Source organism: Amycolatopsis sp. NPDC045836 (assembly GCF_056431745.1).
The window spans coordinates 1-55,464 of sequence record NZ_JBWKKF010000013.1 but is presented as its reverse complement, the minus strand read 5'-3'; the positions used below and the strand labels follow the sequence as shown (position 1 = coordinate 55,464).

The following is a 55,464-nucleotide window of genomic DNA, read 5'->3' as shown; positions in this document are numbered from 1 at the left end:
GAGGAGGGCGCCGCGGTCAGGGACACCGACGGCCGCACCTACGCGGCGACCACCATCGACCTGCCGTCGTTCCAGCTCACCGCGTTGCAGGCGGCGGTGGCGGCCGCGGTGTCGAGCGGGGCGGAGGGGCTGGAGGCGGCCGCGGTGGTCTCCGCCGAGCCGGTCTTCCGCGAGCCCTCGGTGCACGCGGTCCGCGATCTTTCCGCCGATGCCCCTATTTTTCGCGCGGACCCTTCCGGATCGGTGCAGGAAGTGCTGCGCTAGGCGGGACCTGACCACTCGCCGACGCTGCGGGAGAACGCGTGGACTTCGGGATCTTGGGACCACTCGAGATCACCGGCGTGCCCAGCGGCACGGTCAGCGCGGGCAGGCAGCGCTGCCTGCTGGCCATGCTCCTGCTCGAACCGGGGCAGGTGGTGCCGCTGGAGCGGATCGCCGACGCGTTGTGGGGCGAGGACTGGCCGGACACCGTGCGCAACGCGGTGCAGGTGGTGGTTTCGCGGCTGCGCCGCTCGTTCGCCGGGCACCCGGTGCAGATCCTGGCCAGGGCCAACGGTTACCTCATCGACGTGGCGCCGTCCCGGGTCGACCTGCACCGCTTCCGCGCGTCGGTGGCGAAGGCGCGGGAACTGGCCTGGCACGACGACGCGACGGCCGCCGAGTTGTTCCAGCGCGCGCTCTGCCTGTGGCGCGGGGCGCCGATGGCGGGCATCGAATCGGAGCTGATCTCCGAGCGGATCGCACCCGCGCTGGAACACGAGCGGGTCGGCGCGCTGCTCGACTACCACGACGCGGTGCTCCGGCTGGACCGCGCGGCCGAACTGGTGCCCGCGCTGCTCGCGCTGACCCACGAGCACCCGTTCGAGCAGCGGCTGTGGGCGCAGCTGATGATCGCGCTGCACCGCACCGGCCGCACCAGGGACGCGCTCGCCGCCTACCGCAGGCTGCACCGGCGGCTCGGCCGTGAACTCGGCCTGGAGCCCACGGCCGAGCTCAAGGCGCTCGAACAGGCCGTGCTGCGCGGGGAATCGCTGCGGCACCAGCCGGTGCGCCGGCCACGCACCCCGGCCCGCGAGGCGTTCGACGGCCCGGCGCAGCTGCCGCCGACGGTGGGCGACTTCACCGGCCGCACCACCGAACTCGAGGAACTGGTGCGCACGCTGACCGCACCCGGTGAAGCCGTGCCGGTGGTGACGCTGGCCGGGCAGGGCGGGGTCGGCAAGACCACGCTCGCCGTGCGGGCCGCGCACCTGGTCACCGAGCACTTCCCGGACGGGCAGCTCTACGTGGACCTGTGCGGCACCCAGGAGGTGGTGCGCGATCCGGCGCGGGTGCTGGCCAGCTTCCTGCTCTCGCTCGGGGTGGACGGCGGTGCCATCCCGGACGAGCTGGCCGACCGCGCGGCGTTGTTCCGCAGCAAGCTGGCCGGGCGCCGGGTGCTGGTGCTGCTGGACAACGCCGCGGGTGAGGAGCAGGTGCGCCCGCTGCTGCCCGGGTCGGCGGGCTGCGCGGTGGTGGTCACCAGCCGCACCCGGCTCAGCGGCCTGGAAGGCGGGCGGTCCCTCGACGTCGAGGTGTTCACCCCGCCGCAGGCGTGGGCCTTCCTCGCCGGGGTGGTCGGCCGGGACCGGGTCGAGGCCGAACCCGGTCCGGTCGCCGAGATCATCCGGCTGTGCGGGTACCTGCCGCTGGCGGTGCGGGTGGCCGGGGCGAAGCTGGTGGCCCGGTCGCGGCTCGGCATCGGCCAGCTCGCGGCCCGGCTGGCCGACGAGTGCGGCAGGCTCGACGAACTGGTGGCCGGGGACCTCGCGGTCCGGGCGAGCCTGGCGCTGAGCTACACCGGGCTGCGGCCCGCCGAGCAGCGGGCGCTGCGCCTGCTCGGCCTGCTCGACGTCACCGACTTCGCGTCGTGGGTCTGCGCCGCCCTGCTGGACGTGCCCGCCGAGCAGGCGGAGAGCACCCTGGACGCGCTGGTCGACGTGCACCTGGTGGAGGTGGTCGGCATCGACGTCTGCGGGCAGACGCGGTACCGGCTGCACGACCTGACCCGGCTGTTCGCCAGGGAACGCGCCGAGGAGAGCGAGCCGCCGGAGCAGCTCGAGGCGGCACTGGGCCGGGCGCGCACGGCCTGGCTCTCGCTCGCCGAAGCCGCCGACGACCTGCTCGACAACCGGACGCTGGAACGGATTTCGAACTGCCCGGACCGGGAACGGCTCTCCGCCGAGGAACCGGAGATCCTCGGCGGCAACGCGGCGGGCTGGTTCGACGTCGAGGCCCGCAACCTCCAGGCGATCGTCACCGGTGGCGCGCGGGTGCCGATCGGCTGGCAGATCGCCGAGGCGCTGGTCGGTTACTTCGAATACCGCGTGCTCGGGCAGGACTGGGAACGCACGCACCTGGCCGCGCTGCGGTGCTGCGAAGCCGGCGGCGACCGGCTCGGCGCGGCGGTGCTGCTGCGCGGGCTGGCCGACCGGGCCTGGGGCCGCGGCAGCGCGGACTGCCTGCGGTACGCGCGCCGGGCCGAGCGGCTGTTCGCCGAACTCGGGCACGACACCGGCCGCGCGCAGGCGTTGTCGCTGCTCGGGCTGGGCCTGCGGCTCGAAGGCGCCTACGACGAATCGATGGCCGCCTACGCCGAGAGCCGGCGGCTCAGCGGGGAGCAGGGCAAGCACCGCACCACGATCCTGTCGCTGATCAACGAGTCGATCATCCACCGCGTGCGCGGCGAAGCCGATCAGGCGCTGCGGTGCGTGCTGGAGGTCCGGCGGCTGGCCGGGGCGATCGGCTTCGCCAGGGCGGAGGCCGAGGCGTGGATGCGGCTGGGCAACCTGCGCCAGGACCGCGGGCAGTGGGACGAGGCGGTGGACGCCTACCGCACCGCCGCGGCCGGGTTCCGCAGGCTGGACCACATCGGCTTCCACACCCTGACCCTGACCCACCTCGGTGACCTGCACCTGCGCACCGGTGACCTGCGGGCCGCCGAGGACACGCTGGACCAGGCGGTCGAGGCGGTGGCGGGCTACCGGCACCACTCCAGCAGCTTCCTGCCGATGGAGCTGCTCGCCGAGGTCCACCTCGAACAGGGCCGCTACGACCTCGCGGCGGCCGAGCTGAGCGGGTACGTGGCCGAATACCGCGAACGCAGGCTGGTCGCGCGGCTGCCGGGCGCGCTGGCCAAACTCGGCCGCGCCCTGCACGGAACCGGACGGGTGGCCGAAGCCGTCGGAACCTGGACCGAAGCCAGGGCGCTGCACCTCGAACTGGGCAACCGCGCCGGCGCCGCCGAGCTGGACGAACTGCTCGGGGGGATCACCGAGTCGACGGCGTGAAGCGTCAGGGAGGATGGGCGGATGAGCACCACCACCCACCGCTCCGGTTTCGCCTGCTTCGTCGGCCGCCCGAACGCGGGCAAGTCCACGCTGACCAACGCGCTGGTCGGCAGCAAGGTCGCGATCACCTCGAGCAAGCCGCAGACCACCCGGCACGCGATCCGGGGGGTGGTGCACCGCGAGGACGCGCAACTGGTCATCGTGGACACGCCGGGGCTGCACCGGCCGCGCACGCTGCTCGGTGAGCGGCTCAACGACATCGTGCACTCCACCTGGTCCGAAGTGGACGTGGTGGGCTTCTGCGTGCCCGCCGACGAGAAGGTGGGCCCCGGTGACCGGTTCATCGCCGCCGAACTGACCAAGATCGCCCGCCGCACCCCGGTGATCGGCGTGGTGACCAAAACCGACCTGGTGCCGAAGGAGCAGGTGGCCGCGCAACTGCTGGCGCTGCAGCAGGTGATGGAGTTCGCCGAGCTGGTCCCGGTTTCCGCGGTCGACGGCTTCCAGGTGCAGACACTGGCCGACCTGCTGGTGCGGCGGCTGCCCGAGGGACCGCAGCTGTACCCGGACGGCGACCTGACCGACGAACCGGAGCAGACGCTGGTCGCCGAGCTGATCCGCGAGGCCGCGCTCGAAGGCGTGCACGACGAGCTGCCGCACTCGATCGCGGTGACCGTCGAGGAGATGCTGCCGCGCGAGGGACGTAACGATCTGATCGACGTTCACGCGTTCCTGTATGTGGAGCGCCCCAGTCAGAAGGGCATAATCCTCGGGCACAAGGGGGAACGGCTCAAGCAGGTGGGGGCCGCGGCCCGGCGGCAGATCGAGGCGCTGCTCGGCAGCAAGGTCTACCTCGACCTGCACGTCAAGGTGGCGAAGGAATGGCAGCGCGACCCGAAGCAGCTGCGGCGGCTGGGGTTCTGATGCGAGGAGGGGGCGGATGACCGGTCCGTTTCAGCAACCACCGGGTTACCCCGGTCACGGATACGGCCCGCCGAACTACGGTCCGCCGCCGGAGAACCACCTGGTGTGGGCCATCCTGACCACGCTGATGTGCTGCATGCCACTGGGCGTGGTGGCCATCGTCAAGGCGAACCAGGTGCAGACGCTGTGGTTCACCGGGCAGTTCGAGGCCGCGCAGAAGGCGGCGAACGACGCCAAGCTGTGGTCGATCTGGGCGGCGCTGAGCGTGCTGATCCTGCTCGCGCTCTACGTGATCTTCGTGGTGCTCATCTTCGGCGCCGGTTTCCTCGGCATCTTCGGGCTGGCGTCGGTATGAGCGGCTACACCGGTATCTACAACGGGATTCCGGCCCGGACCTTCGCCGAACGCGTCAAGGCGCTGGGCCCGCCCGCCGCGGTGGCCGCCGCCGGGGCCGCCGGCTGCGTGGCCGTGCTGATCGGCGACCCGACCACCCCGGGCGGTTTCCTGCCGGTCTGCCCGACGCACTCGCTGCTGGGCATCGCCTGCCCCGGCTGCGGTGGGTTGCGGATGGTGTACAGCCTGCTGCACGGGGACCTGCTGGGGGCGCTGCACTACAACGCGCTGTCGCTGGTGGTGGTCCTGCTTTCGGTGTGGAGCACCGTCGCGTGGGCGGTCGGCCGGTGGCGGGGCCGGTGGGTGAACAGCTGGCTGCACTGGCGGTGGACGCCGCTGGCGTTCGGGGTGGCGTTCGTCGTCTGGTTCGTCGTGCGGAACCTGCCGTTCGCGCCGTTCAACGCGCTTTACGTTTGATCTTTCCTGGGAGAAGCAGTGACCGAAGACCAGCCCGAGCTGACCACCCGCCTGCAGCCACCGCTCGCCGGCGGGCACGGCGTGCGCCCCGCCGAGGAGGACCGCACCCAGCGGGTGTCCCCGGAGGGCATCTTCCCGCCCGCCCCGGCCGCGGCCCCCAGCGTCTTCGGCGACGACCCCGGTTCGACGCAGCGGATCAGCCACCCGGGAACTGCGGCCCCCGCACCTTCCGCGGTTCCCGTGCCTTCCGCGGTTCCCGTGCCTTCCGGGGCTCCCGTGCCTTCCGGGGCTCCCGTGGCTTCCGGGCCTTCAGCAGCTTCCGTACCTTCCGGGCCGTTCGTGCCTTCCGGGCAGCCCGGTGCGGTCGGCCAGCCGACGCCGCGATTCGGGCAGCCGTCGGGCCCGTTCCCGCAGCCCGGCCAACCTTCGCCGCCCGGCCAGCCGGCGCTGCCGGGTCGGGTGTCGCAGCTCGGGCAGGGCGAGCAGCCCGGTCAGGTGGGGCAGCAAAGCGGGCCGTTCCCGTTGCCCGGCCAGGCGCCGCAGTCGGGGTCGTTGCCGCTGTCCGGCCAGGCGCCGCAGTCGGGGTCGTTGCCGCTGTCCGGCCAGGCGCCGCAGTCGGGGCCGTTCCCGTTGCCCGGCCACGGGCCGCAGTCCGGGCCCTTGCCGCAGGGCGCTCAGCCGGGGCCGTTCCCGCTGCCGGGCCAGCAGTCCGGGCAGGCTCCGGCGGGTGGACAGGCTCCCTTCGCGCAGTCCGGTCAGTCGTCCCAGCCGGGGCAGGCGCCGTTCGCTCAGCCCGGTCAGGCTGGGCAAGCGCCGTTCGCCCAGCCAGGGCAGTCAGGCCAGGGCTCCTTCGCCCAGCCGGGCCAGTCGGCATTCGGGCAGCCGGGGCAGCTGGAACAGCCGGGTCAGGGAGCGGTCGCCGCACCGGGTGAACAGCAATTGGCCGGTTGGGGAAAGCGCGTCGCCGGTTATCTGATCGATTTGGCGCCCGTGCTGCTGGTGGTGCTGGCCGGTGCGCTGGTGATGCTCGAATCGGTCACCGCGGGAATCGTCACCGTGGGCGCCGGCTGGCTCGGGGGGCTGGTGTGGGTGGTGCTCAACCGCTGGCTCAAGGGTGGCCGCACCGGGCAGTCGCTCGGCAGGCGGGTGGTGGGGATCAAGCTCGTCGGTGCGCGGAGCGGGGCACCGATCGGGGCGGGGCAGGCGTTCCTGCGAGATCTGTGTCACGCGGCGGATTCCGCCGCCTGCTGCGTCGGCTTCCTCTGGCCCCTGTGGGACGCGCGGAACCAGACCTTCGCCGACAAGATCGTCAAGACGATCGTGGTCGAGGCGAAATAGCGAAACCCGGGGCGGAACCCGCCCGCTTGGCTTACCGTCCTATCGCGACGTGACGGCGTTCCGGTGCCTGCGCGCCGCCGGGGTCACCCGACCGAGTACGCTCCCGCGCACCGGCCTGCTCGCCGGGCGACCGCGACCACATGATCAACCCGAGTGAGGGGGAAGCCATGACCAATCCCTACGGTCAGCAGCCGCCGTACGGCCAGCAGCCGCCCGGTCAGCCGCAGCCGGGCTACGGTCCCCCGTCGGGTGCCAACCCCGCCCCCTACGGCCAGCCCTCACCGCCCTACGGCCAGCCCGCTCCCTACGGCCAGCCGTCGCCGCCGTACGGGCAGCCCTCGCCGTTCGGCGGTGGCCCCGGCACGGGTGGTCCGGTGCAGGACATCCCGGACTACAAGGGCTGGGCGATCGCGTCGCTGTTCCTCGGCGGGGTGCTGCTCGGCATCTTCGCGATCATGAAGTCCAACGAGGTCGCCCAGTACAAGATGCAGGGCAACTACCAGATGGCGGAACAGGCGTCCCGGACCACGAAGACGATCTGCCTGATCTCCACCATTCTCGGCGGGCTCGGCTGCGTCCTCGGCCTGATCATCCTGATCGTCAGCTTCGCCGCCATCTGATTTTTCACCTTTCACCACTCCAGCCTCTTTGGGGGATCTTCCGATGACCAATCCTTACGGCCAGCCGCAGCCGGGTTACGGCCAGCAGCCCGGTGGCTACGGCCCGCCGTCCGGCGGCATGCCCGCGCCCTACGGGCAGCAGCCCGCGTTCGGCGGCCCCGGCGGCGGCTACGGCCCGCCCGGGATGCCCGGCGGCGGCCACGACATCCCCGAGTACAAGGGCTGGGCGATCGCGTCGCTGTTCCTCGGCGGCATCATCCTCGGGATCTTCGCGATCATGAAGTCCAACGAGGTCGGCCAGTACAAGATGCAGGGCAACTACCAGATGGCCGAGCAGGCCTCGCGGACGACGAAGACCCTGTGCCTGATCTCCACCATCCTCGGTGGCGTCGGCTGCGTGCTGAGCATCATCTTCATCATCATCGCCATCGTCGCCGCCAACGAGGTGGTCACCTACTCCACCACCTACGGCTGCGAGTACTCCTCGTACTGCTGATCCACGTTTTCGCGGCGGCACGGTCCCTTCCGTGCCGCCGCGAACGCGTTCACCGGCGGCAGTGAGACGATGGAGCGGTGAGCCGTCTCTACCGCGACACCGGAGTGGTGCTGCGGACCTACAAACTCGGCGAGGCCGACCGGATCGTCAGCTTCCTGACGCGGCGGCACGGCAAGGTCCGTGCCGCGGCCAAGGGCGTGCGCCGCACCAACTCGCGCTTCGGCGCCCGGCTCGAACCGTTCGTGCACGTGGACGTGCAGTTCCACACCGGGCGCACGCTCGACGTGGTGACCCAGGTGCAGACCCTGGACGCGTTCGCCATGCCGATCGTCGCCGACTACCCGCGCTACACCTCGGCCAGCGCCATCGTGGAGACCGCCGACCGGCTCACCGCCGAGGAGGGTGAGCCCGCGCTGCGGCTCTACCTGCTCGTGGTCGGCGCGTTGCGGGCGCTGGCGGACGGCGAGCGGGACGCCTCACTGGTGCTCGACGCCTTCCTCCTGCGGGCGATGGCCTTCGCCGGCTGGGCGCCGGCGATCGACGAGTGCGCGCGCTGCGGTGAACCCGGCCCCCACCGCGCGTTCAGCGTGGCCGGGGGCGGCGCGATGTGCCCGCGCTGCCGGATGGCCGGTTCGGTGCACCCCGCGCCGGAGATCTTCCAGCTGCTCGGCGCGCTGCTGCACGGTGACTGGGCCACCGCGGACGCCGCGGCCCAGCACACCCGCCGCGACGCCAGCGGCCTGGTCGCCGCCCAGCTGCAGTGGCACCTGGAGCGCCAGCTGCGGTCCCTGCCGCTGGTGGAGAGACGTGCCCGCGATGCCGAGGTCACCGGGAAGTAGGGTCGGGTCCGACAACCCGGACGAATGAACTGGAGGAGGGGTCAGTGCGGCTCAGGGGACGCTCCACACCGGCGTCGCAGGTCCCGCTGCGGGAACCCGAACCGCATTCCTCGGGTGAGCGCCCGCCGGAGATCCCGGCCGAACTGGTGCCGAAGCACGTGGCGCTGGTGATGGACGGCAACGGCCGCTGGGCCAACCAGCGCGGGCTGCCCCGGATCGAAGGGCACAAGCGCGGCGAAGCGGTGATGATCGACGTCGCCAGCGGCGCGGTCGAACTCGGCGTCAAGTGGCTCTCGGTCTACGCCTTCTCCACCGAGAACTGGAAGCGCAGCCCCGAGGAGGTGCGCTTCCTGATGGGCTTCAACCGCGACACCATCCGCCGCCAGGTCGACTACCTCGGCTCGATCGGCGTGCGCATCCGCTGGGCCGGGCGGCGGCCGCGGCTGTGGCGCAGCGTGATCAACGAGCTGCAGGCGGCCGAGGAGAAGACCAGGCACAACACCACGCTCAACATGACCATGTGCGTGAACTACGGCGGCCGCGCGGAGATCGCCGACGGGGTGCGGCGGATCGCCCAGCTGGCCGCCGAGGGCAAGATCAACCCGGACAAGGTCGACGAGCGCACCATCGCCAAGTACCTGTACCAGCCGGAGATGCCGGACGTGGACCTGTTCCTGCGCCCGTCCGGGGAACTGCGCACCTCGAACTTCATGCTGTGGCAGTCGGCCTACGCCGAGTTCGTCTTCCAGGACACCCTGTTCCCCGACTTCGACCGCCGCCAGCTGTGGGCGGCCTGCCTCGAGTACGCCAAACGTGACCGGCGATTCGGTGCCGCGGTGGACGCGGCGTCGGCCGGAGGAGCCCGATGACCACCGAAGCCGCGGACACCGCGAACCTGCTCACGCTCGCCCGCGAATCCCTCGAGCGCTACCTCGAGGTGCACGTCGACGACGACGGGGCGCTCACCTTCATGCACGCCGACGTGCCGTGCGTGGTGCAGGCCACCCGGCTGGCCGACGGGCTGACCGTGCTCAGCCTGACCTGCGTGGTGGCCTGGGACCTGCCGGACGACCCGTCGATCGCCGCGTCCGCGGCCGAGCGCGCCGGGCAGGGCCTGTTCGGCACGCTGGGTGTGGTGCACACCGACCGGGGCATGGACGTGACCCTGCGTTACGCCTTCCCGGCGCAGGGCATGGACCCGTCGCCGCTGGGCACGCTGCTGATGCTGGTGGTGTCCACCGCTTCGCAGCTGCGCACCGATCTGCTGGGCATCCCGGAGTCCTGACCGGCGTTTCTGGCATAGTGCCGAAGGTGGGAATCATTTCCGACAAGGCCACCACCGGCGGGGTGCGCCGGAAGCCGAAGATCACCTCCATCGAGGTGCTCTGCGCGGTGCTGCTGGTCGCCATCCTCGCGCAGGGCTGGCTCCAGCAGGTGCTCGACGTGCCCGCGTTGCGCACCGGTGCCACCGTTTTTGTCGCCGTCTGCGTGCAGGCGCTGCCGTTCCTCGTGCTCGGGGTGCTGATCAGCGGCGCGATCGCCGCCTTCGTCCCGGCCCGCGTGCTGCGGAAGGTGCTGCCGAAGCGGGAGGGTGCCGCGGTCGGCGTCGCCGGGCTGGCCGGAGTCGCGCTGCCGGGCTGCGAATGCGCCTCGGTGCCGGTGGCCCGCCGGCTGATGGGGCAGGGCGTGGCCCCGGCCGCCGCGCTGACCTTCCTGCTGGCCGCGCCCGCGGTAAACCCGGTGGTGCTGGTGGCGACCGCGGTGGCGTTCCCCGGCGAGCCGATGGTGGTGCTCGCCCGGTTCGTCGCCTCGCTGGCCACCGCGATGGTGATGGGCTGGTTGTGGGCCCGGTTCGGCAAGCTGGAGTGGATCGCCGAGCGCGCGCTGCGCCGCCTGCCCGACGGTGAGCCGGGGTCGCGCTGGAAGACCTTCGCCGAGATCGCCCGCACGGACCTGGTCGAGGCGGGCGGGTTCCTGGTGCTGGGCGCGCTGATCTCGGCGTCGCTCGGGGTGCTCGTGCCGCCGGAGTGGTTCGGCGTGCTGGGGGAGCAGATCGTGCTCGGCATCGTGGTGATGGCCGTGCTCGCGGTGGTGCTGGCGCTGTGCAGCGAGGCCGACGCGTTCGTCGCCGCGTCGCTCACCGCGGTGCCGCTGCTGCCGAAACTGGTGTTCCTGGTGGTCGGCCCGGCGGTCGACGTCAAGCTGTTCGCCCTGCAGGCGGGTACCTTCGGCCGGTCGTTCGCGCTGCGCTTCGCCCCGGTCACCTTCGTCGTGGCGACCACCAGCGCGGTGCTCGCCGGATCGTTCCTGCTCGGAGGCTCGTGATGCGCCGCGAAACGCAGAACATCCTGCTCGTCCTGCTCGGCGGGGCGTTGCTCAAGATCAGCTTCACCGGGGACTACCTGCGTTACGTCAAACCGGCGCACCAGCCGTGGATCATCGCCGGTGGCACGGTCATGGTGCTGCTCGGCGTGGTCGCCATCGGCCGCGACCTGCTCGCCGCCCGCCGGGCCGCCGTCCCGGCCCACGGCCACGGTCATGACGGCCACCAGCACCCGGCGCGGTCGGCGTGGCTGCTGATGGTGCCGGTGCTCGCGGTGTTCCTGGTCGCGCCGCCCGCGCTGGGCTCGGATTCGGTGACCCGCACCCAGGGCCGGGCCCCGCAGTCCTCGGCGCTGCGGGACGCCCAGCTGTTCCCCGCGCTGCCCGAGCAGGCGGTGGTGCCGCTGCCGGTCTCGGAGTTCGTCACCAGGGCGGGCTGGGACTCGAGCGGTTCGCTCAACGGCCGGACGGTGTCGCTGTCCGGGTTCGTCGCCCGCGACGGTGCCGACGTGCTGCTGGCGCGGCTGGTCATCGGGTGCTGCGCGGCCGACGCGAACCCGGTCACCGTGCGCCTGCTCGGCACCGGCACGGCTGGGCTGGCCCCGGACACCTGGATCGAGGTCACCGGGGTGGTCGTACCGGGTACCACCACGCGGGAGACGAACTACACGCCGGACTTCACCCTGGCCTCGGTCCGCCCGGTCCCGGCGCCGAAGGATCCCTACGAGTACTGAGCGGGGGCGAGCCGTGACCTACCGGACGACCGTGCTGCTCCCGCCCGGGGTGGCGTGGGGGCTGCGCGCGGTCTTCGCGGGGTGTGCGCTGCTGAGCGCGGCGCTGTGGTGGTTCGCCGGGGACTCGCCGATCTCGTGCGCGGTCGCGACGGCGATCCTGCTGGGGATCTCCGGTTCGCTGGCGCTGTGCCGCGGGCGCATCGAGGTCGACGGCGAACACCTCCGGCTGAAGCTGGTCCCGCTCTTCACCAGAACGGTGCCACGCCGGGAGATCGTCGCCGTGGAACCGGCCGAAGTGGACCCGTGGCGCGATTTCCACGGGTTCGGGTACCGCCTGACCGGTGGCGGCCGGGTCGGCTTCGTCTTCCGCCGCGGCCCGGCGGTCCGGGTGGCCACCCGGGACGGCCGGACCTACGTGATCGGCGATCCGGCCGCGGAAGACCTCATCGCGGCCCTGCGGAGCTAGGCTTTGGCGCAGTCCGCGCACAGCCCGACGATCTCCACGGTGTGCGTGATGTCGGAAAAACCGTTGCCCGAGGCGATCTTCTCCGCCCAGCGCTCCACCGCCGGGCCCTCCACCTCGACGGTGAACCCGCAGCGGCGGCAGACCAGGTGATGGTGGTGGTGCGAGGAGCAGCGCCGGTAGATGGCCTCGCCGGACTCGGTGCGCAGCACGTCGATCTCGCCCGCCTCGGACAGCGACTGCAGCGTCCGGTACACCGTGGTCAGGCCGATGCCCTCGCCGCGCTTGCGCAGTTCGTCGTGCAGTTCCTGCGCCGAACGGAAGTCGTCGACCGCGTCCAGCAGTTCGACCACGGCGGCGCGCTGCTTGGTGGAGCGGCGGCCGGGCAGCGGGGCCCGGCCCCTGGTCGGGGTGCTCACTTGCCCTCCTGCACGTGTGCCACCGCGTCCACCACGATGTGCGCCAGGTGGTCGTCGACCAGCCGGTAGACCACCTCGCGGCCGCGCCGCTCGCCGTGCACCACCCCGGCCGCCTTGAGCACCCGCAGGTGCTGGCTGATCAGCGGCTGGGCCACTTCGAGGGAGTCGACCAGTTCGTGCACGCACCGGTCCCCCTCGCGCAGTTGCAGCACGATCGAGATGCGGACCGGGGCGGCCAGCGCCCGCAGCAGTTCCCCGGCCTCGACCAGGGTGCCCGCCGACGGGGTCGGCGCGTGCGGCGACGGCGGCCGGGCCGGTGAGTGCACGTGCTCGGCGTCCTCCGGCAGACCGGGGGGCGCGGCGTCCGGGCGCACCGTCGGCATCGTTCACTCCAGCGGTTGGCGAAAAGGGTTGTCCTTATCCATCTTAGGGGCTGTCCGGCGGACTAGGCCGTTCGAGTGACAAGCGGGGTAAATCGTGAGTATGTTTCCTATCTTGTGGTCTGCCGTGCGAAGTTGGCTCGGCGGCCACGCTGCGTGGTCTGGGGGTCCCGGAGCAACCCACGCGGGTGATCGCGCGTGTGTGTAACGGCAGAAGCGCCTATGAAGTCGAGGAGCCATGACGCGTTTTGTGACGAAGCTGGCCGCGGGCACGACGGCACTGGCCTTCGCGGTGGCGCCCGGGGTGGCGTCGGCCCAGGTCGACGAGGAAACCGGCCCGGTCGCCTACGCCAACGCCGCCGCGGCGAAGGTGGGCGAGGGTGAGGGGGCGGGCACCGTCGTCACGGAGACGCAGAAGACGCCGCTCAAGCCGGGGCAATCCAAGCTGGGGCCGGAGCGCAACCTGCTGCCGAAGGACGAGGGCGAGAAGAAGTCGATCGGCCCGAACTACCTTGTCCACCTCGGTGAGTACAACCCCGAGCACAGTCCGTATCCGGCCGAGGTGAAAAGCCGCGACCACAACGTGGTGGCCACGCTGAAGGACACCAACGTGCCCACGGCCGTCGCCGAGACCAACTACGCGCTGCAGGACGTCTCACTGGGCGCCCCCTCCGACCTCGGGAACACCTTCCTGGTGCTGGAAGGCGCCAAGTCCACCGTCGAGTGCGCGGCCACCGACAAGCTCACCGGCTCCAGCACGGTCGAGACCATCTGGGTTCTGGACAAGAGCGGTGAGCTGGTCAAGGCGGAGCCCGACGCCGACGACAAGGTGGTGCTGACGGACCTGCCGTTCGGACCGCCCCGGGATACCGACGTCAAGAAGGGGGTCGAAGACCCCGCCAAGACCACCTCCGACCTGACCGTGCGGCCGATCACCGAATTCGACTCCCTGCTGCGCCAGAACCAGTGGCGCGACGGTGAGCTCAACGCCGCGGCGGGCTGGCTGGTGGAAGTCGTCACGCACGTCAAGAACAAGGACGGCGTGGTGATCGAGGACCTGAAGAGCCGGTACGTGCTCGGTGGCGTCAGCTGCTCCATCCCGGACGACTTCAAGCCCGCCGACCCGCAGTCGAGCACCCCGCAGGTGCCGACCAAGATCCCGGCCGGGGCCATCGCACCGGCGGACTCGGCCGGGGTCTCGCCGCTGGGCCTGTCCCTGCTCGGTGGGGGCTTGCTGCTGGGCACCGGTGCCGTGCTGGCGCTGCGCCGCCGTCCCGCGACGGCCGAGCGGAAGAGCTGACCTGGTGGAGACGCCGCCCGCCGCCCCCGAGGTCCCGCGCCGCCGCAAGCTGATCGCGATCGTGCTCGCGGTCGTCGCGGTGGCCGTCGCCGGTGCCGGGGTCTGGGTGCTGATGAGCGACCCCGGCCCCGTGCCGGTCGCGCAGCCACCCGCCCCGGCGGTGGCCCCGCTGCCCGCGGCCACCACCGAGCCGCCGCCCGCGGTGCAGGTGGCCGAGCCCGCGCAGAGCCCCGGCACCGTCCGGCTGCCCGAGGGCGGCACGGCGAAGCTGATCCGCAAGGAGGTCACCGCCGACGGCGTGCTGCCCATTCCGGACGGCCTCGACGAGGCCACCTGGTGGGGGGCCAAGCTCGGCGACAGCCAGGGCGCGGCGCTGCTGTCCGGGCACGTCAACTGGAAGCGGCAGAACGGGCCGTTCGACGAGCTGTGGCGCAGCGGCCCCGGCCAGGAGGTCAGCGTGGTCGACACCGGCGGCGGGCAGTGGAAGTACCGCATCACCGAGGTGCTCACGCTGCACAAGAGCGAGCTGCCGGACCACGCGCAGCAGCTGTTCGGCCAGGACGGGCCGCACCGGCTGGTGCTGGTGACCTGCGGCGGGGACTACGTCGGCGGCACCGAGGGCTACGAGGACAACCGGATCGTCACCGCGGAACTCGTCTCGCGGCCGTAAACCCGGCTCATCCGAGGCAAACCCTCCGCGAAGGGTGGCGGACGCGGCGGATACCCTGGCAGTTCCAAGTCAGATATCCGTCCTCGCATGTCACGGAGCGTGGAGTGCCCGCCAACACCATCGAGACCGTAGTCAGTCTCTGCAAGCGTCGTGGTTTTGTTTTTCCGTGCGGGGAGATCTACGGGGGTACCCGGTCGGCGTGGGACTACGGTCCGCTCGGCGTGGAGTTCAAGGAGAACATCAAGCGCCAGTGGTGGAAGTCCATGGTGCAGGGCCGCGACGACGTGGTCGGCCTCGACTCCTCGGTGATCCTGCCGCGGCCGGTGTGGGTGGCCTCCGGTCACGTCGGCGTGTTCACCGACCCGCTGGTGGAGTGCCTGTCCTGCCACAAGCGCTTCCGGGCCGACCAGCTGGCCGAGGAGTACGCCGAGCGCAGCGGCAAGGAGGTCTCCGAGGACGAGCTGTCCGACGTGCCCTGCCCGAACTGCGGCAACCGCGGCCAGTACACCGAGCCGCGTGACTTCAACATGATGCTCAAGACCTACCTCGGCCCGGTGGAGTCCGAGGAGGGCCTGCACTACCTGCGCCCGGAGACCGCGCAGGGCATCTTCGTCAACTTCCTCAACGTGCAGACCACCTCGCGGAAGAAGCCGCCGTTCGGCATCGGCCAGATCGGCAAGTCCTTCCGCAACGAGATCACCCCCGGCAACTTCATCTTCCGCACCCGCGAGTTCGAGCAGATGGAGATGGAGTTCTTCGTCGAGCCGGGTGAGGACGAGGTCTGGCACCAGCGCTGGATCGACACCCGCACCGAGTGGTACACCGACCTCGGCATCAAGCCGGAGAACCTGCGCCACTACGAGCACCCCAAGGAAAAGCTGTCGCACTACTCGAAGCGCACGGTCGACATCGAGTACCGCTTCGGCTTCGGCGGCCAGGAGTGGGGTGAGCTGGAGGGCATCGCCAACCGCACCGACTTCGACCTCACCACGCACTCCAACCACTCCGGGGTGGACCTGTCCTACTTCGACCAGGCCACCGGCCAGCGCTACCGGCCGTTCGTGATCGAGCCCGCGGCCGGGGTCGGCCGCTCGATGATGGCGTTCCTGGTCGACGCCTACACCGAGGACGAGGTGCCCAACGCCAAGGGCGGCGTGGACAAGCGCGTGGTGCTGAAGCTGGACTACCGGCTCGCGCCGTACAAGGTCGCGGTGCTGCCGCTCTCGCGCAACGCCGACCTCACGCCGAAGGCCCGCGACGTGGCCGCCTCGCTGCGCAAGCACTGGCACGTCGACTTCGACGACGCCGGTTCGATCGGCAAGCGCTACCGCCGCCAGGAGGAGATCGGCACGCCGTTCTGCGTGACCGTCGACTTCGACTCGCTCGAGGACCACGCGGTCACCGTGCGCGAGCGCGACTCGATGCGGCAGGAGCGGATCTCCATCGACCAGCTGGAGTCCTACCTGGCCGCGCGGCTGATCGGCTGCTGACCCCGGCGGGTGCCACGGGCCGCCCGTGGCACCCGCCCACCCCCGGCAGGCCGGGGCGATGGCCGTCGAGTCCACAATGGACTCCGGAGGGACCCGGCGCCGGCCGCCGGAACGTGCCGGGGGTGCTCGCTACGGAACGTGAACCTGACAGGATTTCCCCACTATGACTGCGCGAATTCCCGGACGAGTGAGTGCTGCCCGCTGGGTGCGCCGGGCCGTGGTCGGCGCGGTGCTGATCGCCGTGCTCGTGGTCGGCGGCACGGCGGTGCGGGTGTGGCACGTGGCCCGGATCGACGACCGCTCCCCGGCCGACGTGATCGTGGTGCTCGGGGCCGCCCAGTACAACGGCAAGCCGTCGGAGGTGCTGCGGGCCCGGCTGGTGCACGCCAAGCAGCTCTACGACACCGGGGTGGCGAAGTACGTGCTCACCTCGGGCGGGGCCGCGGAGGGCGACAGCTACACCGAAGCCGAGGCCGGCGCGAAGTGGCTGGCCGAGCGCGGGGTGCCGCGGGACCGGATGATCGTGGTCGGCCAGGGCCGCGACACGCTCGGCACGCTGCACGCGGTGGCCGACGAGGTGGAGCGGCGCGGGATGAGCACCGCGGTGCTGGTCAGCGATCCGTGGCACTCGCTGCGGGCGCGGACGATGGCCGAGGACTCCGGGCTGGACGCGTGGAGTTCGCCGACGCACCGGGGACCGATCGTGCAGACCAGGGAAACGCAGGCGAAGTACATCTTCCGCGAAACCGGGGCCCTGCTGTTCTACCGGCTTTCGAAACAACCCGCCGACGACATCGGCGGCACCGGCCTCGGCTGAATTGCTCCCCCACCGCGCGTGCGTTTCTCCCGGTGACCGGGAACAGTTCTCACGCCGCGCTGGTTCCGCCGGGTAGTGGCGGGACCACGGACAGCCGCCGGGGCGCGTACCCGGTGAGCGGGCGGGCCAGCGCGGCCAGTCCGGCCGGGGTCAGCTCGGCCCGCACCCAGCTGCCCGGCAGCGCGGGACCCGCCGCCCGGATCAGCCCGGCCCTCGCCAGTGCCCGGGAAGTCGCCTGGTCGCTGCAGTGCAGGCCGTCGACCCGCAGGTCCGGCTCGCAGCTCGCGGTCAGCTCCGCCCGGCCCGCCTGCACCGCGCGCAGCATGGCGCGGGCCCGGTGGGTGAGCTCCGGGGTGCTTTCAGGAGTGACGACTTCGGCTCTTTCGGCGCTTGTCATAACTCATCACCGCCTCCGTGTTCCCAGTGTTCGGGGTGACTGGAATCACAATCGTCTCCTGGTTTGCTTTCCGGCGGCACCCGAGAAAGTCGCTAGGGGAACCCCTATTCCGGCACCGGAAGCGGTCCGGCGGGCCGCCTAAGCTGGAGCGGGTGAACTCCTACACCGCGCACGACACCGAGCGCAGGCTCGCCGAGCCGCCCAAGGGCGCGGCGCTGGCCGGTGCGCTCGCCGACGCCCGCAGCGCGTTCGCCCGCGACCGCGCCAGGGTGCTGCACTCGGCCGCGCTGCGCCGGCTCGCCGGCAAGACGCAGGTGGTCGGGCCGGGGGAGGGCACCGAGGTCAGCGGCGTGCCGCGGACCCGGCTGACGCATTCGCTCGAGGTCGCCCAGATCGGCCGGGGCATCGCCGAGGACCTGGGGGCCGACCCGGACCTGGTGGACACCGCCGGCCTGGCGCACGACATCGGCCACCCGCCGTTCGGGCACAACGGCGAGCACGCGCTGAACGCCGCGGCGCAGGCGTGCGGCGGGTTCGAGGGCAACGCGCAGACCCTGCGCATCCTGGCCAGGCTGGAGCCGAAGGTGCTCGACGGGACGGAGAGCGCCGGGCTGAACCTGACCAGGGCCTGCCTCGACGCGGCCACGAAGTACCCGTGGCCGCGGACCGCCGGGGTGAGCAAGTTCGGCGTGTACGAGGACGACCTCGGGGTGTTCCGCTGGATGCGCGAGGGGGCGCCGGAGGGGCGCACCTGCCTGGAGGCCCAGATCATGGACTGGGCCGACGACGTGGCGTACTCGGTGCACGACGTGGAGGACGGGGTGCTCGCCGGGCGCATCTCGTTCCGCGTGCTGGCCGACTCCCAGGAACGGGCGGCGCTGGCGGAACTGGCCGCCAAGCACTTCTCCGCCAGCCCGGTGTCCGCTTTGGAGACCGCCGCACGCGGGCTGCTGGAGCTGCCGGTGGTGGCCGAGCTGGCGCGGCGCTACGACTCCTCGCTCGGTGCCCAGGTGGCGCTCAAGCGGATGACCAGCGAACTGGTCGGCCGGTTCGCCTCCGCCGCGGTGACCGGCACCAGGGCGGCCCACGGTGACGGCCCGCTGACCCGCTACGCCGCGTCGCTGGCCGTGCCGGACCAGGTGGCCGCCGAGGTGGCGCTGCTCAAGGCGCTGGCGCTGCGGTACGTGATGAGCGACCCGCGGCGGCTGGCCATGCAGGACGGCCAGCGGCAGGTGCTGGCCCAGCTGGTCGAGGTGCTGTGCGAGCAGGCACCGGAGCCGCTGGACCCGGTCTTCCAGCCCGCCTGGACCGAGGCGGCCGACGACGCGGCCCGCCTGCGCGTGGTGATCGACCAGGTCGCCTCCCTGACCGATGCCCAAGCCTTGGCTTGGCATTCGTGGCACACCGGCCGTCACCGCTAGTACGGTCAGCGGCATGGCAGACCCAGCCGAGACCCGTCATCTGCGGTTCGCGCTCGCCCTGCACGGCGAGGCCGGGCCGGGCGACACCTGCTTCTCGCCGTACTCCGCGGCCAGTGCGCTGACGCTGGTGGCCAGAGCCGCCCGCGGTGCGTCGGCGGAGGAACTGGTGCGGTTGCTCGGCGAGGTGGACGGCCACGCCGGGCTGCTGCGTGCCGCGGCGGAGCTGCACGGCCCGGACCACCAGGACACCCCGGTGCTGGAGGTGGCCAACACGCTGTGGGCCTGGGACGGCCTGGAACTCCGCGAGGAGTTCACCGCGGAGCTGGCCCGGTGGCCGCACGGCTCGGTGGCGAGCGCCCCGTTCGTCGACGACCCCGAAGGCGCGCGCGCCGCGATCAACGCCGACATCGCCGAGACCACCCACCAGCTGATCCCCGAACTGCTCACCCCCGGCTCGGTCGGCCCGGACACGGTGGCCGCCGTGGTCAACGCGCTCTACCTGAAGGTCGCGTGGACCAATCCGTTCGGCGAGGGCGCCACCCGGCCGGCCGCCTTCCACAGCCCCGGCGGCGAGGTCCGGGTGCCGACCATGCACCTGACCGAGCAGCTCGGCTACGCCCGCACCGGCGGCTGGCAGGTGATCACCCTGCCCGCGGTCGGGGACGTGGAGGCCGTGGTCCTGCTGCCGGACGGCGACCTGGCCGCCGCCGAAGCGGAGCTGGACGCCGAGGGGCTGGCGGAACTGCTGTCGGCCAAGCAGTTCACCCAGGTCAGCCTGGCGCTGCCGAAGCTGGAACTGGACCTGCGCACCGACCTGACCGCGGTGCTCAAGGCGCTCGGGGTGCGCACGCTGTTCACCCCGGACGCCGACCTGAGCGGCCTCAGCCCGGATCCGCGGCTGTTCGTCTCGGACGTGCTGCACCAGGCGGTGCTGCGGATCGACGAGAGCGGCCTGGAGGGCGCGGCGGCCACCGCGGCGATGATCCGCATGGTCTCCCTGCCCGTCGGCGACCCGGTGCCGGTTTCGGTGGACCGGCCGTTCCTGCTGCTGGTCCGCCACGCCGGCACCGGCGCCGTCTACTTCTTCGCCAGGGTGGAGAACCCGGCGTCGTGACTCAGGTCAGCACCTCGCCGGCCAGTCTGCCGAGGTAACCGGCGAACCGGCGGCGGTCTTCGGCCGGCCAGTGCTTGACCAGCTCGGCGAAGGCGGCGCGCTGGTACTCGTGGGTCGCGTCGAGGAACTTCTCCGCCGCGGAGGACAGCGACAGCCGGGCGCGGCGGGCGTCCTGCCCCGAGGTCTCCCGGAGCACGAAGCCGTCGCGCACGGCGTCGGTGATCATCCGGCTGGCCACCGAGCGGTCCAGGCCCAGCTGCCTGGCCACGTCGGCCACGGTCACCTCCGGATGCGCCTGCGCCGCGGTGTGGATGGAATCGATGACGTAGAGGTTCTGCACCGTCCACGTCTCGGGGGCACCGTCGTAGAGGCGTTCCACCACCTCGGGTGCCCACCGGCGTGACCAGAACCTGACCAGGCGGAACAACGCCGGTCCGCCACCGCCCTGGCCGGGCCGGGCTTTCTCGTTTTCGGTCACCGTTTTCGCCTCACCCAAGCCTTTCGTCGAACCAAGATCACCCGTGCGGGTATGGCCGGACATACTGCCATGGCCTTGATGCGTGCATATTGCACGCGTTAACGTGTGCAATATGCACGTAAAACAGGATAGGCGCTCGCTCGCCTTCGCCGGGGCCCTGCTCGGGATGCTGTTGGCGCAGCTGGATTTGACCGTGGTGGTCACGGCGCTGCCGATGATCGGCGACGAGCTGGACGCCGGCCCCGCGGTCGCCGGTCTCACCGCCGCTTCGCTGCTCACCGCCACCATCTCCACCCCCGTCCACGGCCGCTTCGGTGACCTGTACGGGCGACGTGCCGCGTTCGCCCTCGCCACCGGCCTGCTGGCGGCGGGCTCGCTGTGGTGCGCGCTCGCCGTCGACATCGGCTCGCTGGTCGCCGGCCGGGCCGTGCAGGGCGCCGGGGCCGGCGGGCTGATCGTCGGGGCGATGGCCGCGCTCGGGGCGTTGTTCAGCCGCGAGGAGCTGATCCGGCGGCAGGGCTGGCAGGTGGCCGTCGGCGCGGTCGCCTCGCTCGCCGGGCCACCGGCGGGCGGGCTGGTCGCCGACGCCTGGGGGTGGCGGTGGCTGTTCTGGCTCAACCTGCCGGTGTGCGCGGTCTCGCTGGTGCTGGGCCTCGCCGGGCTGCCCGGCCGCCCGGCCCGCCGCCCGGCCGAACGGCTGGACCTGCGTGGCTCGGCGCTGCTGGTGGCCGCCGGGGCCGCGGCGACCGCGCTGGGCACCGTGCCCGGGCTGGCTCGCAGTCCACTGTGGACGCCGCTGCTGGCCGGGGTCGCGGTGGCCGCCGGGTTCGCCTTCGCCAGGACGCAGACGCTGATCCCGCGCCGGGTCTTCGCCGACCGCGTGGTGGTGCGCTCGGTGCTGGCGACCACGCTGGCCGGTATCGCGCTCTACGGCACCTTCACCTACGTTTCACTGGTGATCACGCTCGGTGTGCGCGGGGACGCACGGGCGGCCGGACTCCTGCTGCTGGCCATGACGGGCGGCTCACTGCTCGTCTCCAGCTGCTTCGCCGTGCTCGCGCGCCGCTGGCCGCGGATGACCGCCTGGGGCCGCTGGGGCTGCCTCACGGGCGTGTGCGGGCTCTCCCTGATCGCGGTGTCCGTCCACACCGGCGGATTCGTGCTGCTGGCCACCGGGCTGGCGCTGACCGGCGGCAGCTTCATGCTCGTCGTGTCGGCCTACACCGTGCTCGCGCAGGGACGGGCGGCGCCGGCGGAGATGGGCGCCACGATGGGCGTGTTCACCTTCGCCAGGCAGGCGGGCGGGGTCGCCGGGACCACCCTGCTCGGCTGGCTCGCGCTGCTGGTCACCGGGGGTTTCGAGGCGGCGGGGCTGACCGTGGTCTTCACCGCCGCCGCCCTCGCCATGGTGGTCGCGCTGGCCTGCTCGCCGCGGGTTGTCACAACCGGCGAGGTCGTCTCGTCCCCCTCGTGAGAACGACGGACGAAGGAGGGCGACCATGCCTCGTATTCCCGCGCTGACCGGCAAGAACGGCGGACTGACCCTGCGCGCGCTCGAATGGTTCGCGCGGCGCCGCTACGGCGCGGTGCTCGAACCGATGGCGGTGTTCGCGCACAACCCGCGGGTGCTGCGGGCCGGGGTGGTGACCGAGGTGCTCGCCGAACGGGTGGCCACCGAACTGCCGGTCAGCGTGCGCGAGCTGGCGGTCTACCGGGCCGCGGTCCAGCTGGGCTGCTCGTGGTGCATCGACTTCGGCACCATGCTGCAAAAGCACGAGGGCCTGGACATCGACCGGCTGAAGGCGATCGACGACTACGCCACCTCGCCGCTGTACAGCCACCAGGAGCGGCTCGCGCTGGCCTACGCCGACGCGATGACCGCCACCCCGGTCGCCGTGACCGACGAGCAGGTCGCCGAGCTGGAGGCCGAGTTCGGCCGGGCGGGCGTGCTGGAGCTGACCTACCAGATCGCGCTGGAGAACATGCGCGCCCGGATGAACAACGCGCTGGACATCACCGAGCAGGGCTTCACCTCCGGCGACGCGTGTCGGGTGCCCCCGGTGGCCGGCAGCGGGCGGACGGCCGGTTAAGCAGTTTCCGATTAATCGCCGAGCAGGTCACAGAAGCGTTACCGGAGCAGATCGATCTTGGCCGTCCGGCGGGCGGCCGAGATCGGCCCCCCGGTCGTTGCGCCCGGCCCACTCCGGCATTCGCCAGTGAATGACAAGATCGCCCAACCGCTGGGCAGAGTTGGTTTATCACTCACTGAAATTCGGGCTAACAATTAGCGGTTCGGCGTGGTTATGGTTGCGCCAAGAGCAGTTTTGTGTGCTCCGGCTGGGAAGTCTCGGGGGCCAGTCAGTTGTGCCGGTGACTAATGAGTCGGGTTCCGGCGCGGCCGCGGAGATGATGAATGGAGCGTGGCGCAACATGGTGAGGGCGTTTCCGGCGCGCCGGTGGCTGGCGGTGGCCACCGCGGTGGCCGGGCTGGTCGCGCTGACCGCCTGTGGTGGACCGAACACCGCTGGTACGCCGGGGGCGGCGAGCCCGGTGCCCGGTCCCGGCGGGTTGCTCGACCGGGCTCCGGTGGCCACCGACGCGGAGGTGGCCGCGAGCCCGACCGCCGCGGCCATCCGCCAGCGGGGCCAGCTGATCGTCGGCGGGGAACTCGATCTGCCGTTGCTTTCCGAGCGGAATTCGATTACCGGCGAAACCGAAGGTTTTGACGCGACCCTGGCGAAGCTGCTGGCGAAATACATCATCGGCGAATCGTCGGTCAAGATCGCGAAAGCCACCCCGGAAACGCGCGAGACCCTGCTGCAGGTCGGCACGGTCGACGCGGTGATCCGGATCTACACGATCACCCCGCAGCGCGCGCAGAAGGTCGCCTTCGCCGGGCCCTACCTGATGTCGGGGCAGTCGATCGCCACGCTCAGCCGCGAGCGGGCCATCACCAAACCGGCCGACCTCGACGGCAAGACCGTGGTCGCGGTGGCCGGCACCACCAGCGTCGACGCGCTCAAGCAGGTGGCCCCGGATGCGCAGGTGCGCACCTTCGGCACGGCCAACGAGTGCATCCAGGCGCTGGAGTCCGGGCAGGCGGTGGCCTACGTGCACGACCTGACCGTGCTGGCCGGGGCGGCCCGGCTCAACGACAAGATCCGGGTGATCGGCGAGCCGTTCACCAGCGAGCCCTACGGCATCGGGCTGCCGCGCGGGGACACCGAGTTCAAGAAGTTCGTCAACGACTGGCTGAACAAGATCGTGCAGTCCGGTATCTGGGAAGAGCTGTGGAAGGAGTCGCTGGGCACCGTCGTCGCCGGTCAGCCGCCGGCACCCCCGCAGATCGGGTCCGTTCCGGGGTCGTGAGCGGGAGAGGGGAACGCGGCGTGACAACGAGGTCCTGGCTGCGCGAGGCACTGGTGCTGGGGGCGGCGGGCGTGCTCGCGCTGAGCGGGTGCACCGGAGGCGCTCCCGCGGGCGGGGCCGCCCCACCGGGCCCGCCGAGCCTGCTCGACCGCGCCCCGGTGGCCGGTGCCGAGGAGCTCGCGGCCAGTGAGACGGCCACCGCGATCCGCGAGCGCGGGCAGCTGCTCGTCGGCGGTGAGCTGGACCTGCCGCTGATGTCCCAGCGCAACCCGATCACCGGCGAGACCGTCGGGTTCGACGCCACCCTCGGCAAGCTGCTGGCGAAGTACCTCATCGGCGAACCGAACGTGAAGGTGGTCCGGTCGATCTCCGAGACGCGGGAGGCGGTGCTGGAGACCGGCACGGTCGACGCGGTGATCAGCACCTACACCATCACCCCGCAGCGCGCGCAGAGGATCGCCTTCGCCGGGCCGTACCTGGTCTCCGGGCAGGCGATCGCCACGCTGAGCACGGAGAACAAGATCTCCGGCCCGGCCGACCTGGCGGGCAAGAAGGTGGTGGCGGTGTCCGGCACCACCAGCGTGGACGCCATCAGGCAGAGCGCGCCCGGCGTGCAGCTGACCACCTACGGCGCGGCGAGCGAGTGCATCCAGGCGCTGGAGTCCGGGCAGGCGGTGGCCTACGTGCACGACATGACGCTGCTGGCGGGCACCGCGCAGCTCAACGACAAGATCCAGATCGTCAGCGAGCCGTTCACCGAGGAGTCCTACGGCATCGGCATCCGGCACGGTGACGACGCGTTCAAGAAGGTCGTCAACGACTGGCTGGTCAAGCTCGCGCAGAGCGGGCTGTGGGGCGAGAACTGGACGGAGACGCTGGGCCAGGTCGTGCCCGGTGCGCCGCCGAAGCCGCCGGAGATCGGTTCCGTGCCCGGTTCGTGAGTCAGTCCGGCAGGCGGGTCAGCTTGTCCGGGTTGGCCACGTCGTAGATCGCCACGATCCGGTCGTCGCGCACGGCCACCGTGGTCACGTGCGGGTCCAGCGCCAAGTGGTCCCCGTCACCCGGCGTGGCGGGCAGGTACAGCCCGGGGTCGCCGTTGACCAGCACCGGCCGCCCGCCGGTGAGCGCGCCCTCGGCGTACATCCGCAGCAGCCCGGCCAGGAACCGGGTGATCTTGTCCGCGCCGACCATGATCTGGCGGCTGGTGCGGGCCTTGCCGTCGGCGTCGCCGATCAGCACCACGTCGGGGTGCAGCACCTCGGCGATGGCGCGCACGTCCCCGGCGCTGAGCGCGGCCAGCAGCCGCTCCAGCAGGGCCTGCTGCTCGGCCATCGGCACCCGCGGCGGCGGATCGGCCTCCTCCAGCGCCCGCCGCCCGCGGGAGGCGTGCTGCCGCGCGGCCGCCGGGGAGCAGCCGAGGATGCCGGCGATCTCGGCGAACGGCACCGAGAACGCGTCGTGCAGCACGAACGCCACGCGCTGCTCCGGGGTGAGCCGGTCGAGCACCACCATCGCCGCCATGCGCACCCCGTCGTCGCGCACGGCCACGTCGAGCGGGTCCTCGCTGGGGCGCGGGCCGAACCCGGCCGTGATCGGCTCGGGCAGCCACTGCCCGACGTAGCGTTCGCGGCGGACCGCCGCCGACCGCAGCCGGTCCAGCCCGAGCCGCCCGGCCACCGTGGTCAGCCAGCCGCGCAGGTCGCGGATCTGCTCGCGCTGGGCCTGGCTCAGCCCGGCCAGCCGCAGCCACGCCTCCTGCACCGCGTCCTCGGCGTCGGCCACCGAGCCGGTCAACCGGTAGACCACCGAGACCAGGTGCGCGCGGTGGGCGGTGAACTGCTCGGCCAGCGGATCCCGGGTGACGGCCATACCCAAGTCTGCACCACGCGGACCGCCACTAGAGTGGCGGTGTGGCAGGACGGATCCGGGAAAGCGACATCGCGGAGGTACGTGACCGCAACCGGATCGACGAGGTCGTCGGCGAGTACGTGGCGCTGCGGCGGGCCGGTGGCGGCGCGCTGAAGGGGCTGTGCCCGTTCCACGACGAGAAGACGCCGTCGTTCAACGTCCGCCCCACGCACGGCACCTTCCACTGCTTCGGCTGCGGGGTCGGCGGGGACGTCATCAAGTTCCTGATGGACCTGGAGAAGCTGACCTTCGTCGAATCGGTGGAGCGGCTGGCCGACCGGGTCGGCCTGCGGCTGACCTACGAGGGCGGCGGCGGCAGCGTGCAGCGCGACCGCGGCACCCGCTCGCGCATGGTCGAGGCGCACAGGGCGGCCGCCGAGTTCTACGGCGAGCAACTGCTCGGCGAGGAGGGCAGGATGGCCCGCGACTTCCTCAACGAGCGCGGGTTCGACCCGGTGGCGGCCAAGACCTTCGGCTGCGGGTTCGCCCCCAGCGGCTGGGACAAGCTGACGAAGTTCCTGCTCAAACGCGGGTTCGAGCTGCCGGAACTGATCAAGTCCGGGCTGGTGCGCGAGGGCAGGCAGGGGCCGATCGACCGGTTCCACCGGCGGCTGCTGTGGCCGATCAGGGACCTCGGCGGCGACGTGGTCGGCTTCGGCGCGCGGCGGCTGTTCGACGACGACCGGATCGAAGCCAAGTACCTCAACTCCTCCGAAAGCCCCATCTACAAGAAGTCCGAGGTGCTCTTCGGGCTGGACATGGCGAAGAAGGAGATCTCGCGGCGCCACCAGGTGGTCATCGTCGAGGGCTACACCGACGTGATGGCCATGCACGCGGCCGGCGTGCCGACCGCGGTGGCCACCTGCGGCACCGCCTTCGGCCAGGACCACATGAAGGTGCTGCGCCGCCTGCTGATGGACGACGACGCCTTCCGCGGTGAGGTGATCTTCACCTTCGACGGCGACGAGGCCGGGCAGAAGGCGGCGCTCAAGGCGTTCGAGGGCGACCAGACCTTCGCCGGGCAGACCTACATCGCGGTGGCGCCGGACGGCATGGACCCGTGTGAACTGCGGCTGGCCAAGGGCGACACCGCGGTCAGGGACCTGGTGGCGCGGCGCATCCCGCTGTTCGAGTTCGCCATCCGCAGCATGCTGCGCTCCTACGACCTGGAGTCGGTGGACGGGCAGGTCGCCGCGCTGCAGAAGATGGTGCCGATGGTGGCGCAGATCAAGGACCGCGCCAAGCGCGACGGCTACGCCACCAAGCTGGCCTGGTGGGTCGGCTGGCCGGACGAGGCCATGGTGGTCAAGCGCGTGCGCGCGGCCGCGGGTGGCAAGGGGCGGACCCAGCCGGACCGCCCGGCGGCGAAATCCCGCGACGTGGAACGCCCCGACCCCCACGACCCGCGGTTGACCGTGCAGCGGGAGACGCTCAAGGCGGCGCTGCAGGAACCCGCGCTGGCCGGGCCGGAGTTCGACGCGCTGCCCGACGAGGCGTTCACGCACCCGGCGTACCTGACCATCCGCCGGGCCATCCGCGAGGCGGGCGGCGCCTCGGGCGGCATGGCGGGCCCGGCCCTGTTCGAGGCGACCGCCCAGCACTGTCCACAGGGGATGGTCCGCCGGGTGGTCGGCGAACTGTCGGTGGAACCGCTGCGCGCCAAGAACGAGGCGGACGCGCGGTACGTCGCCAGCGTGCTCGCCGCGATGCAGGAGAACCTGGTGGGCAGGCAGATCCAGGAGATCAAGTCGAAGCTGACCCGGTTGTCGCCGGTGGAGGCGCCGGAGGACTACCGGGCGCTGTTCGGGGACCTGGTGGCGCTGGAGGAGTACCGGAAAGCGTTGCGGCAGCAGGCCGTCGGCGGGCTGGACTGATGGGCTTCTGGAAACGGCTGTTCGGCGACCGGCTCCCGGACGACTTCGACGGCGACCTCGCACCGGACGAGGACGCATTGGGGTACGCGCCGGTGACCGGTGGCGGGTACCTGGTGGTCACCCCGCTCGGGCTGTGGGTGCCCGCGGACGGCGGCCACCGGCGCATCGGCTGGCACCTGATCAGCAAGGCGGTGTGGGGCGAGAACGCGCTCACCGTCACCGAGGCCGACGAGGCGGGCAGCGCCGGGGGTGCGGTGCTGCTGGCCGACCGGACGCCGATGCGGTTCGGCGTGGAGTCACCGGGCAAGGTGCCGCCGATGGTGCGCCGGCGCGTGGACGGCTCGATCCGCGCGCGGCACCGGCAGGAGCTGCCCGGCGGGGTGGCCTGGTTCCTCAGCCGCAAGGTGCCGGGCACCGACGGCACGGTGCTGCAGGTGCGGGCCGATCCCGGGGTGGACCCGGAGCTGGTGGCGGGCATCGCCGAGGAAGCCGCGCGGAAGCTGGTGCCACCGGAGGCATAGCAGTACAGTCGTACTGCATGTGGGATCCGGCGAAGTACCTCGACTACCGGGACGAACGCGCCCGCCCCTTCCACGACCTGCTGGCGCGCGTCGGCGCCACCGAGCCGCGCCGGGTGGTCGACGCCGGGTGCGGGGCGGGCAACCTGACGCCCTCGCTGGCCCAGCGCTGGCCGGGAGCGGTGGTGGAGGCGTTCGACAGCTCACCGGACATGGTCGCCGCGGCCCGCGCGAACGGCGTCGAGGCGGTCCAGCGGGACATCACCGGCTGGCAGCCGGCGCCCGACACCGGCGTGGTGCTCAGCAACGCGGTGCTGCAGTGGGTGCCGAGCCACCGCGAGCTGCTGGTCCGCTGGGCGGGGGCGTTGCCGCCGGGGGCGTGGATCGCCGTGCAGGTGCCGGGGAACCACCGGGCCCCATCACACGATCTGGTGAGAAAGCTCGCGGCTACTTCACGCTGGTCCGGCTCGGTGCCCCTGCCCGCCGAGCACCCCGTGAGCGAGCCGCAGGACTACGCCGAACTGCTGGCCACCCGCGGCTGCGCGGTCGACGCTTGGGAGACCACCTACGTGCAGCGCCTGACCGGGGAGGACGCGGTGCTGGAGTGGATCAGCGGCACCGTGCTGCGCCCGGTGAAGGCGGCACTGGCACCGGGGGACTGGGAGCGGTTCCGGGTGGAACTGGGTTCGCTGCTGCGGGAGGCGTACCCGCCGCGGGAGGACGGGACCACCTGGTTCCCGTTCCGCCGGGTCTTCGTGGTCGCCAGGGTGCGGTGAGCGCCCAGCCCCCGGAGGTTTCCGGCCTCCGGGGACTGACGGTCGCTAGCGGCGGCTGGGTTCCTGGGCGCGGTGCCCGTTGGTGCTCTGCCGCTCGCCGAACGGGAGCTTCTCCCCCACCTTGGCCCTGGCGATCCCGGCCGCTCCCTGCACGGCGGGGTGGTCGGCCAGCTTGCGGTAGGTGCGGACGATCTGCTCGTACCGGCTGCGGCCCGCCCGTGCGCCCAGCACGTAGCCCACCGCAGCGCCCAGCAGGAACTTCTTCATGCTCGTACGCCTCCTTTGCTCGCTGGGTCCATTGTTCCTCAGATCGCGGACGGGGGCCGGGTGCGAGGCGCGGGAGGGCATGGGTTAGAGTTCTTCGTGTCAGGCCGGAGCGATCCGGCCAGGCGAGCGATCCCCTGTAGCTCAATTGGCAGAGCAGCCGGCTGTTAACCGGCAGGTTATTGGTTCGAGTCCAATCGGGGGAGCATCAGCCCAGGTCGACGGCCTGGGCTTTGTTGTGTCCACCCGCAGGCGGGGCTGTCCGCTGCCAGGGCGTCCGGCGGCCGATGTAGTACTTCTCGGCCGCGGTCAGCAGATCGGCTTCGCCCAGTACGGTGGCGGCGGTCTTGCGGAAGACGTGGCGGGGACCCGCATGAGGCGGCAGTCGATCGCCAGGGTCGCAGCGGCGGCGTCGAAGGCCGAGCCATCCATGCCAGGTTCGCCGAGCCGGATGCCGGTGGCAGCACGGTCCTGACCAGGTCCGGCAGGTCCTGCCAGAGAACGAGGCTGCGGTCCTTCGAGTCCAGCCTGCGGGCGTCCGCGAGCTTCTCGAGTTCGGTCAGCAGGTCTGTGCGCTGGACCTTCTCGCTCCTGTAGGTGGCCGAGCGATGGGATAATCCCATTATTCAGATAGCTGCGGTAAACTCGCACAGTTTCCGGCGAACGCTCGCCCCGTGCCACTTCCTGATCGAGTTCCTTGAGCCAACTCTCGCCGATTAGATGCATTCGCGTGGTCGAGGGTAGTTTGCCGTCGCGGACCGCGTCGGCCGTGTCCCGTGGTTATTCTCTGAGGCGGTTGTTTCCTCGGAACCAGCGCGCCGTCCGCTTGGCGGAATCTTGCGTACGCCTCCCAGCGTGCTGGGGCGATCTTTTTGGTGCGCGTGGAACCATGGGTGCCAAGGGGTTCGGAACGTCTTGAAGTGTATGCAGTGTGCATGGTTGTATCGTGGAATCCTGATGTGCGTTGTAGCTCCGCGGCCGGGGCCATGAGCTCGGCCCTGTTGCGGGCCGGGGCGCTTGAGTTCGTGCACGGTCAGGATCATCGTCTGGGGCGGGAGAAGATCGTGTAGCAGCGGGCGGTGAGCGCCTCGATCTGCACGTCGGGCGGCAGCAATACCGAACCCGGATCTTCCCCTCCTTCACGCCATGCGCAAAGTGACTCCACCTAAACGGTGATCTGTCGCTTGGGGTGCTCGGGAGGAGTGAGCCTCACACGGTGCTTTGCTTCTCCATGCCGGCTATCTTGCGCTGGTGGACGCCCCTGCTCCGGTCGTGGCGTATCGGGCGGCGATGGTGCGGACGGCTTCGTCGACCACCTGAGTGACGCGTTCGGCGCTCACCTCCCAGCCCGGCACCAGGAGTGCCGGCCAGAAGACGTAGTTGGAGATCATGCCCAGGAACTGGGTGGCTGCGAGGTCCACGTCCTCGATCCGCACCGTTCCCGCCTCGTGCTCGGCCAGGAGGTAGCTGCGTACGGACTCGAAGTAGGGCATCTTCCCGTGTGAGAACTGCGCATTGGCGAGTTCGGGGAATCGCGGCAACTCGGCGATGACGATGCGGAACAGGTCGGTCATCTGGGAGCGGCCCAGCAGTTCGGCGTAGCGGCGACCGATGGTGCTGAGCCCGTCGACGATATTGCCCGCCGGTGGAGGGTCCTCTTCGTCGGCGGTCGACCAGGATTCGGTGACGATGGCGTCGAACAGGGCTGCCTTGCTCGGGAACTGCTTGAACAAGGTGGCCCGCGAAACGCCCGAGCGCTCGGCGATCCGCGCCAGCGACGTCCGGTCGTAGCCCAATTCGAGGAACAGTGCGGTCGCGGCCGTCACGATCAGTGCGCGCTTCTCCTGGGCGATGCGCTGGTGGTACGTCGTCACGACCCGGCTCATGGGGCGAGCATACGAGGTGAGTGGCTTGACTCACCATTGCCACCGGCCTAGTGTCGAGGGAGAGGTGAGTCGCCCGGCTCACCACTGGCCGCCGTTCATCACTGGTGATCCCGGTCATCCACCCGCGTACCGAAGGAACCCACCTGATGCCCCGCTTCGACGATCAGACCGTGCTCGTGACCGGTGGGACCGGTGGCCAGGGCTCGAGCCACGTGCGCGCCTTCCACGCGGAGGGAGCGAACGTGGTGATCGGCGACATCGACGCCGAACGCGGCGCCGCTCTCGCCGACGAGCTCGGGACCCGCGCTCGCTTCACCCACCTCGACGTCACCGACGAGAGCTCGTGGTCCGCTGCCGTGCTGGCCGCCGAGAGCGCCTTCGGCGCCCTGAACGTGCTCGTCAACAACGCGGGCGTCCAGAACCCGCCGGCGCCGATCGAGAAGACGGCCCAGGCCACGTGGTCGCGCATCCTCGCCGTCAACCTCACCGGGACCTTCCTCGGCATCAAGGTCGCCGCCCCCGCTCTGCGCCGCGCAGCAGGGGGAGCCATCGTCAACATCGCCTCGACCATGGGCCTGGGCGGCACGGCGCACTACGCGCCGTACGTCGCCAGCAAGTGGGCTGTGCGAGGTCTCACCCGAACGGCAGCGCTCGAGCTCGGCCGCGACCACATCCGCGTGAACACCATCCACCCCGGCGTGATCGCGACCCCCTTCATCCACGAACCAGCAGCCGGCGCCACCGCGGCGATCGCCGACTTCTACTCACCCGAGCCGTTCGCCATCCCCCGGCTCGGAGCACCGGCCGACGTCACCCGGCTGCTCCTGTTCCTCACGTCATCAGACGCGTCGTTCATCACGGGGTCGGAGTACGTCATCGACGGTGGACTCCTCCTCGGCCCCGCCCTCCAGGCCGAGACCGCATGAGCACTCCGGACACGACCGGCTGGAACGGCTCCGCACGGGACGCGTCGTCGTCCCACCTGCCCGGCCGCATCCGGCGAGCCATCGAGATCACCCCCGCCGCGGGCACCAGCGAACGGATCATCGACATCACGACGCTGGGGGCGCCGCACCGGCCGGCCACGCCGCATCGAAATCTTCTTCTACCGAGCCGCAGGCGCAACGTATCTGTGCAGCGGTGCCGGCGGTGCCGCGACCGACTGGCATGCGAACCTGCTCGCCAATCCCGGCTTCACCTTCCACCTCAAGAACGGGATCCGCGCGGATCTGCCTGCACGGGCCACACCGGTCACCGACCCGGCCGAACGTCAGGCCGTGCTGGCGGAGATCGTCGCGGATCTCAACCAGCCCCACGACCCCGGCACCATCCGGCCGACCCGGCTCGAAGACTGGGCCGGCAGCCGGCTGATGCGCATCAGCTTCCGCCACCGCCGGTGAGCGCATGGATGCGTTCGCCCATTCCCGAGCTGACAACCTTCGGCCGCCTCGACGAACGTGGGGTCGTCATCGGGCCAGCGCCTCGAGCTGCTGGTCACGATCCACCGGTACCGATGCGGTGGCTGCGGGCACGTGTGGCGGGACGCCTCACTGGCGGCTGAGCGGGTGAGGTTGGTCGGCGACGCGCCCGATCGGCACCGGCCACCGGTTGCGGGCGCTGTTCGCCGTCGACGAGCATGCCGAGGTCAAAGCGACCTGGGGCATCTGCCAGCGGGTGACCACCGCCGTGGCCGGGACCTGAGGACCGCACTGATCGACTCGGTCAGCAAGGTGTCCCGGCCGCTCTTGCCGATCATCTCGCGGAACGGATCCAGCTCGGAGCCCCGCGCGGGCAGCGGTGTTGCGCGGGGCGCTCGGATCGGCAGGCCAGGGCCCGCGCCACGGCGGGTCGCGGTGTCCGTCGGCGACTACTTCCGCAGCGGGCGGAAGAACTCCCGCAGCTCATGGGCGTACAGCTCGGGCTCCTCGTGCTGGAAGAAGTGTCCGCCAGCCGGCATCTGGGTCCACCGCCGGACGTTCATCCAGCGTTCGGCGTACGACCGGGGTGGCTGCGCGGCACCGGTGACCGGATCAGCCGGCCAGAGCGCGGCACCGACCGGGACCTCGATGTCCGAAACCTCCTGCGGGTGGTGCACGGCGTCGTAGTAGGCCAAGAACGAACTGCCGATACTTTCCGTCGCCCAGTAGACAGTGGCGTTGGTGAGCAGGTCGTCCTTGGAGAACCGGCGCTCGACCTCCCCGGCGGAGTCGCTCCAGGACCGGAACTTCTCCACGAGGTACGCGGCCAACCCGGCGGGGGAGTCGTGCACCGCGGGCGCCAGGCTGGCCGGTTTCGTCGCCTGGAGCATGGAGTACGCGCCCTCGGCTTCCATCCAGTTCAGCACGTTCTGGAGGAATGGCTGCTCCTCTTCGGTGGCATCCGGCGGAGCAACCAGCGGATAGATGATCAGGCCGTTCGAGTCGGTGTGCACCCCGGCGACGTGCTCGGCGTAGTCCATACCGAGCCGCAGGGCCACGCTGCCCCCGACGTCCCCGCCTGCCGCACCGAACCGCTGGTAGCCGAGGTGATCACGCAGCAGCGTGAGCGTGCGTGCGGCGATCCGCTGGTACGACACATCGCCCGGTGCGGCCGGTTTGTCCGAGAAACCGAATCCGGGATGTGCCGGTACCACCACGTCGAACGCGTCCGCGGGGTCCTCGGGGTGGGTCAGCAGCGGGATCAGCCGTTCCATCTCGGCGAACGTGCTCGGCCAGCCGTTCATCACCACCAGCGGGAACGGATCCGGTCCCTGTCCGCGTTCCCAGATGAAATGCACGCCCGTTCCGTCAACGGTCGCCCGGTACTGGCTCAGCCGGTTCAGGCGGGTTTCCTGCGTCCGCCAGTCGAACCCGGTCCGCCAGTAGTCGACCAGTTCCCGCAGGTAATCCTGGTCGGTTCCGTACCCCCAGCCCGACTGCGGCATCGGTGGCGCCCAGCGGGTGGCAGCGAGCCGGTGCGCCAGGTCGCGCAACACACCGTCGGGTATGCGAATGGTGAACTTCTCCATGCACGCAGTCAATCGGCCGACGTGGAGACGATCCATGGCTGAAAGCCGCGGCTTGATGTCCAGGCGTCTCCTGTGGCGGCATGGACGCCGAGTCAGGAATGTCGGGATGGGTACTGCCTCGAATTCGCGTCTGGCCGAGTGCTCCGGTTCAGGAACCGGCGGGGTCGTCCGGACGTGTGGCCGGCTGAGCGTGTTGTCGGGGCTTGGTGAAGGGGTGCTGTGCGGCGAACTCGTCGATGGTCAGTCCCATCACGACCAAGTCGTGGTGGGAGCCTGCGAAGTATTCGTGGTCGCGCAGCCGGCCTTCGGTCTGGAAACCGATCTTCTCGTGCAACGCGATCGATGCTTCGTTGAAGGCGTAGATGCCGACTTCGCACTTGTGGAAGCGGCGTTCGCCGAACATGTAGGTCAGCAGCAGGGTGATGGCGCCGGTGGCGTAGCCACGCCGTTGGTGGTCGTGGCCGATGCTGATTCCGTAGCTGAAGCGTCCCGCGCGCTGGTCGATGTCGCTCGTGGACAGTGTGCCGACGAGGGTCCCGTCCGCACGTGCCTCGATGGCGAGCATGAACTCTTCGCCCACTGCCTGCTTGGTGGCCTGGTCCGCTGCCCATTCCCGGTAGCCGGCAGCCGAGCGGGGCGGGTGGATCATGTCCGCGTCACGCATGTTCGCCGAGTGCTCGTCGAAGTGCTGGAATGCCTGCCAGTCTTCGGGTTCGATGCCGCGCAGGCGAACCTTGCGCCCGGTCCAGATCGAGGTCATGGTCGCGATCAAAGCAGTGAATTCATGCTGTGGCGAACGACTTTGCCGTCAGGCTGACCCCGCGGGACCGGCGTGGCAAGAAGCCGGCGGCGCCGCTGCGGCCGCGTCGAGGCCGGCAGCTACCCCGGCCGGGCGACCAACCCGGAGGTGTTGCCGGAGGGCTCGGCAACCACGACACCGTCATCAAGCCGATCGTGGCGCTGCGACGCCAACTGTTGCCACCGGGGGTGAACGCCTCCGACAGCTCACCGGCTCGACCGCCATGCTGACGAAGGCGGCCCCGGTAGCGACCGGCTGCGGTCACCAGCAACGTCTTCGCAAGACCGTCGTCACCGTGCTGCGCGTTCACGCAGACTTGGCGTTCTCGTCTTTCGGCGTGGTGACCTGGAGTTCGCGCGGATGCGGGGTGCCCGCTTCCCGGGCAAGACCGTGGCGCTTCCGGCAGCGGGGCACTCGGTCAGCCCGGCTCCACCTAGGGTTTCAGCCTGCGAACTCAAGGGGGGCGGGACTGCTCCGGCCGCCCAGCACGTGGTCGAGCGGGGCGGCAGGTTCGGCGGGCAGTGACTTCGTCGTCGTGGATTGATGGGGAGCCGTGATCACCTCCCTCCACCGGAGGATTGAGTTTTCTGCCCCGGAGACTCGTGTCCGCCCCGATGTGCCCGGCCCACGCCGGGATTGCGGGGCAGTTCAGCGTCCTCATGGGGCCGCCCGGCTCCGGCGTGAGATGTGCGCGCGGGCCACGCGAACTCACGGCTGGACCGGCGAGGCGACCTGCTGGCCGACAATACGAAGCACCCCGCCGAAGGGCGGGTGGCTCCTGACGTGCCACCGCGCCCCTCCCGGCACAACGGGGTCGTGGTCGACCGTACTTGCCCCGGAACCGGTGTCAGCGACCGACGCCGGTCATCGGCGCCAAGGCGGCCAGCCACTCGGCAACGGTCCGGGGCGCCACGCCGAGCAGTTCCTGGGCGGAACGTTCGAAGGTGATTGAACGGCCCGGCAAGGCGCTCATGGCCCGGTAGCCTTCCGCGACGTCGGCGGCGGGTCCCTCCCCGATCAGGGGTGCGGCGGAGGCGCGGAACTCCTCGGGCGTGATCGACTCGAAGACCACGTCCCGGCCCAGCCCGGCGGCGAACGCTTCGGCCAGCTCCGGCCCCGTGAGCGCCGGGTACTGTCCGACGGAGACCATGCCGGTGATCTCCGGCCGCCTGAACAAGGCGACTGCCACGTCGGCGACGTCCAGGTGTGACGACCAGGAAACCGGGAAGTCGTCCCGTAGCGGGTAGGGCAGCACTCCCCGCTCGCGGATCGAATCGAGGACGTAGGGCGCCAGCAGGTTCTCCAGGTACAGCTCGGGCGCGATCACCGCGTGCGATACCCCGCTGCCGGCCAGTCCGCCGACGAGCGTGGAGATCGCGTCCCCTCCGGTGGGGTCGATCGGGAATCCGCTGGTGGAGAACACCACGCGGGCCGGCCGGGCCGTGCGGACCGCCTCGACGACGTTGCGCGCGAAGGTCCGCCGGTCCTCTTCCGGGGCCAGCGGCAGGTGGATGAACACGCCATCGGCGTCCCGGTAGGCCCGGGTCAGTTCCGCGGTGGAGGAGTAGTCGGCTGAGGCCGTCCGGGCGCCGCTCACGACGGCGTCGGAGGTACGGCTGAGAGCGGTCACGGTCTCGCCGGCAGCGGAAAGCGCGGCAACGACAGGGGCGCCCTGGGCGCCGGTGGCGCCGTGGATCACGTAGGTCATGAGCCCATTAGGGCATACGATGCACCAGTTACATCAACTGCACTAATGGAATAGCATCGAAAAAATGTCCGACGCGAGTCTTCCCGAGTGTGGTGTGGCCAGGTTCCTCGCCCTGCTCAACGGTCCCTGGGCCACCCTCATCGTGCGCGAACTCCTGCTTGGTCCCCACCGCTTCACCGAGCTGCGCGAAGCGCTGCCCGGCATCAGCCCGCACACCCTTACCAGCCGGCTGCGCCAGTTCGAGGCGCACGACATCGTCACCCGCACCACCTACGCGGAGATCCCCCCGCGGGTCGAATACCGGCTGACCCCTCTCGGCGAGGGGCTGCGTGAGGTGCTGGAGGCCATGGCAGCCTGGGCCGCGACAGTCCCGGACCGGAAGCCGGGTGTCACGGTGTGACACCCGGGTAGCGTCCGCGCGGTATCGCTGCGAGGTCACCGGTAGACCTTGCTGGCGTAAGCCAGGTCTGCCCGGCTGCCAGGATCTTTGGCCGAGACCTCCGGGAGAACATGCCGATGAGCAGCAGTCAACGTGCGAACCGGTGACTGCCTGGCGGACTCCTACGACGACGCCCTTCCGGACGCCCGGAAAACCGCCTGTGCAGACCCTGCGGCGAAAGTCCAGGTCACGGTGCACGAGAACGAGGTCGACCGCACCCGCTGCCCGCTCGACGAAGTGGTCTACACCCAGCCGCCGCACATCATCTGCCTGACCTCTCCGGCGTAGTGGGCCTCGGGGTCGCAGTTGGTGCGGAGCCCGGCCAGGACGGTGCCGGTAGGTGTGGATCGGGCCGGTGCTCACTCCGGGAGGGCGATGCCCATCTGCCGGAGCATGCGGCGCAGGTAGGCAGTCAGCTCCGAAGCCGAGCGGTCGCCGGGCGCCAGCACCAGCTGGTGCAGGACGGCCCCCCACATCAGGTCGATCACCATGTCGACATCCGTGAGGGCCGGCAGCAAGCCCTCCCGCTTCGCGCGGTCGAGGGTCTCCCGGGCCCGCTCGCGGCGGGGCTCGAGGTGGTGGCGCCAGTACGTGGAGAGCAGCTCCGGGTGGTCCGGCCCGGCGCCGATCATCCGGGCGGTCAGCACCCGTACGCCGGGGTCGGTCAGCAGTTCACCCCACCGGGGCAGCAGCTCTTCGAGCACGTCGAGCAGCGGACCGCCGACCTCGTCGACCGCGCGGACCTGCTCACGCGTGGACTCCAGCGCCTGGGCGAACAGTTCTTCCTTCGAACTCCACCGCCGGTACACGGTCACCTTCGCCACCCCGGCCCGCCGGGCGACCTGCTCGATGCTCGTCCGCTCAACACCGCGCTCGACCAGTAGCTCGACGGCGGCCCGCAAGATCGCCTCGTCCGCCTGCGGGTCGCGGGGACGGCCGGGGCCGGTGCGTGCGGAAGTCATGGCCGCATTGTGCCAACGCCCGGCGCCCGCAGCATCGCCGCCAGCCGATCCCGCAGCGCGGCCGGATCACGGCCGCGCCAGGCGAGGTGAGCGTCCGGGCGGACGAGCAAGGCGTCGCCCTCCCCTCGCAGGCCGGTCACCTCGCCCAGCGCTTCGCGGGCCTCGGCCAGCAACTCGGCCGAGCCGCCGACCAAGGCCCACGCCGGGCCGAGCTCCGCGTGCAGCCGTGTCCGAGTTCCGCCGGTGCGCTGGTATTCGCCATCCGGGAGGCGATCACCCGGCCGCGGCGCCGGACCGCGGCCACCGAGCGGACCGCGCCGATAGGTGACCCACAACTGCGACGCCACCCGGGTGGCGCGGCGCTGCACAGCCGGGCTGCCGAGCAGCGGCACCACCACCCGGTCCCGGAGGAACCGCGTGAGCGCCGTCTCGCCCAGCAGCAGCCGCGTGTTCGCCGTGGTGTTGCGCAGGACGTCCGCCGCCAGTGGACGGCGTTCGGCGCCGTAGGTGTCGAGCAGTTCGGGGCCGGCCAGGCCGCGGACCACCAAACCCAGCTTCCACGCGAGGTTCTCCGCGTCGCCGATGCCCGTGTTCATGCCCTGGCCGCCGATCGGGCTGTGGGTGTGCGCCGCGTCGCCTGCCAGCAGGACCCGGCCGCGGCGGTAGTCGGCCGCCAGCCGGCGGTGAATGCGGAACACCGAGGCCCACACGGTTTCGCGGATCCCGACGGGCGACTGACCCGCGCGCTCGACGAGGAGTTGCCGCAACTGCTCGACCACCTGGTCGCCGGCGAGCCGCTGGCCGTCGTGCGGTACGTCGGCCATGAGGCGCCACAGGGTCGGCGCGCCGGGCATGGGCATGGCCAGCAGCATGCCGTCCCGGTGGTACCAGCCGGCGGACACGCTGCGGTCGCGGTCCCAGTCGGCGTGGACGTCGGCCAGCAGGAACCGCTCGGCGACCGGCACGCCGGGGAAGTCGATCCCGGCGAGTTCGCGGACCGTGCTGCGAGCACCGTCGCACCCGACCACCCAGTCGGCGGGCGGAGCCTGATCGAGGGAGGTGACCTCGGTCCCCCACCGGATGGGCACGCCCAGCTCGGTGAGCCGCCGGCGCAGTTCGGCCTCGATCGAGGCCTGCGACACGAACAACGCCTGCGTTCGCTCCCGCCGATCCGGCAGGAACCGCATGGTGGCGATCGGCCTGCCGCCGACGTGCATCCGCATGCCGGCGGGCTCGAGCGACCGGTCCCGCAGGTCGCCGAGGGCGCCAAGCCGGTCGAGGACCTCGACGCCACGCGCGTGCAGGATGTTCGCCCGCGAGGTCTCGGCAGGTCCGGCAGCCCGGTCGACGAGCAGCACCTCGACACCCTGCGCGGCCAAGCCGCACGCCAACGTCATGCCCGTCGGTCCCGCTCCCACGATCAACACGTTCATGCGGATATCATATACCTAGTCGTAGGCGTATCGTAATGTCCGGGCGGCTTCGCGGGTGAAGCGCAGTGTGAGCAGGGAGCGCTCGGCGCAGGGGGCAGCAGGGCGGCGGCGCGGGCCACGCGGTGTCGTCGACGGCCATGGCGGGCCAGCCTTTCCGGAGTCGGGTGCCGTGATCGCCAGATGCGTCTCGGTGCCGGGCCGGCCGGTCGGGTGCGGGCTGGTGCTGGTCGGCTCGACCGGCTGGCCACAGCCACGCATCACGCGGCCGGACGTTGCCGATTGCCCACGCCATTCGGCCTAGGTGCCGGGTTTCCGAAGGCCGTGATCGCCATTTTGATCATTTCGTCCCCGAGGCAACCAGCGGTTTCGCGGCGCGGCCTGGAACTGGCCTTGGCCAACCACGGATAGTGTTTTGCTTACAACGAACGGGTAATTAACGTTATTTCTGTGACGGCCGGGTTTGCCCGGCCGGTTCGAGGTCTATCCGCTCCCCGAGTCCCAGGCACGGGGGAGGAAGCCGGTGTGAGATCGAGTTCGCTGCTCAATGCGCAAAACGTGGAATCCGAGACAGGGAAATTGCGTGCGGTACTGGTGCACAGCCCGGACGGGGAGCTCAATACCCTGACCCCGGACGACCACGCCGAGTTCCTGTTCGACGAATTGTTCTGGCCGCAACGGGCCGGGGAGGAACACGAGGCTTTCACGAAGGTATTGCGCTCTCGCGGGGTCGCGGTCCTGGACTTGCGTGAGGGGCTCACCGAGGTTTGCCGGGACGAAGAAGTCGGCAGGAACCTGGCCGCGCAAGCCATGGCCGGTGCGCGGGTCCCGCCACGGGCGCGTGGCGAAGTGGTTTCCTGGTTGGCGGAGTCGCCCGCGGAAATGCTGGTGCGAAGTCTGCTGGGCGGAATTCCCAGTGATGGGGTCCCGCGCTGCATTTCGGGAACCGGCTCCCTGTGGCGGCATCGGCCGTGGCGGTTGCTGGATCCCTTGCCCAACCAGATGTTCACCAGGGACACCTCCGCCTGGTTCCGGGACGGCTACCTGCTGGGGCGGATGCGCACCGGGGCGCGGGCGCGGGAGGTCGACCTCGTCGCGGCCCTGTACCGGCACCACCCCTGGTTCGCCGGTCGCGCCGAGCGGTGCTGGAACCAGGCGCTGCCACCGTCGATGCCCATCGAGGGCGGCGACCTGCTCGTGTTGTCCGGCCGCGCGCCGGCCGTCGGCGTCGGCGACCGGACGTGCGCGGCGGCGGTGGAAGCACTGGCGGAGGAACTGTTCACCCGTGAACTCTGCGACCGGCTCGTGGTGGTGGACCTGCCCCGGACCAGGGCGACGATCCACCTGGACACCCTGGTGTCCTTTGTGGACAAGGACGCCGTGGTGATGTCCTCCGAGCTCGGCAGGCGGCCGGTGGGCACGCTGCGGCCCGGCACTGCGGGTGCTCGAGCCGGGGCGAGGCGGCGGGAACCACCGCCGTGAACAGTGGGACGACGGCTGCAACGTGCTGGCCGTCGCGCCGGGCGAAGTGATCGCCTGCGAAAGCAACGAACTGACCAACGACCACCTGGAACGGCACGGGATCGGGGTGCACCGGATACCCGGTTCCGAACTGCGCCGGGCGCGCGGCGGCCCCCGCTGCCTGTCGTGCCCGCTGCACCGGGACCCCTAGCCATTCCGGCTGGGCGGCCACAACCGAGAAAGGAACACCGTGAAGGCGAACACGAGTCAGCAGAAGGATCTGATCGCCGGGATCTACCAGAGGATCGCCGGTGAGTACGACGAGCGGATCCCGGGTTTCACCGCGCTCGATGCCACGTTCTCCGACACCGAGATCTCGTTCGTGCTGGATCGGGTCACCGCCGACGACGAAGTGCTCGACATCGGCTGCGGCACCGGCAGAATCACCATCCCGGTGGCCCGCCGGGCCAAAGCGGTCACCGGCTTCGACCTGACCGAAGCGATGCTCGAGCAGGCCGCGCGCAAGGCCGCCGAGGCCGAACTCGAGGTGCGCTTCGAGCAGGGCGACATGGCCGCGCTCCCGTTCCCGGACAACTCCTTCGACGCGGTGGTGTCGATGCTGGCGCTGATGCACGTGCCGCCTGCCGACCACCCGCGGGTCTTCAGCGAAGTCCGCCGGGTGCTGCGGCCGGGCGGGCGGCTGATCCTCGGGGTGAAGAACTCCGTGTTCGAGCGGTTCAGCTCGGCCGACCGGTTCGCCACGGTGGACATCACCGACGTGGAGAACAAGGAACTGGTGTTCACCGGGACCGGCGAGGGCGATGAACTGCGGGCGCCGTGGCACAGCTTCTCGCCCGACGACCTCAAGCGGCTGACCGCCGTGGCCGGGCTGGTCCCGGTGTCCTTGCGCGGCAACATCCCGCTCTCGGCCTGGCTGGCCGACTCCGTGCTGGAGACCGCCGAGGTGGCCGGTGCGGTCCGGACGCTGGAGACCCTGCTCGGCGACCTGCCACCGCTGAACCACCTCGGGTACCACCTGCTGATGGAAGCGGTGAAGCCGGCGGTGCACAGCTGAGTTCCGGGCACGGGGAGGTGGATCGATGATGGTGCGCTCGACGGCGGGGCTGCGGGAAGAGGTCCGGGAAATCCTGCGGGTACCCGAGCACCGGGCGGAGGCCGAGGACTGCGCCGGGCGGGGCCTGCCCTGGGCCCCTCGCACCTACCGCGCACTGGGACGAGCGCGGTTGCTCGCGCCGGACTGGCCGCGCGAGTACGGCGGGCGCGGTGGCGGCATCGCCGACGCGGCGGCGGTGGCGGAGGAGCTCGCGCTGGCCGGTGTCCCCGACACCGCACGGGTGAACACCATCGAGAACGCGGGCACGACCCTGCTGGCCGCCGGCACCGACCGGCAGCGGACGCGGCACCTGCCGCCGATGGCCGCGGGGGAGGTCTTCTTCTCCGTGCTCTACAGCGAACCCTCGGCCGGTTCCGACCTGGGTTCCCTGCGGACGACGGCGGTACCGGCCGGGGACGGCTGGGTGCTGAGCGGCACCAAGACCTGGAACGTACGCACCGACCTCGCCGGCTACGGCATCTGCGCGGCCCGCACCGGTTCCGCGCAACCGGGCGGAGCCGGGCGCTTCACCTCGATCACGTTGTTCCTGGTGCCGTTGGACGCGCCGGGCGTGACCGTGGAGCGGGTCGGTTCGCTCAACCCGGAAGCTTTCACGAAGGTCACCTTCGACCAGGTCGCGCTGGACGCCGGTGCGGTGATCGGCGAGCCCGGCGGTGGCTGGCCGCTGATCGGCGGGGCGCTCGGCGCGGAACGGACCGGGCTCTGCTTCTACGGCCGGGCCCGCCGCTGGCTGGACCTGCTGGCCGCACGGCTGCGGCCGGACGACACCGCGCACCGGTACCGGCTTCGCGAGCTGGACACCGATCTGGAAGCCGCCCGTGCGCTGTCGGACCGCGCGGTCGCATCGCTGGCCGCCGGGCACTGCACCGACGCCGATCTCGCGGCGGCGAAGTGGCGAGCCAGTGAACTCGCGCAGGAAGTGGCACTGCTGCACTGGCAACTCGCCGAGCCCGGTTCCGCACTCACCGCCGCGGTGCACGAGGCCCCCGGGCTGACCCTGGCCGCGGGCACCTCGGAGATCCTGCTCGGCACGGTCGCCACCGCGGTGCTCGATCCGGTCACCGGTGGTGGCGGAAGCGGCCCGGCGGTGGATTGGCGACGGGAGCTCCGCCGCCGTTTCGCCGACGCGGCCACCGAAGCGACGCACGCGGCACACCCCGCGGACGCACTGCGTGCGCGCGGCACCCGAGAGGGCTGGTTGCCGCCGGCCCGCCCGGCAGAAGACGGCGGGATCGGGGCGGGAGAAGCGGAAACGGTGGCACTGGCCGAGGAAGTCGGCCGGGCGGGACTGCCACCGGACACCCTCGCCGCCGACCCGGCACTGGGCACCTCGCTGAGCCACACCGGATATCTGCTGGGCTTGGCGCGCCGGGCCACCGGCCTGGCGGCGGCCAGGGCGGGGGAGCGGGTGCAGTTCGGCGAGCGCATCGCCGGTTACCAAGGGGTGAGCCTGCCGCTGGCCGCGGACGTCGTGCGCCTGGACGCCCTTGCCGCCCGGCTGGCCGAGTTGTGCGAGGCCGCCGGCAGCGGAAGCCAGGCCGGCGCGGACACGACGATGCTGCTCGCCGCCGCGGCCCGCGACAGCGTGCGTGCGTGCCTGCGGGCCATCCAGGTGCACGGCGCGTTCGGGCTGACCGAGGAGTCCGGGACGGCGGACTGCTACCGCCACGCCGTGGCGATGCCGGGGTTGCCCGGCCCGCCGGGCCGGCTGGCTGGGCCGGAAGTCACCGTGCCCGCCGGACCACGGCGGGCGACCACACCCGGCCCAGCACCGGGGGAGCTGGCCGCGCGCCGGACACGACCGGAGTGGAACGACACCGCGGCGGACTTCCCCGAAGACCGGTGCGTGCACGAGCTGTTCGAAGAAGCCGTACGTGCTCACCCGGACGCCCCCGCGCTGGCCGCCTCCGGTGAGACGGTGAGCTACCGCGAGCTGAACCACCGGGCCAACCGGCTCGCGAAACTGCTCCGGGAGCACGGCGCCGGCCCCGGCGACCTCATCGGTGTCTGCCTGGAGCGCTCGGCCGAGATGATCGTGTCGGTGCTGGGGGTGCTCAAGAGCGGGGCCGCCTACCTGCCGCTGGACCCGGACTACCCGGCCGAGCGGCTGGCCTACATGATCGAGGACAGCGGCGCCCGGATCGTGTGCACCCAGGACTGGATGCGGGAATGGCTGCCGGACCGGGACCGGCTGCTGCTCACGCTGGACGACCTCGACCTCGGCGGCGGCGAACCCGAGCCCGATCCGCCGCGGCGGGCCACCGCGCGGGACCTCGCCTACGTCATCTACACCTCCGGCTCCACCGGGCGGCCCAAGGGCGTCGAAGTCGAACACGCCGGGGTGGTCAACCGGATGTGCTGGGACCAGCGCACCTTCGGCCTCGGCCCGGCCGACACGGTGCTGCAGCAGACCTCGCTGAGCTTCGACATCTCGGTCTGGGAGATCTTCGCCCCGCTGCTGGCCGGCAGCAGGCTGCTGCTGGCCAAACCCGGCGGGCACCGCGATCCGGCCTACCTGATGCAGGTGCTCGCCGAGGAGCAGGTCACCGCGCTCGGCCTGGTGCCGAGCCTGCTCGACGTGCTGCTCGACTTCGAGCCCGGGTTCGCGGACTGCCCCCGGCTGCGTTACGTGTTCTCCGGCGGCGAGGAACTCACCTCCGCGCTGTGCGCCCGGTTCTTCGAGCGCACGACGGCCGAACTGCACAACTTCTACGGGCCCAGCGAAGCCACCGTCGATGTCACCTCCTGGCGCGTCACCACCGGGGACGTCGCACGCGGCATCCCGATCGGCCGTCCGCTGAGCAACGTCCGCGTGCACGTGCTCGACGGCGAGGGACTGCCGGTGCCCGCCGGGATGCCCGGTGAACTGCACGTCGCCGGGGCCGGGGTGGCCCGCGGTTACCACGGCAGGCCCGAGCTGACGGCCGAACGGTTCGTCCCGGACCCGTTCCACCCCGGCGGCGGCCGGATGTACCGCACCGGCGATCTGGTCCGGCAGCGCGCGGACGGCGCGCTGGAGTTCCTCGGCCGCCTCGACGAGCAGGTCAAGATCCGCGGTTTCCGCGTCGAACCGGGTGAGGTCGAAGACGCCCTGCGCGGCCACCGGGACGTGCGGCAGGCGGTCGTCTGCGCGGTCGGTACCCCGGCCAGGCTCGAAGCCTTCGTCGTCGCCGAGAACGGCGCCGACCCGGACGGCGGTCACCTGCGTGCCTGGCTGGGCGAGCGGCTGCCCGCGCACCTGGTGCCCGCCGCGGTGCACCCGCGCCCGTCACTGCCGCAAGCGCCCAGCGGGAAGGTCGACCGCGCCGCGCTGCTGGCCGAGCACACCACCGCGACACCGGCCGCGAGCGGGGAGCTCCCGCCCGAGCAGCGAGCCATGGGGGAGCTGGTGGCCAGGGTTCTCGGCGTACCCGGCGTCGGCCCGGACGAGGACTTCTTCGACCTCGGCGGCACGTCACTGCAGGCGGCCCGGCTGATCAACCGCATCGGCCAGGAACTGGGCTCGACCGTGCCGCTGGGCACCTTCCTGCGCCGGCCCACCGTGCGGGGCCTCGCCGCCGCGCTGACGGGGGAGACCTCATGACGCCGGTGACGCTGTACTGCCTGCCGCACGCCGGTGGCGGGATTTCGGCGTACGCGGGGTGGCGCGAGGACGCGCCGGCGAGTCTCGACGTGCGGCCGGTGCGGTTGCCCGGCCGCGACGGCAACGACGCCGCACCCCGCCACCGGATGGCCGAGCTCGTCGACACCCTGGCGGGTGAACCCGCCGCTTTGCCGCACGCCCTGTTCGGTCATAGCGTCGGAGCGGTGGTCGCTTTCGAACTGGCCAGAACCAGGGCTGCCGCCGGGAACGCGCCCATGAGGTTGTTCGTCTCCGGCAGCGTGCCCCCGTCCCGGGCGGCGAAGCAGCACGACGAGCAGCGGCACCTCTCCGACGACGAATTCGTCGCCAAGGTCGAGCAACTCGGTGGTGTCCCGCCGGGCCTGCTCGCCGACCCGGGCAGCCGCGAGGTCCTGCTGCCCCGGCTGCGGGCCGACTACGCGCTCGCGGAAACCTACGACCACCAGCCGGGACCACCACTCGACCTGCCCATTTCCGCGTTCGCCGGGCGCGACGACCCGACCGTCGCGGCGGCCGACCTCGACGACTGGGCCGAGCACACCAGCGCCGGGTTCCGGCGGCGCCTGCTCCCCGGGGACCACTTCTACCTGAGCACCGCCCGTCCCCTGCTGCTGCGCGCGATCGCCCGCGACCTGGAGGTGTGAGTGACCGGCCAGGCCCGCCCTCCCGGTTCCGGCTGGCTGATCGGGGCCAACCTGCTGGTGCTCTACCTGGTGTGGGGCTCGACCTACCTGGCCATCCGGGTCATGGTGGAGACGATCCCGCCACTGTCGGGGGCGGGGATCCGGTTCCTGGTCGCCGGGGTGCTGCTGCACGGGTGGTGCGTGGCGCGCACCCGCCGCTGGTTCCCGGTGAACCGCCAGGAGTTGCGTGGTGCCGCGGTGATCGGGGTGCTGATCATCGGCGGCGGGCTCGGCCTGCTCACCCTGGGGGAGCGCACCGTGCCCTCCGGCGTGGCCGCGCTCGTGATCGCCTCGATGCCGTTGTGGGTGGCGGTGTTCCGGCTGGTCGCCAGGGAACGCCCCCGGCCGGTGGTGCTCTGGGGCCTGCTCGCCGGGTTCAGCGGCGTGGCGGTCCTGCTCGCGCCGTCGGGCTGGGGCGGGCCGGTGGCCCTCACCGGCCTGGTCATCGTGCTGGCGGCCGCGATCGCCGAAGCGATCGGCTCCTTCTGCACACCGCGCGTGCGACTGCCCGGCAACGCGCTGCTGTCCGCCGGGGTGCAGATGCTGGTGGCCGGTCCCCTGCTGATCGCCATCGGCCTGCTCGCCGGTGAGGACCCGAACCCGGCGAGCTGGTCCGGTGCCTCCTGGTGGGCGCTGCTCTACCTGATCGGCCCCGGCTCGATCCTCGCGTTCGGCTCGCTGATCTGGCTGCTCACCCACGCCCCGGTCTCGGTGGCCACGACCTACGCCTACGTCAACCCGGCCATCGCGCTGCTACTGGGCTGGCTCCTCCTCGACGAGCACCTCACACCCGGCATCCTGGCCGGTGGGGCGCTCATCATCGTCGCCGTCATCCTCGTCCTGTGGGGCGAACGCCGACCGGCCGAGACCCGGCCGGACACCGCGGCGAGCGCGCAGGCACCGCCCTGACGAACCATTCAGCCCCGGCGCCACCAACCTCCGCGCGACCGCTCGAGCGGAGGGGCGAACTGGGCAGAAGCAGCGCGCTGGGCGGATTCTTCGCGTCGGCGGAGTTCCGCTTCGGCGGCGTCGAGGAAGGTGTCCACGTCGTCCTCGCGGTAACCGCGTTGCCCGGCCGGGGCTCTGCCGAACGAGGATTCGCGCACCTCGGCGGCGGTCAGGCGGTCGGTGCCGCGGAGGGTCTGCTCGATGCGCGTGACCAGAGCGTCGACCGCGGCCGAGTCGTAACCGCGTTTCCCGAAAGAGGGTTTCGAGAACCTGGCATCGCGTGCGTCGTCCGGCGTCATGGCACGCACCTTGTCACAATCCGGGTCCACGCCGGAGGAACTCGCACCACCTCCGCATAACGGCCCGTGAGGACCCGGGCATCGAGGCCCCGGGCGGCTCGATCCACAGCACCTCGCCGCTGAATGCACCACCGTTCTCGTTCAGAGCGGTATTCCGCTCACGAAGTGTCACCGTCCCGGGTCCTTCTTCTGCTGTGTTCGACCGCGGACGGGCCTGTCCAGGAGTGGGTCTCCTGTGGGGGAGGCCCGTGCGGGTGGGTGACCGCATAGTGGTGCCGAGGGCGGCTATCCGGAGTCGTGCGCGGCTCGCGTACGAGTCCGGACGTCGAGGATGCCCGGCCACACACGCTCATAGGAGAACATTCCATGCGACGCACCCTGCTCGCCACGCCGGCAGCCGTGGTCACCGCACTGGCGGCGCCGCCAGTGCCGCTGAGGGCACCGTGATCATCAACGGCAGGCACTACGACGATCCCCGCGGTTGCTTCGACGTCCGGACCGAGTCCGTGGTGCAGAACCTCACCGACCGTGCGCTGGGAATCCACCGCGGGCATGGCTGCCACGGGGCCGCCCGCCACGACTCGTTGAACACCTTCACCGGCATGAGGGTCGAGGAAGGCACGTCCATCTCCGTCTCTTGAGCGTCCACACCCGGCCGGGACGCGCCAGGGGGCGAAAGTCCGCGTCCAGCCGGATGCCTGTCACCGGAATTCCCATCAACGTCGGAGGCCGACGATGTCCTTGGTCAGAATCACCCGTGAAGACCAGCGCTATGAGGCGCTGAGCCAGGGCTTCAACCAGCGCTGGGTCGCCAAGCCCGAGGTGGTGGCCCTCGTCGGGTCCACGCAGGACGTGGTGGACGTGGTCACCGAGGCCGTGGGCAAGAAGCAGCGCATCAGCGTACGGTCGGGAGGACACTGCTACGAGAATTTCGTCTGCAACGACGAGGTGAAGGTGATCGTGGATCTCAGCGGACTCGACCGGGTCTACTGGGACGCCGGCCGGAGCGCGTACTGCGTGGAAGCGGGTGCGACGAACTGGCGGATGAACAACCACCTCTACCGCCCCACGGGGTGACGCTGCCCGGCGGGTCCTGCTATTCCGTGGGCGCCGGCGGGCACATCTGCGGTGGTGGTTTCGGGCTGCTGTCGCGTCAGTTCGGCCTGACCGTGGACTACCTGCACGCGGTGGAGGTCGTGGTCGTGCCGGACGGCAAGAAGGCCAAGGCGGTGACCGTCGGCCGCGACGATGCCGCGGGCTCGGCCGATCGGGAACTGTGGTGGGCCCACACCGGGGGCGGCGGCGGCAACTTCGGCGTGGTCACCCGCTACTGGCTGCGCGATCTGCCCCAGCCCCCGAAGAACGTGATCCTCAGCGGCGCCCAGTTCAGCTGGAGCGAACTGCTCACCAATGACGGGGAGGGGTTCACCCGGCTGGTGAACAACTACGGCAACTTCTTCGCCGCCCACTCCGCACCGGACGACCCCTACGCCGGCCTGTTCGCGATCCTGCAGCTCACCCACGCCAGCAAGAAGGAACTGGGGCTGGTGGTGCAGCTCGATGCCACCGGCAACGACAGCTCCGCGAAATTGGCCGCGTTCTACCAGGCGATCCTGGGCGGGGTCACGGCGAAGGCCGGGCAGTACGGATTGCAGGTGGGCGAGCACGCCCCGATCCAGCCGCTGACGGTCCAGGGCCGGACGATGCCGTGGATCCAGGCCACCCAGACGCTCAACAGTTCCGGGGAGAACCGGCGCGGCAAGTACAAGTCCGCATACCACCGCACCGCGTTCACGCCCCGCCACATCGCCGCTTTCCGCAAACACCTCACCGATACCAGCTACGACAACAAGGAAGCCCTGCTCCAGGTCGATTCCTACGGCTGCAACGTCAACAAACCGGCCGACACAGCCGTGGCCCAGCGCGACTCGGTGCTGAAGCTGCAGTACCAGACCTACTGGACCGATCCCGAAGACGACGCCAAGCACCTGGGGTGGATCCGGAAGTTCTACGCCGATGTCTACCGCGGCACCGGCGGTGTCCCCGCACCCGGGGCGGACACCGACGGCTGCTACATCGGGTACGCCGACGTCGACATCAGCGACCCGGCGTGGAACACCTCGAAAGTGCCGTGGTCGGCGCTGTACTACAAGAACCACTACCCGCGGCTGCAGGCGGTCAAAGCCACCTGGGACCCGCACGACATCTTCCGGCACAGCCAATCCATCCGGTTACCGCGCCCGCCCGGCAACCGGCACTGAGGACCCCGGGTGCCCGGCACGCCCGGGGCGCCCACACACGCCGAGCGCGCCCTGGCCGCCCGCCTGCCCGATCTCGGCGATCTGCGCGCGGCCGACTCCGCCGCCGGCCGGTGCGCGGGTCCATTCGCGTACTCCGGTCCCGGCTCGTTTCCCTGCCTCAAGTCAAGTGCGGAGGCGGCGTGTCGCGATCAGGGAGATCGGGCTACCGATGACCGGGAATGGTTCGTCCTCCGCCAGATGCAGGGGGCCGAGGACCACCTTCCCATTTTTCCATACCTGCGCGATCTGGGTGCCGTTTCCGCCAAAGAACTCGGCCTCGACGTAAGCCGCGGGGCCCTTCGCCGAACACGCTGCCAGCGCACTGCCGAAGCCAGCAGGAGCCTTCCGGAATCCGTCGAGTTTCGGAGCCCCGGGGACGGTGACCGCGTCGAAGAACGCGTCGGTCATGGGCAACAGCGACAGGTGCTGGTCGAGGGGCGCGATGCGCGCCTCCGCGATGGTGTCGGCCAAGTCGCGAAGCACGGGTTCGCAGGCGATGACCGCCTGCAGGCAATATCCCAGGTCCACATTGTCGTGTGGCCGGTGAGGCGTGCGGGCCGTGGGGGCCGAGGCCGACCGGCGGGGCGCCCGCCCGCGGGTCGGTCTCGCTTGCCGGGAGTGGCTGTTCAAGTGCCTGCGGAAGGTCCGTGATGCCAGCGGAGACGAGCCGTTCAGTGTGCTGCTGGGCCTCGGCGACGCGCTCGGTGAGGTTGTCCTCCAGTGCGCGCAGCCGGGGCAGGCGGCTGGGTTCGGTGCGCAGCATGGGGCAGCGGACGCAGGCGTGTTCGTTGCGCGCGGGGTGTGCCGTAGGGGCGTTGCAGTTGCCGTAGGCGACCTTGCGCAGGGTGAAGTGCCGTTCGAACTCGGCCCATTCCGCCTCGGTGGGTGCCGGTCTTGCCGAGGACGTGGCGGGTGACCCGCACGAGCCGCCAGTCGATCGCCAGGGTCGCAGCGGCGGTCGAGGCTGCTCCGGGCCCGCGGACTTCTCGAGTGTCCGTGCGCTGCTCGGCGTTGCGCGCAACGACCTGCTTCGGCGCTGGACCGGCCATTCGCCGAGTGCTCGGACTGCGGGCCATCGTCTCGTGGAGAACGGCGCAGCCGCAGAGATCGGACAACGCCGAGCGGACCGCCTTGGCCACCGCGGGGCAGCTTCGCCAACGCTCCTGGTGCAACCCGGTCTGAGCTTGCCCGCGGCATCGCCGAAGCACCGCCGCGGTCTGCGCCCTCGAACATCGGGGCTCCGCCTCATGCCACGTTGCGTGACGCGCCGTTCACTTGCCGGGGCGCTCCCCGCCTGCGCTCGAACACCTTCCGGCGCACCAGGAGCGCGGTCGCGGCGAGGCGGCCAGGCGGCAGGCCGTGAAGAAGCGGCCTCCGGGTGGGCCTGGCCTGCACAGACTCCCGCGGTTGACACCGACGATCTTCTTGTGGAACAAAGATGATCTTCATGTGGAACGAATCCGTCCGCCGAACGACTCAGAAACCAAGCCGTTGGGAGGGTGCACGGCACCGGGATGGGATGGTTGACTCAGGAGCAGCGTGCGCTGTCGTCACACGAGTGAGTGATCGAGGAGGCCGGCCTGCGGGGGTGCGACGCCGCGAACTGCAGCTGAGAGTCGGGGCTTGGCTGAGGAGAGGGTCTGGCTGGTGGTGGACGAGCGAGCGAATGCCGGCGACAGGTCAACCGGCATCGCTGACACGCTGCTGGCGATCCTGGTGGCCCTCGACGCTCCGGTGGCCACCCAGTTGCTGGCAGCGGCCACGAACCTGCCGGAAGAGCAGGTCAGCGGCAGCTGTGCGCAGTTGGCCGACCGTCGGCTGATCGATCGCCACGACGACCGTGCCGTACTCACGGACCGGGGACGCGCGAGCGCGCCGGCGACCGGTGCACCCACCGTCGTTGCGCCACTCGTTCTCCTCGCGCGCCACTTGGTGGATGGCGCCAGGTCGTCACTGGAGGAAATCGAGGCAGCTGAGCAGAGCTCGGCCCACTCGGAATCGAGCTCGCCGCTGGCCTGGCTGCAGCGACACCACGAGCTCATTCCCCGGCTGGCCGAAGCGCTGAGCCGGCACCACGAGCACGACCGTGCGACCGAGCTGGTGTCAGCATGGTGGCCGTTCGCGGCGCGGCAGGAAGACCCCGGGTGGGAAGCCCGATTGTCCGACTCCGGCGAAGACGCCGCCATCAGCAGCCGGAAACCGGATGTTCTGGCTCGGCTGCTCGGCCTCAGCGCACAGGCCGCCCAGCGCCGCGATCAGCATCAGCGAGCTGAAGCGCAATGGATCCGCGCCCTGTCCGTACGGCGGGAAGCCGGGGACCGGCACGAGATAGCCGCCGTGGCCACCGAACTCGGCAGGCTGTACCTGGCTCGGGGACGGCTGCACCGGGCCCTCGATGCCCTCTACACCGCACTTGCCGCCCAGCAGCAGCTGAGCGACCCGCGGGAGAAGGCCCTGACCCAGTGGCGCATCGGCGTGGTGCAGCTGGCCGCCGGTCACGCCGGCAGCGCGGTCGCGGTACTCACCGAAGCCGTGGACTTCGCGAGCACAGCGGGCCGGCGGATGCGGCGATCCGAACGGGCCGACGTGCACATCGCCCTGGGCACGGCCCTGTGGCGAACCGAGGCTCCTGGCCAGGCTCGCCGGGCGTTCAGCAACGCCCTGGCCTGTCTGGTCGACGTGGACGAGCGACGCGCCGACCAGGTGCGGGCAGCACTCGCCACCCCGGACGGAGCACCTTTGCCCCAGCAGCTCGAGAAGCCACGGATCTAGCCTCGGAACAGGAGCGACAGCGTCAAGAGCACGAGCACCACGGCACCGACCCAGCGAACGGGAGGTACTACTCGCCGCCGGGGAGCGGCGTGTCGCGGCTGGTGGCGTCGAGACGGAAAATACATGGGATTCTCCGGAAAAGATGAGTGGCGGGGATGGAGGGCAATGCGTGTTCAGTTGTCGGTTTCAAAAACCGCACGGTCTTTCGCGGGCGGAGCGGGGTCGCACAAAATGAGCAGGTCCAGGGCCGGGCGGCACACGTAGATCTTGTTCCGGCGCGCCCCGGGCTGGTATTCCTCGAGCAAACCCTTGCGCAACAACTGCCGTGCCACGTCGGTCGCGCCTTTCCGGGAGATGTTGTAGCGTTCGGCGATGTCCTTGTTCGTCGTCACGGGTTCGCTGATGAGGCCGCCGGCGACTCTGGCGGCGTTGCCTCCGCTGCGTTCAGTCGCCGCCAGGTGCTGGGCGCGAAGGTCTTCCATCCTCTTGATGAGGTCGATCTGCTCCTCGCACAGCCTGCGTATCCCGTGGGCGAAGAACATCAGGAAATCCTCGTAGTTCCCACTGAGGACCGCGTGCCGCAGGATCGTGTGGTAGTCGTCGCGTTTGCGTTCGAACCAGACTGACAACGGCAGAACGGGGTCGCGCAGTACCTTGCTCGCGACGAGTTCGAGGTTGACGTAGGCGCGGCTGATGTAGCCGTTCCCGCCGGCGAAGGGGTGGACGAGCTCCAGGCGGTGGTGCCCAAGGCCCAGTTTCCCGACCAGCGGGATGTCGTGCTCGGCGCTGTTCCACGCCTGCCAGTCTTCGGCGCATTCCCGCAGGTGCGGTCCCGGGGGAACATGGAGCAGCACCGCGGTGTCGGCTGTCGCGCCGCCGAGCCAGGTCAGGTCCTGCCGCCAATCGGGCAGGGGCTGACCACGGGTGGCGGGGACGAGCAGATTGCTGATGCGGCGCAGGAGTCCCAAGTCGACCGGCGCGCCGTCCTGGACCGCGGTGAACGCCTGCTCGGTCGCACTGAGGTACTGGACGACCGGGGCGACGCTGCTCTCGGTGACCTTCGAGCGGACCTTGGCGATCAGGAGCTCTTCCAGGGCCACGTGGTGGTTCTCCAGAGCCGCTGAGCTCTGCGCTTCGCGGAGCAGGGTCGACCGCTTCAGCCCGGATCGGTCCGGGAGGCGGTTGGCGGCCTCATCGAGCCGTCCCAGCGCCTGTTCCGCGGAAGCGAGCGCTCGATGGGTCCGCGAGTGCAGGTGGAAGTCTGCGGGGAGGGGAGGGGGAACCCAGGCGCCTTCACGGTTGATCACTGCGGGAAATCCGCGGGTGTCCTCGATGGGCACCCAGCTACCCGCAGGTGGTTCGTTGGTCATGGAGGGAGCCTGGTCCAGGACACCGATGGGCGGCAACAGGTTCATAAAGGTCTTCCAAGATCAACTTGCACTCGGTGTCAGAAGCGATTCCTCCAGCTCGGCGCGGTATCTTTGGCTTCCCTGCGGGTGTTGCGGCGACTTTCTGCTGTTCAGCGTGCTGCGTAGGCCGGAGATGTCCCGCCAGGAGGGACGCCGAGACGTGCGTGCGACGGCGGCTTGCGCGAAAAGTGCGGACTGAAAGTGGTCCACCGCGTGCGGTCATCCACGTATGGCCTAACGAGAAACCACCACATTGAGTGAGTCGGCACACCTACCGCATTGCTGAGGCGGGCAGCCGTGCAGTTGGACTGTTACGGGTGCCGCCACCGTCACCCTGCCCGGCCCGGTGGGTGTGGGCCCGCAGCGGTCGCCGAGTACCCGGGCCCTGACTGCCGCAGCGCTTCGATCCACCCGAACACCGTGCGCAGCACCGGAGCTTTTGAAAATTTCACCTCGCTTTGCGGGATCCCGGGTCTTGTCGAGATGAAGTCACTTTGAACCACCGGCGCAAGTGTTGTCAATCGCGCTGGCCCCGAAGTAATACACGAGCGAAAGATACGTACGTACGCCGCAAGGGGCAAAACCCAGGCGCATCAGAGATTCACAACTGCTACTCCCCGGGCAATTCGCCAATGCCACCGCGGTGCACCCGTACAGCACCCCGCCCGGTCACCAGCGGGTCTCGAGGCCGCCATCGCCATCTGCCTTCTTGTCTCGCCGCGTGGCCCGCTCGCGCGGAACACACGGCTCCAGCGCCATCGGTGCGGGGCGGCGACGGGATGGACGTCACATGTTCCAGGGCCCCGCGGCCGGAACACCTGCACCGCCCAAGCGTTGTACTGACTGTCGGTACGGTGGTGTCCCCGGGCCTCACCCCTTGCCTTCACGGAATACCGGTCACGCCGGAGCCGTGTCGTGCCACTCGCCGAGAGGCGACCCCCGTACCGGCCCCCACTCTCCCGTTTCCGCTCGCAGGCCGACTCCCCTGAGGTCTTCGCTGGGCGGAAGCGGGACCGATCCGGCCGACCGGAAGGAACCGCCATGACGACGACCGGCGCCGCGCCTGTGCTGATCACCGGCGCTGCCCCTTCGTACGAGGAGCAACTCGCCGCCCGCAAGCGCCGGTACCTGCTGTTGATGTCGTGCCGCATCCCGTGCCTGGTCCTCGCCGGGCTCTTCCACGGCACCTGGTGGCTGGCGCTGGTCCTGCTCGCCGCTTCGGTGCCGGTGCCGTGGATAGCGGTGCTGATCGCGAACGACCGGCCACCGCGCAAGACCGAGGAGGTCAGCACGCTGGAGCGGCACCCGAAGCAACTGGAGAACGGCCGGCACCGGGTCATCGACTCGGCCTGACCGGCACCGCCGGACCGGCCGCGCCCACCCCGGTGCCGCTGGGTGGATGCGGCAGGTGCAGAGCTTCAGCCGTGGCATCCTCCAGGCGTGATCGAACTGGGGGGTGCCTACTGGCGCCTGTGGTTCTCCTCCGCGTTGTCGAACCTCGCCGACGGGGTGTTCAAGGTCGCCCTACCACTGG

57 protein-coding genes, 1 tRNA gene and 1 pseudogene (1 of these 59 only partly in view) are annotated in these 55,464 nt (G+C 70.9%); 44 read left to right on the top strand and 15 right to left on the bottom strand.

Going from position 1 to position 55,464, the window contains the following annotated elements; genetic code table 11:
* The 14 genes from AC07EG_RS24500 to AC07EG_RS24435 all read left to right on the top strand — a co-directional run.
* A protein-coding gene (locus tag AC07EG_RS24500) for a cytidine deaminase (protein ID WP_478255504.1) crosses the window boundary here: on the top strand, nt 1–264 show its 3' portion. It extends 78 nt beyond the left edge of the window; the window shows 264 of its 342 coding nt (coding positions 79–342); its start codon lies beyond the left edge, outside the window; its stop codon occupies nt 262–264.
* A gap of 38 nt (nt 265–302) precedes the next feature.
* Nucleotides 303–3,329, top strand: a complete 3,027-nt coding sequence (locus AC07EG_RS24495) for an AfsR/SARP family transcriptional regulator (RefSeq protein ID WP_478255503.1) — start codon at nt 303–305, stop codon at nt 3,327–3,329.
* A 21-nt stretch (nt 3,330–3,350) separates the two neighbouring features.
* Nucleotides 3,351–4,253 carry a GTPase Era gene (era, locus tag AC07EG_RS24490; protein ID WP_478255502.1) on the top strand — a complete coding sequence of 301 codons (903 nt, stop codon included), beginning with the start codon at nt 3,351–3,353 and terminating at the stop codon, nt 4,251–4,253.
* Nucleotides 4,254–4,269: 16 nt separating this feature from the next.
* Entirely contained in the window at nt 4,270–4,608 is a 339-nt protein-coding gene (locus tag AC07EG_RS24485) for a CD225/dispanin family protein (protein ID WP_478255501.1), read from the top strand.
* The gene (locus tag AC07EG_RS24480) at nt 4,605–5,063 is read left to right on the top strand and encodes a DUF2752 domain-containing protein (protein ID WP_478255500.1); all 459 of its coding nucleotides are present in this window, start codon (nt 4,605–4,607) and stop codon (nt 5,061–5,063) included. The genes AC07EG_RS24485 and AC07EG_RS24480 overlap by 4 nt, the downstream gene beginning before the upstream one ends.
* 459 nt (nt 5,064–5,522) lie before the next feature.
* A complete protein-coding gene (locus AC07EG_RS24475; RefSeq protein WP_478255499.1) occupies nt 5,523–6,401 on the top strand; it encodes an RDD family protein in 879 nt (292 codons plus the stop codon).
* Between the two features lie 167 nt (nt 6,402–6,568).
* Entirely contained in the window at nt 6,569–7,021 is a 453-nt protein-coding gene (locus AC07EG_RS24470) for a CD225/dispanin family protein (protein ID WP_478255498.1), read from the top strand.
* Nucleotides 7,022–7,064: 43 nt separating this feature from the next.
* Nucleotides 7,065–7,517 carry a CD225/dispanin family protein gene (locus tag AC07EG_RS24465; RefSeq protein WP_478255497.1) on the top strand — a complete coding sequence of 151 codons (453 nt, stop codon included), beginning with the start codon at nt 7,065–7,067 and terminating at the stop codon, nt 7,515–7,517.
* A 77-nt stretch (nt 7,518–7,594) separates the two neighbouring features.
* Complete coding sequence (recO, locus tag AC07EG_RS24460; RefSeq protein WP_478255496.1) at nt 7,595–8,356, top strand: DNA repair protein RecO; 762 nt, start codon at nt 7,595–7,597, stop codon at nt 8,354–8,356.
* A 44-nt stretch (nt 8,357–8,400) separates the two neighbouring features.
* A complete protein-coding gene (locus tag AC07EG_RS24455; RefSeq protein ID WP_478255495.1) occupies nt 8,401–9,225 on the top strand; it encodes an isoprenyl transferase in 825 nt (274 codons plus the stop codon).
* On the top strand, nt 9,222–9,641 hold the full coding sequence (locus AC07EG_RS24450) for a hypothetical protein (protein ID WP_478255494.1): 420 nt from the start codon (nt 9,222–9,224) through the stop codon (nt 9,639–9,641). Before AC07EG_RS24455 ends, AC07EG_RS24450 begins: the two co-directional genes overlap by 4 nt.
* A 26-nt stretch (nt 9,642–9,667) precedes the next feature.
* On the top strand, nt 9,668–10,681 hold the full coding sequence (locus AC07EG_RS24445; protein ID WP_478255493.1) for a permease: 1,014 nt from the start codon (nt 9,668–9,670) through the stop codon (nt 10,679–10,681).
* Complete coding sequence (locus AC07EG_RS24440; RefSeq protein WP_478255492.1) at nt 10,681–11,412, top strand: TIGR03943 family putative permease subunit; 732 nt, start codon at nt 10,681–10,683, stop codon at nt 11,410–11,412. The genes AC07EG_RS24445 and AC07EG_RS24440 overlap by 1 nt, the downstream gene beginning before the upstream one ends.
* A 13-nt stretch (nt 11,413–11,425) precedes the next feature.
* On the top strand, nt 11,426–11,878 hold the full coding sequence (locus tag AC07EG_RS24435) for a hypothetical protein (RefSeq protein ID WP_478255491.1): 453 nt from the start codon (nt 11,426–11,428) through the stop codon (nt 11,876–11,878).
* On the opposite strand, the gene AC07EG_RS24430 is transcribed toward AC07EG_RS24435, so the two are convergent.
* Nucleotides 11,875–12,294, bottom strand: coding sequence for a Fur family transcriptional regulator (locus AC07EG_RS24430; RefSeq protein WP_478255490.1), 420 nt, complete (start codon nt 12,292–12,294; stop codon nt 11,875–11,877). The genes AC07EG_RS24435 and AC07EG_RS24430 overlap by 4 nt on opposite strands.
* A complete protein-coding gene (locus tag AC07EG_RS24425) occupies nt 12,291–12,677 on the bottom strand; it encodes an ArsR/SmtB family transcription factor (protein WP_478255489.1) in 387 nt (128 codons plus the stop codon). The genes AC07EG_RS24430 and AC07EG_RS24425 overlap by 4 nt, the downstream gene beginning before the upstream one ends.
* 235 nt (nt 12,678–12,912) lie before the next feature.
* Between AC07EG_RS24425 and AC07EG_RS24420 the strand changes: the two genes are divergently transcribed.
* The 4 genes from AC07EG_RS24420 to AC07EG_RS24405 all read left to right on the top strand — a co-directional run bounded on the left by AC07EG_RS24420 (nt 12,913) and on the right by AC07EG_RS24405 (nt 16,951).
* A complete protein-coding gene (locus AC07EG_RS24420) occupies nt 12,913–13,974 on the top strand; it encodes a hypothetical protein (RefSeq protein ID WP_478255488.1) in 1,062 nt (353 codons plus the stop codon).
* Nucleotide 13,975: 1 nt separating this feature from the next.
* Complete coding sequence (locus AC07EG_RS24415; protein WP_478255705.1) at nt 13,976–14,644, top strand: class F sortase; 669 nt, start codon at nt 13,976–13,978, stop codon at nt 14,642–14,644.
* Nucleotides 14,645–14,748: 104 nt separating this feature from the next.
* On the top strand, nt 14,749–16,134 hold the full coding sequence (locus AC07EG_RS24410) for a glycine--tRNA ligase (protein ID WP_478255487.1): 1,386 nt from the start codon (nt 14,749–14,751) through the stop codon (nt 16,132–16,134).
* A 187-nt stretch (nt 16,135–16,321) separates the two neighbouring features.
* The gene (locus AC07EG_RS24405; RefSeq protein WP_478255486.1) at nt 16,322–16,951 is read left to right on the top strand and encodes a YdcF family protein; all 630 of its coding nucleotides are present in this window, start codon (nt 16,322–16,324) and stop codon (nt 16,949–16,951) included.
* 49 nt (nt 16,952–17,000) lie between these two features.
* Here the strand turns inward: AC07EG_RS24405 and AC07EG_RS24400 are convergent, their stop codons facing one another.
* Nucleotides 17,001–17,348, bottom strand: a complete 348-nt coding sequence (locus tag AC07EG_RS24400) for a hypothetical protein (protein ID WP_478255485.1) — start codon at nt 17,346–17,348, stop codon at nt 17,001–17,003.
* Between the two features lie 152 nt (nt 17,349–17,500).
* Here AC07EG_RS24400 and AC07EG_RS24395 point away from each other — a divergent pair, with 152 nt between their 5' ends.
* Both AC07EG_RS24395 and AC07EG_RS24390 read left to right on the top strand, forming a co-directional pair.
* Entirely contained in the window at nt 17,501–18,769 is a 1,269-nt protein-coding gene (locus AC07EG_RS24395; RefSeq protein ID WP_478255484.1) for a deoxyguanosinetriphosphate triphosphohydrolase, read from the top strand.
* Between the two features lie 13 nt (nt 18,770–18,782).
* Complete coding sequence (locus tag AC07EG_RS24390) at nt 18,783–19,883, top strand: serpin family protein (RefSeq protein ID WP_478255483.1); 1,101 nt, start codon at nt 18,783–18,785, stop codon at nt 19,881–19,883.
* Between the two features lies 1 nt (nt 19,884).
* Here AC07EG_RS24390 and AC07EG_RS24385 read toward each other — a convergent pair whose 3' ends face one another.
* Entirely contained in the window at nt 19,885–20,361 is a 477-nt protein-coding gene (locus AC07EG_RS24385; RefSeq protein WP_478255482.1) for a MarR family winged helix-turn-helix transcriptional regulator, read from the bottom strand.
* 112 nt (nt 20,362–20,473) lie between these two features.
* Here AC07EG_RS24385 and AC07EG_RS24380 point away from each other — a divergent pair, with 112 nt between their 5' ends.
* From AC07EG_RS24380 to AC07EG_RS24365, 4 genes are all read left to right on the top strand, one after another.
* A complete protein-coding gene (locus AC07EG_RS24380) occupies nt 20,474–21,835 on the top strand; it encodes an MFS transporter (protein WP_478255481.1) in 1,362 nt (453 codons plus the stop codon).
* 25 nt (nt 21,836–21,860) lie between these two features.
* Nucleotides 21,861–22,451, top strand: a complete 591-nt coding sequence (locus tag AC07EG_RS24375; protein WP_478255480.1) for a carboxymuconolactone decarboxylase family protein — start codon at nt 21,861–21,863, stop codon at nt 22,449–22,451.
* Nucleotides 22,452–22,791: 340 nt separating this feature from the next.
* The gene (locus tag AC07EG_RS24370) at nt 22,792–23,730 is read left to right on the top strand and encodes a glutamate ABC transporter substrate-binding protein (protein WP_478255479.1); all 939 of its coding nucleotides are present in this window, start codon (nt 22,792–22,794) and stop codon (nt 23,728–23,730) included.
* Nucleotides 23,731–23,750: 20 nt separating this feature from the next.
* Nucleotides 23,751–24,671, top strand: coding sequence for a glutamate ABC transporter substrate-binding protein (locus AC07EG_RS24365; protein ID WP_478255478.1), 921 nt, complete (start codon nt 23,751–23,753; stop codon nt 24,669–24,671).
* A gap of 1 nt (nt 24,672) precedes the next feature.
* Here the strand turns inward: AC07EG_RS24365 and AC07EG_RS24360 are convergent, their stop codons facing one another.
* Nucleotides 24,673–25,599, bottom strand: a complete 927-nt coding sequence (locus AC07EG_RS24360; protein ID WP_478255477.1) for a sigma-70 family RNA polymerase sigma factor — start codon at nt 25,597–25,599, stop codon at nt 24,673–24,675.
* 41 nt (nt 25,600–25,640) lie between these two features.
* Between AC07EG_RS24360 and dnaG the strand changes: the two genes are divergently transcribed.
* From dnaG to AC07EG_RS24345, 3 genes are read left to right on the top strand one after another with little or no spacing between them, the layout of a single operon-like run.
* Complete coding sequence (dnaG, locus tag AC07EG_RS24355) at nt 25,641–27,512, top strand: DNA primase (protein ID WP_478255476.1); 1,872 nt, start codon at nt 25,641–25,643, stop codon at nt 27,510–27,512.
* A complete protein-coding gene (locus AC07EG_RS24350) occupies nt 27,512–28,033 on the top strand; it encodes a hypothetical protein (RefSeq protein ID WP_478255475.1) in 522 nt (173 codons plus the stop codon). The genes dnaG and AC07EG_RS24350 overlap by 1 nt, the downstream gene beginning before the upstream one ends.
* 17 nt (nt 28,034–28,050) lie before the next feature.
* The gene (locus tag AC07EG_RS24345; protein ID WP_478255474.1) at nt 28,051–28,806 is read left to right on the top strand and encodes a trans-aconitate 2-methyltransferase; all 756 of its coding nucleotides are present in this window, start codon (nt 28,051–28,053) and stop codon (nt 28,804–28,806) included.
* A 45-nt stretch (nt 28,807–28,851) separates the two neighbouring features.
* Here the strand turns inward: AC07EG_RS24345 and AC07EG_RS24340 are convergent, their stop codons facing one another.
* The gene (locus AC07EG_RS24340) at nt 28,852–29,073 is read right to left on the bottom strand and encodes a hypothetical protein (protein WP_478255473.1); all 222 of its coding nucleotides are present in this window, start codon (nt 29,071–29,073) and stop codon (nt 28,852–28,854) included.
* A gap of 130 nt (nt 29,074–29,203) precedes the next feature.
* On the opposite strand from AC07EG_RS24340, the gene AC07EG_RS24335 reads away from it, so the two are divergent.
* A tRNA-Asn gene (locus AC07EG_RS24335) sits at nt 29,204–29,276 on the top strand.
* A 1,032-nt stretch (nt 29,277–30,308) separates the two neighbouring features.
* Here AC07EG_RS24335 and AC07EG_RS24330 read toward each other — a convergent pair.
* Nucleotides 30,309–30,956: a TetR/AcrR family transcriptional regulator gene (locus AC07EG_RS24330; protein ID WP_478255472.1), complete on the bottom strand. Its 648-nt coding sequence runs from the start codon at nt 30,954–30,956 to the stop codon at nt 30,309–30,311.
* A 146-nt stretch (nt 30,957–31,102) separates the two neighbouring features.
* Between AC07EG_RS24330 and AC07EG_RS24325 the strand changes: the two genes are divergently transcribed.
* The 3 genes and pseudogenes from AC07EG_RS24325 (at nt 31,103) to AC07EG_RS24315 (ending at nt 32,356) form a co-directional block, all read left to right on the top strand.
* Nucleotides 31,103–31,882 (top strand): glucose 1-dehydrogenase, encoded by a 780-nt coding sequence (locus AC07EG_RS24325; protein WP_478255471.1) that lies wholly within the window; start codon nt 31,103–31,105, stop codon nt 31,880–31,882.
* A 165-nt stretch (nt 31,883–32,047) separates the two neighbouring features.
* Nucleotides 32,048–32,170: pseudogene (locus AC07EG_RS24320) on the top strand (nitroreductase family deazaflavin-dependent oxidoreductase); the annotation flags it as partial.
* A 63-nt stretch (nt 32,171–32,233) separates the two neighbouring features.
* Nucleotides 32,234–32,356 carry a hypothetical protein gene (locus AC07EG_RS24315; protein ID WP_478255470.1) on the top strand — a complete coding sequence of 41 codons (123 nt, stop codon included), beginning with the start codon at nt 32,234–32,236 and terminating at the stop codon, nt 32,354–32,356.
* 467 nt (nt 32,357–32,823) lie between these two features.
* Here AC07EG_RS24315 and AC07EG_RS24310 read toward each other — a convergent pair whose 3' ends face one another.
* The 3 genes from AC07EG_RS24310 to AC07EG_RS24300 form a co-directional block, all read right to left on the bottom strand.
* Nucleotides 32,824–33,963, bottom strand: coding sequence for an epoxide hydrolase family protein (locus AC07EG_RS24310; protein WP_478255469.1), 1,140 nt, complete (start codon nt 33,961–33,963; stop codon nt 32,824–32,826).
* A 148-nt stretch (nt 33,964–34,111) separates the two neighbouring features.
* Complete coding sequence (locus AC07EG_RS24305; protein ID WP_478255468.1) at nt 34,112–34,723, bottom strand: GNAT family N-acetyltransferase; 612 nt, start codon at nt 34,721–34,723, stop codon at nt 34,112–34,114.
* A gap of 886 nt (nt 34,724–35,609) precedes the next feature.
* Complete coding sequence (locus AC07EG_RS24300; RefSeq protein WP_478255467.1) at nt 35,610–36,470, bottom strand: NmrA family NAD(P)-binding protein; 861 nt, start codon at nt 36,468–36,470, stop codon at nt 35,610–35,612.
* Between the two features lie 64 nt (nt 36,471–36,534).
* Here AC07EG_RS24300 and AC07EG_RS24295 point away from each other — a divergent pair, with 64 nt between their 5' ends.
* The gene (locus AC07EG_RS24295) at nt 36,535–36,870 is read left to right on the top strand and encodes a winged helix-turn-helix transcriptional regulator (RefSeq protein WP_478255466.1); all 336 of its coding nucleotides are present in this window, start codon (nt 36,535–36,537) and stop codon (nt 36,868–36,870) included.
* Between the two features lie 132 nt (nt 36,871–37,002).
* Nucleotides 37,003–37,197 carry an LppU/SCO3897 family protein gene (locus tag AC07EG_RS24290; RefSeq protein ID WP_478255465.1) on the top strand — a complete coding sequence of 65 codons (195 nt, stop codon included), beginning with the start codon at nt 37,003–37,005 and terminating at the stop codon, nt 37,195–37,197.
* A gap of 71 nt (nt 37,198–37,268) precedes the next feature.
* On the opposite strand, the gene AC07EG_RS24285 is transcribed toward AC07EG_RS24290, so the two are convergent.
* Both AC07EG_RS24285 and AC07EG_RS24280 read right to left on the bottom strand, forming a co-directional pair.
* Nucleotides 37,269–37,871, bottom strand: coding sequence for a TetR/AcrR family transcriptional regulator (locus AC07EG_RS24285; RefSeq protein ID WP_478255464.1), 603 nt, complete (start codon nt 37,869–37,871; stop codon nt 37,269–37,271).
* Nucleotides 37,868–39,304, bottom strand: a complete 1,437-nt coding sequence (locus tag AC07EG_RS24280; RefSeq protein WP_478255463.1) for an FAD-dependent oxidoreductase — start codon at nt 39,302–39,304, stop codon at nt 37,868–37,870. The genes AC07EG_RS24285 and AC07EG_RS24280 overlap by 4 nt, the downstream gene beginning before the upstream one ends.
* A 447-nt stretch (nt 39,305–39,751) precedes the next feature.
* Between AC07EG_RS24280 and AC07EG_RS24275 the strand changes: the two genes are divergently transcribed.
* The 6 genes from AC07EG_RS24275 to AC07EG_RS24250 are packed head-to-tail and all read left to right on the top strand — an operon-like array spanning nt 39,752 to nt 47,111.
* On the top strand, nt 39,752–40,783 hold the full coding sequence (locus tag AC07EG_RS24275; RefSeq protein WP_478255462.1) for an arginine deiminase family protein: 1,032 nt from the start codon (nt 39,752–39,754) through the stop codon (nt 40,781–40,783).
* Entirely contained in the window at nt 40,743–40,973 is a 231-nt protein-coding gene (locus AC07EG_RS24270; protein ID WP_478255461.1) for an arginine deiminase family protein, read from the top strand. Before AC07EG_RS24275 ends, AC07EG_RS24270 begins: the two co-directional genes overlap by 41 nt.
* 39 nt (nt 40,974–41,012) lie before the next feature.
* On the top strand, nt 41,013–41,837 hold the full coding sequence (locus tag AC07EG_RS24265) for a class I SAM-dependent methyltransferase (RefSeq protein WP_478255460.1): 825 nt from the start codon (nt 41,013–41,015) through the stop codon (nt 41,835–41,837).
* 25 nt (nt 41,838–41,862) lie between these two features.
* Nucleotides 41,863–45,480: an amino acid adenylation domain-containing protein gene (locus AC07EG_RS24260; protein ID WP_478255459.1), complete on the top strand. Its 3,618-nt coding sequence runs from the start codon at nt 41,863–41,865 to the stop codon at nt 45,478–45,480.
* Nucleotides 45,477–46,163 (top strand): thioesterase II family protein, encoded by a 687-nt coding sequence (locus AC07EG_RS24255; protein WP_478255458.1) that lies wholly within the window; start codon nt 45,477–45,479, stop codon nt 46,161–46,163. The genes AC07EG_RS24260 and AC07EG_RS24255 overlap by 4 nt, the downstream gene beginning before the upstream one ends.
* The gene (locus AC07EG_RS24250) at nt 46,164–47,111 is read left to right on the top strand and encodes an EamA family transporter (RefSeq protein ID WP_478255457.1); all 948 of its coding nucleotides are present in this window, start codon (nt 46,164–46,166) and stop codon (nt 47,109–47,111) included.
* Between the two features lie 8 nt (nt 47,112–47,119).
* On the opposite strand, the gene AC07EG_RS24245 is transcribed toward AC07EG_RS24250, so the two are convergent.
* Complete coding sequence (locus tag AC07EG_RS24245) at nt 47,120–47,449, bottom strand: DivIVA domain-containing protein (RefSeq protein WP_478255456.1); 330 nt, start codon at nt 47,447–47,449, stop codon at nt 47,120–47,122.
* A 443-nt stretch (nt 47,450–47,892) separates the two neighbouring features.
* On the opposite strand from AC07EG_RS24245, the gene AC07EG_RS24240 reads away from it, so the two are divergent.
* The 3 genes from AC07EG_RS24240 (at nt 47,893) to AC07EG_RS24230 (ending at nt 49,710) form a co-directional block, all read left to right on the top strand.
* Nucleotides 47,893–48,090 carry a hypothetical protein gene (locus tag AC07EG_RS24240; RefSeq protein ID WP_478255455.1) on the top strand — a complete coding sequence of 66 codons (198 nt, stop codon included), beginning with the start codon at nt 47,893–47,895 and terminating at the stop codon, nt 48,088–48,090.
* Between the two features lie 94 nt (nt 48,091–48,184).
* Complete coding sequence (locus AC07EG_RS24235) at nt 48,185–48,526, top strand: FAD-binding oxidoreductase (protein ID WP_478255454.1); 342 nt, start codon at nt 48,185–48,187, stop codon at nt 48,524–48,526.
* Nucleotides 48,523–49,710 (top strand): FAD-binding oxidoreductase, encoded by a 1,188-nt coding sequence (locus tag AC07EG_RS24230; protein WP_478255453.1) that lies wholly within the window; start codon nt 48,523–48,525, stop codon nt 49,708–49,710. The genes AC07EG_RS24235 and AC07EG_RS24230 overlap by 4 nt, the downstream gene beginning before the upstream one ends.
* A 162-nt stretch (nt 49,711–49,872) precedes the next feature.
* Here AC07EG_RS24230 and AC07EG_RS24225 read toward each other — a convergent pair whose 3' ends face one another.
* A complete protein-coding gene (locus AC07EG_RS24225) occupies nt 49,873–50,220 on the bottom strand; it encodes a hypothetical protein (RefSeq protein WP_478255452.1) in 348 nt (115 codons plus the stop codon).
* A gap of 1,152 nt (nt 50,221–51,372) precedes the next feature.
* Here AC07EG_RS24225 and AC07EG_RS24220 point away from each other — a divergent pair.
* Nucleotides 51,373–52,521 carry a tetratricopeptide repeat protein gene (locus AC07EG_RS24220; RefSeq protein ID WP_478255451.1) on the top strand — a complete coding sequence of 383 codons (1,149 nt, stop codon included), beginning with the start codon at nt 51,373–51,375 and terminating at the stop codon, nt 52,519–52,521.
* Nucleotides 52,522–52,694: 173 nt separating this feature from the next.
* On the opposite strand, the gene AC07EG_RS24215 is transcribed toward AC07EG_RS24220, so the two are convergent.
* Entirely contained in the window at nt 52,695–53,891 is a 1,197-nt protein-coding gene (locus tag AC07EG_RS24215; protein ID WP_478255450.1) for a Fic family protein, read from the bottom strand.
* A gap of 1,080 nt (nt 53,892–54,971) precedes the next feature.
* On the opposite strand from AC07EG_RS24215, the gene AC07EG_RS24210 reads away from it, so the two are divergent.
* Nucleotides 54,972–55,283: a DUF3099 domain-containing protein gene (locus tag AC07EG_RS24210; RefSeq protein WP_478255449.1), complete on the top strand. Its 312-nt coding sequence runs from the start codon at nt 54,972–54,974 to the stop codon at nt 55,281–55,283.
* Nucleotides 55,284–55,464: the final 181 nt, after the last annotated feature.

Excerpts from the sequence above, each read along its gene's own strand:
- era (WP_478255502.1), top strand. The coding sequence starts at position 3,351 with ATGAGCACCACCACCCACCGCTCCGGTTTCGCCTGCTTCGTCGGCCGC.
- AC07EG_RS24485 (WP_478255501.1), top strand. The coding sequence starts at position 4,270 with ATGACCGGTCCGTTTCAGCAACCACCGGGTTACCCCGGTCACGGATAC.
- AC07EG_RS24480 (WP_478255500.1), top strand. The coding sequence starts at position 4,605 with ATGAGCGGCTACACCGGTATCTACAACGGGATTCCGGCCCGGACCTTC.
- AC07EG_RS24470 (WP_478255498.1), top strand. The coding sequence starts at position 6,569 with ATGACCAATCCCTACGGTCAGCAGCCGCCGTACGGCCAGCAGCCGCCC.
- AC07EG_RS24465 (WP_478255497.1), top strand. The coding sequence starts at position 7,065 with ATGACCAATCCTTACGGCCAGCCGCAGCCGGGTTACGGCCAGCAGCCC.
- AC07EG_RS24450 (WP_478255494.1), top strand. The coding sequence starts at position 9,222 with ATGACCACCGAAGCCGCGGACACCGCGAACCTGCTCACGCTCGCCCGC.
- AC07EG_RS24440 (WP_478255492.1), top strand. The coding sequence starts at position 10,681 with ATGCGCCGCGAAACGCAGAACATCCTGCTCGTCCTGCTCGGCGGGGCG.
- AC07EG_RS24425 (WP_478255489.1), bottom strand. The coding sequence starts at position 12,677 with ATGCCGACGGTGCGCCCGGACGCCGCGCCCCCCGGTCTGCCGGAGGAC.
- AC07EG_RS24420 (WP_478255488.1), top strand. The coding sequence starts at position 12,913 with ATGACGCGTTTTGTGACGAAGCTGGCCGCGGGCACGACGGCACTGGCC.
- AC07EG_RS24400 (WP_478255485.1), bottom strand. The coding sequence starts at position 17,348 with ATGACAAGCGCCGAAAGAGCCGAAGTCGTCACTCCTGAAAGCACCCCG.
- AC07EG_RS24390 (WP_478255483.1), top strand. The coding sequence starts at position 18,783 with ATGGCAGACCCAGCCGAGACCCGTCATCTGCGGTTCGCGCTCGCCCTG.
- AC07EG_RS24380 (WP_478255481.1), top strand. The coding sequence starts at position 20,474 with ATGCACGTAAAACAGGATAGGCGCTCGCTCGCCTTCGCCGGGGCCCTG.
- AC07EG_RS24375 (WP_478255480.1), top strand. The coding sequence starts at position 21,861 with ATGCCTCGTATTCCCGCGCTGACCGGCAAGAACGGCGGACTGACCCTG.
- AC07EG_RS24370 (WP_478255479.1), top strand. The coding sequence starts at position 22,792 with ATGGTGAGGGCGTTTCCGGCGCGCCGGTGGCTGGCGGTGGCCACCGCG.
- AC07EG_RS24360 (WP_478255477.1), bottom strand. The coding sequence starts at position 25,599 with ATGGCCGTCACCCGGGATCCGCTGGCCGAGCAGTTCACCGCCCACCGC.
- AC07EG_RS24350 (WP_478255475.1), top strand. The coding sequence starts at position 27,512 with ATGGGCTTCTGGAAACGGCTGTTCGGCGACCGGCTCCCGGACGACTTC.
- AC07EG_RS24345 (WP_478255474.1), top strand. The coding sequence starts at position 28,051 with ATGTGGGATCCGGCGAAGTACCTCGACTACCGGGACGAACGCGCCCGC.
- AC07EG_RS24340 (WP_478255473.1), bottom strand. The coding sequence starts at position 29,073 with ATGAAGAAGTTCCTGCTGGGCGCTGCGGTGGGCTACGTGCTGGGCGCA.
- AC07EG_RS24330 (WP_478255472.1), bottom strand. The coding sequence starts at position 30,956 with ATGAGCCGGGTCGTGACGACGTACCACCAGCGCATCGCCCAGGAGAAG.
- AC07EG_RS24325 (WP_478255471.1), top strand. The coding sequence starts at position 31,103 with ATGCCCCGCTTCGACGATCAGACCGTGCTCGTGACCGGTGGGACCGGT.
- AC07EG_RS24310 (WP_478255469.1), bottom strand. The coding sequence starts at position 33,963 with ATGGAGAAGTTCACCATTCGCATACCCGACGGTGTGTTGCGCGACCTG.
- AC07EG_RS24305 (WP_478255468.1), bottom strand. The coding sequence starts at position 34,723 with ATGACCTCGATCTGGACCGGGCGCAAGGTTCGCCTGCGCGGCATCGAA.
- AC07EG_RS24300 (WP_478255467.1), bottom strand. The coding sequence starts at position 36,470 with ATGACCTACGTGATCCACGGCGCCACCGGCGCCCAGGGCGCCCCTGTC.
- AC07EG_RS24295 (WP_478255466.1), top strand. The coding sequence starts at position 36,535 with ATGTCCGACGCGAGTCTTCCCGAGTGTGGTGTGGCCAGGTTCCTCGCC.
- AC07EG_RS24285 (WP_478255464.1), bottom strand. The coding sequence starts at position 37,871 with ATGACTTCCGCACGCACCGGCCCCGGCCGTCCCCGCGACCCGCAGGCG.
- AC07EG_RS24280 (WP_478255463.1), bottom strand. The coding sequence starts at position 39,304 with ATGAACGTGTTGATCGTGGGAGCGGGACCGACGGGCATGACGTTGGCG.
- AC07EG_RS24260 (WP_478255459.1), top strand. The coding sequence starts at position 41,863 with ATGATGGTGCGCTCGACGGCGGGGCTGCGGGAAGAGGTCCGGGAAATC.
- AC07EG_RS24255 (WP_478255458.1), top strand. The coding sequence starts at position 45,477 with ATGACGCCGGTGACGCTGTACTGCCTGCCGCACGCCGGTGGCGGGATT.
- AC07EG_RS24245 (WP_478255456.1), bottom strand. The coding sequence starts at position 47,449 with ATGACGCCGGACGACGCACGCGATGCCAGGTTCTCGAAACCCTCTTTC.
- AC07EG_RS24235 (WP_478255454.1), top strand. The coding sequence starts at position 48,185 with ATGTCCTTGGTCAGAATCACCCGTGAAGACCAGCGCTATGAGGCGCTG.
- AC07EG_RS24215 (WP_478255450.1), bottom strand. The coding sequence starts at position 53,891 with ATGACCAACGAACCACCTGCGGGTAGCTGGGTGCCCATCGAGGACACC.
- AC07EG_RS24210 (WP_478255449.1), top strand. The coding sequence starts at position 54,972 with ATGACGACGACCGGCGCCGCGCCTGTGCTGATCACCGGCGCTGCCCCT.